The sequence below is a fragment of the Ruegeria hyattellae genome (assembly GCF_041537925.1).
GTDB lineage: Bacteria > Pseudomonadota > Alphaproteobacteria > Rhodobacterales > Rhodobacteraceae > Ruegeria_C.
This window is the reverse complement of the sequence record NZ_JBGOSH010000005.1, coordinates 168,061-223,583: the sequence shown is the minus strand read 5'-3', so window position 1 is coordinate 223,583 and position 55,523 is coordinate 168,061. Positions and strand designations below refer to the sequence as shown.

The 55,523-nt window shown below is 61.9% G+C and carries 57 protein-coding genes, 1 tRNA gene and 1 other RNA gene (2 of these 59 only partly in view); 34 read left to right on the top strand and 25 right to left on the bottom strand.

Annotated elements, in window-relative coordinates:
• The 13 genes from AB1E33_RS14460 to AB1E33_RS14400 form a co-directional block, all read left to right on the top strand.
• Positions 1-718 carry the final stretch of an FAD-dependent oxidoreductase gene (locus tag AB1E33_RS14460; protein ID WP_372577977.1) on the top strand. The gene continues 1,745 nt to the left of window position 1, outside the view, so only the last 718 of its 2,463 coding nucleotides appear in the window; its start codon lies off the left edge, out of view; the stop codon is at positions 716-718.
• Positions 719-743: 25 nt separating this feature from the next.
• Positions 744-1,991 carry a Tm-1-like ATP-binding domain-containing protein gene (locus tag AB1E33_RS14455; protein WP_372577976.1) on the top strand — a complete coding sequence of 416 codons (1,248 nt, stop codon included), beginning with the start codon at positions 744-746 and terminating at the stop codon, positions 1,989-1,991.
• A 29-nt stretch (positions 1,992-2,020) separates the two neighbouring features.
• Complete coding sequence (locus AB1E33_RS14450) at positions 2,021-2,950, top strand: tripartite tricarboxylate transporter substrate-binding protein (protein ID WP_372577975.1); 930 nt, start codon at positions 2,021-2,023, stop codon at positions 2,948-2,950.
• 60 nt (positions 2,951-3,010) lie between these two features.
• Positions 3,011-3,550, top strand: a complete 540-nt coding sequence (locus AB1E33_RS14445; protein WP_372577974.1) for a tripartite tricarboxylate transporter TctB family protein — start codon at positions 3,011-3,013, stop codon at positions 3,548-3,550.
• A gap of 7 nt (positions 3,551-3,557) precedes the next feature.
• A complete protein-coding gene (locus tag AB1E33_RS14440; RefSeq protein ID WP_372577973.1) occupies positions 3,558-5,084 on the top strand; it encodes a tripartite tricarboxylate transporter permease in 1,527 nt (508 codons plus the stop codon).
• Positions 5,085-5,088: 4 nt separating this feature from the next.
• The gene (locus AB1E33_RS14435; protein WP_372577972.1) at positions 5,089-6,576 is read left to right on the top strand and encodes an aldehyde dehydrogenase; all 1,488 of its coding nucleotides are present in this window, start codon (positions 5,089-5,091) and stop codon (positions 6,574-6,576) included.
• Between the two features lie 14 nt (positions 6,577-6,590).
• Entirely contained in the window at positions 6,591-7,886 is a 1,296-nt protein-coding gene (locus AB1E33_RS14430) for an aspartate aminotransferase family protein (protein ID WP_372577971.1), read from the top strand.
• Positions 7,883-8,836: a phosphotransferase enzyme family protein gene (locus tag AB1E33_RS14425; protein ID WP_372577970.1), complete on the top strand. Its 954-nt coding sequence runs from the start codon at positions 7,883-7,885 to the stop codon at positions 8,834-8,836. Before AB1E33_RS14430 ends, AB1E33_RS14425 begins: the two co-directional genes overlap by 4 nt.
• Positions 8,833-9,618 (top strand): SDR family NAD(P)-dependent oxidoreductase, encoded by a 786-nt coding sequence (locus AB1E33_RS14420; RefSeq protein ID WP_372577969.1) that lies wholly within the window; start codon positions 8,833-8,835, stop codon positions 9,616-9,618. Before AB1E33_RS14425 ends, AB1E33_RS14420 begins: the two co-directional genes overlap by 4 nt.
• Positions 9,619-10,217: 599 nt before the next feature.
• Positions 10,218-10,291 (top strand) — tRNA-Gly (locus AB1E33_RS14415).
• Between the two features lie 281 nt (positions 10,292-10,572).
• Complete coding sequence (locus tag AB1E33_RS14410) at positions 10,573-12,381, top strand: ABC transporter transmembrane domain-containing protein (protein ID WP_372577968.1); 1,809 nt, start codon at positions 10,573-10,575, stop codon at positions 12,379-12,381.
• Positions 12,382-12,544: 163 nt separating this feature from the next.
• Positions 12,545-14,434, top strand: coding sequence for an acyl-CoA synthetase (locus AB1E33_RS14405; protein WP_372577967.1), 1,890 nt, complete (start codon positions 12,545-12,547; stop codon positions 14,432-14,434).
• A 12-nt stretch (positions 14,435-14,446) separates the two neighbouring features.
• Positions 14,447-15,370 (top strand): alpha/beta hydrolase, encoded by a 924-nt coding sequence (locus AB1E33_RS14400; RefSeq protein ID WP_372577966.1) that lies wholly within the window; start codon positions 14,447-14,449, stop codon positions 15,368-15,370.
• 41 nt (positions 15,371-15,411) lie between these two features.
• On the opposite strand, the gene AB1E33_RS14395 is transcribed toward AB1E33_RS14400, so the two are convergent.
• The 14 genes from AB1E33_RS14395 to AB1E33_RS14330 form a co-directional block, all read right to left on the bottom strand.
• Entirely contained in the window at positions 15,412-16,248 is an 837-nt protein-coding gene (locus AB1E33_RS14395) for an alkaline phosphatase family protein (protein ID WP_372577965.1), read from the bottom strand.
• A gap of 92 nt (positions 16,249-16,340) precedes the next feature.
• Entirely contained in the window at positions 16,341-16,949 is a 609-nt protein-coding gene (locus AB1E33_RS14390) for a DJ-1/PfpI family protein (protein ID WP_372577964.1), read from the bottom strand.
• 115 nt (positions 16,950-17,064) lie between these two features.
• Positions 17,065-18,702 (bottom strand): ABC transporter ATP-binding protein, encoded by a 1,638-nt coding sequence (locus AB1E33_RS14385; RefSeq protein WP_372577963.1) that lies wholly within the window; start codon positions 18,700-18,702, stop codon positions 17,065-17,067.
• Positions 18,699-19,514, bottom strand: coding sequence for an ABC transporter permease (locus AB1E33_RS14380; protein ID WP_372577962.1), 816 nt, complete (start codon positions 19,512-19,514; stop codon positions 18,699-18,701). Before AB1E33_RS14380 ends, AB1E33_RS14385 begins: the two co-directional genes overlap by 4 nt.
• Positions 19,511-20,467, bottom strand: a complete 957-nt coding sequence (locus tag AB1E33_RS14375) for an ABC transporter permease (RefSeq protein WP_249707939.1) — start codon at positions 20,465-20,467, stop codon at positions 19,511-19,513. Before AB1E33_RS14375 ends, AB1E33_RS14380 begins: the two co-directional genes overlap by 4 nt.
• Positions 20,468-20,478: 11 nt before the next feature.
• Positions 20,479-22,065 (bottom strand): ABC transporter substrate-binding protein, encoded by a 1,587-nt coding sequence (locus tag AB1E33_RS14370; protein WP_372577961.1) that lies wholly within the window; start codon positions 22,063-22,065, stop codon positions 20,479-20,481.
• A gap of 358 nt (positions 22,066-22,423) precedes the next feature.
• Entirely contained in the window at positions 22,424-22,873 is a 450-nt protein-coding gene (dtd, locus tag AB1E33_RS14365) for a D-aminoacyl-tRNA deacylase (protein WP_372578171.1), read from the bottom strand.
• A gap of 19 nt (positions 22,874-22,892) precedes the next feature.
• A complete protein-coding gene (locus tag AB1E33_RS14360; protein WP_372577960.1) occupies positions 22,893-23,564 on the bottom strand; it encodes a nitroreductase in 672 nt (223 codons plus the stop codon).
• An 18-nt stretch (positions 23,565-23,582) separates the two neighbouring features.
• Positions 23,583-24,671 (bottom strand): primosomal protein N' (replication factor Y) - superfamily II helicase, encoded by a 1,089-nt coding sequence (locus AB1E33_RS14355; RefSeq protein ID WP_372577959.1) that lies wholly within the window; start codon positions 24,669-24,671, stop codon positions 23,583-23,585.
• A 3-nt stretch (positions 24,672-24,674) separates the two neighbouring features.
• Positions 24,675-25,823 carry an SPFH domain-containing protein gene (locus AB1E33_RS14350; RefSeq protein ID WP_372577958.1) on the bottom strand — a complete coding sequence of 383 codons (1,149 nt, stop codon included), beginning with the start codon at positions 25,821-25,823 and terminating at the stop codon, positions 24,675-24,677.
• Positions 25,824-25,850: 27 nt separating this feature from the next.
• Positions 25,851-26,825 carry a DUF2927 domain-containing protein gene (locus tag AB1E33_RS14345; protein WP_372577957.1) on the bottom strand — a complete coding sequence of 325 codons (975 nt, stop codon included), beginning with the start codon at positions 26,823-26,825 and terminating at the stop codon, positions 25,851-25,853.
• A gap of 6 nt (positions 26,826-26,831) precedes the next feature.
• Positions 26,832-28,022, bottom strand: a complete 1,191-nt coding sequence (locus tag AB1E33_RS14340) for a toxic anion resistance protein (RefSeq protein ID WP_372577956.1) — start codon at positions 28,020-28,022, stop codon at positions 26,832-26,834.
• Between the two features lie 30 nt (positions 28,023-28,052).
• Positions 28,053-28,961 (bottom strand): 5-bromo-4-chloroindolyl phosphate hydrolysis family protein, encoded by a 909-nt coding sequence (locus AB1E33_RS14335; protein ID WP_372577955.1) that lies wholly within the window; start codon positions 28,959-28,961, stop codon positions 28,053-28,055.
• Positions 28,962-29,138: 177 nt separating this feature from the next.
• Positions 29,139-29,948 carry a pseudouridine synthase gene (locus AB1E33_RS14330; RefSeq protein WP_372577954.1) on the bottom strand — a complete coding sequence of 270 codons (810 nt, stop codon included), beginning with the start codon at positions 29,946-29,948 and terminating at the stop codon, positions 29,139-29,141.
• Between the two features lie 61 nt (positions 29,949-30,009).
• Here AB1E33_RS14330 and AB1E33_RS14325 point away from each other — a divergent pair, with 61 nt between their 5' ends.
• Positions 30,010-30,459, top strand: coding sequence for a nucleoside deaminase (locus AB1E33_RS14325; protein WP_372577953.1), 450 nt, complete (start codon positions 30,010-30,012; stop codon positions 30,457-30,459).
• On the opposite strand, the gene AB1E33_RS14320 is transcribed toward AB1E33_RS14325, so the two are convergent.
• The 3 genes from AB1E33_RS14320 to AB1E33_RS14310 are packed head-to-tail and all read right to left on the bottom strand — an operon-like array spanning position 30,456 to position 33,314.
• Positions 30,456-31,433: a nuclear transport factor 2 family protein gene (locus AB1E33_RS14320; protein WP_372577952.1), complete on the bottom strand. Its 978-nt coding sequence runs from the start codon at positions 31,431-31,433 to the stop codon at positions 30,456-30,458. The genes AB1E33_RS14325 and AB1E33_RS14320 overlap by 4 nt on opposite strands.
• 13 nt (positions 31,434-31,446) lie before the next feature.
• Positions 31,447-32,622: a M24 family metallopeptidase gene (locus AB1E33_RS14315; protein ID WP_372577951.1), complete on the bottom strand. Its 1,176-nt coding sequence runs from the start codon at positions 32,620-32,622 to the stop codon at positions 31,447-31,449.
• Positions 32,622-33,314, bottom strand: coding sequence for a metal-dependent hydrolase (locus tag AB1E33_RS14310; protein ID WP_372577950.1), 693 nt, complete (start codon positions 33,312-33,314; stop codon positions 32,622-32,624). The genes AB1E33_RS14315 and AB1E33_RS14310 overlap by 1 nt, the downstream gene beginning before the upstream one ends.
• 56 nt (positions 33,315-33,370) lie before the next feature.
• On the opposite strand from AB1E33_RS14310, the gene AB1E33_RS14305 reads away from it, so the two are divergent.
• The 8 genes from AB1E33_RS14305 to AB1E33_RS14270 all read left to right on the top strand — a co-directional run bounded on the left by AB1E33_RS14305 (position 33,371) and on the right by AB1E33_RS14270 (position 39,951).
• Positions 33,371-34,036 (top strand): ceramidase domain-containing protein, encoded by a 666-nt coding sequence (locus AB1E33_RS14305; RefSeq protein WP_372577949.1) that lies wholly within the window; start codon positions 33,371-33,373, stop codon positions 34,034-34,036.
• Positions 34,037-34,082: 46 nt separating this feature from the next.
• On the top strand, positions 34,083-35,384 hold the full coding sequence (locus tag AB1E33_RS14300; protein ID WP_372577948.1) for an FAD-dependent oxidoreductase: 1,302 nt from the start codon (positions 34,083-34,085) through the stop codon (positions 35,382-35,384).
• A gap of 72 nt (positions 35,385-35,456) precedes the next feature.
• Positions 35,457-35,744, top strand: coding sequence for an Asp-tRNA(Asn)/Glu-tRNA(Gln) amidotransferase subunit GatC (gene gatC, locus AB1E33_RS14295; protein WP_372577947.1), 288 nt, complete (start codon positions 35,457-35,459; stop codon positions 35,742-35,744).
• The gene (gatA, locus tag AB1E33_RS14290) at positions 35,744-37,231 is read left to right on the top strand and encodes an Asp-tRNA(Asn)/Glu-tRNA(Gln) amidotransferase subunit GatA (RefSeq protein WP_372577946.1); all 1,488 of its coding nucleotides are present in this window, start codon (positions 35,744-35,746) and stop codon (positions 37,229-37,231) included. The genes gatC and gatA overlap by 1 nt, the downstream gene beginning before the upstream one ends.
• A gap of 35 nt (positions 37,232-37,266) precedes the next feature.
• The gene (locus AB1E33_RS14285; protein WP_372577945.1) at positions 37,267-38,043 is read left to right on the top strand and encodes a hypothetical protein; all 777 of its coding nucleotides are present in this window, start codon (positions 37,267-37,269) and stop codon (positions 38,041-38,043) included.
• A 3-nt stretch (positions 38,044-38,046) separates the two neighbouring features.
• Positions 38,047-38,712 (top strand): N-acetylmuramoyl-L-alanine amidase, encoded by a 666-nt coding sequence (locus AB1E33_RS14280; protein ID WP_372577944.1) that lies wholly within the window; start codon positions 38,047-38,049, stop codon positions 38,710-38,712.
• Positions 38,713-38,756: 44 nt separating this feature from the next.
• Positions 38,757-39,174: RNase P RNA component class A (rnpB, locus tag AB1E33_RS14275), an RNA gene on the top strand.
• Between the two features lie 69 nt (positions 39,175-39,243).
• Positions 39,244-39,951 carry a DUF533 domain-containing protein gene (locus AB1E33_RS14270; protein ID WP_372577943.1) on the top strand — a complete coding sequence of 236 codons (708 nt, stop codon included), beginning with the start codon at positions 39,244-39,246 and terminating at the stop codon, positions 39,949-39,951.
• Positions 39,952-40,023: 72 nt separating this feature from the next.
• Here AB1E33_RS14270 and AB1E33_RS14265 read toward each other — a convergent pair whose 3' ends face one another.
• Positions 40,024-40,281: a hypothetical protein gene (locus tag AB1E33_RS14265; RefSeq protein ID WP_372577942.1), complete on the bottom strand. Its 258-nt coding sequence runs from the start codon at positions 40,279-40,281 to the stop codon at positions 40,024-40,026.
• A 121-nt stretch (positions 40,282-40,402) separates the two neighbouring features.
• Between AB1E33_RS14265 and rpmG the strand changes: the two genes are divergently transcribed.
• The 4 genes from rpmG to AB1E33_RS14245 all read left to right on the top strand — a co-directional run bounded on the left by rpmG (position 40,403) and on the right by AB1E33_RS14245 (position 42,212).
• Positions 40,403-40,570 carry a 50S ribosomal protein L33 gene (gene rpmG, locus AB1E33_RS14260; protein ID WP_039682682.1) on the top strand — a complete coding sequence of 56 codons (168 nt, stop codon included), beginning with the start codon at positions 40,403-40,405 and terminating at the stop codon, positions 40,568-40,570.
• Positions 40,571-40,645: 75 nt separating this feature from the next.
• Positions 40,646-41,170 (top strand): P-loop NTPase family protein, encoded by a 525-nt coding sequence (locus AB1E33_RS14255; RefSeq protein ID WP_372577941.1) that lies wholly within the window; start codon positions 40,646-40,648, stop codon positions 41,168-41,170.
• Complete coding sequence (locus tag AB1E33_RS14250; protein ID WP_372577940.1) at positions 41,167-41,649, top strand: GNAT family N-acetyltransferase; 483 nt, start codon at positions 41,167-41,169, stop codon at positions 41,647-41,649. The genes AB1E33_RS14255 and AB1E33_RS14250 overlap by 4 nt, the downstream gene beginning before the upstream one ends.
• Positions 41,650-41,702: 53 nt before the next feature.
• The gene (locus AB1E33_RS14245; protein ID WP_372577939.1) at positions 41,703-42,212 is read left to right on the top strand and encodes a hypothetical protein; all 510 of its coding nucleotides are present in this window, start codon (positions 41,703-41,705) and stop codon (positions 42,210-42,212) included.
• Positions 42,213-42,362: 150 nt separating this feature from the next.
• Here the strand turns inward: AB1E33_RS14245 and AB1E33_RS14240 are convergent, their stop codons facing one another.
• The 3 genes from AB1E33_RS14240 to AB1E33_RS14230 all read right to left on the bottom strand — a co-directional run bounded on the left by AB1E33_RS14240 (position 42,363) and on the right by AB1E33_RS14230 (position 44,052).
• Positions 42,363-42,704, bottom strand: a complete 342-nt coding sequence (locus tag AB1E33_RS14240; RefSeq protein WP_372577938.1) for a GNAT family N-acetyltransferase — start codon at positions 42,702-42,704, stop codon at positions 42,363-42,365.
• A gap of 79 nt (positions 42,705-42,783) precedes the next feature.
• Complete coding sequence (locus tag AB1E33_RS14235; protein WP_372577937.1) at positions 42,784-43,563, bottom strand: Bax inhibitor-1/YccA family protein; 780 nt, start codon at positions 43,561-43,563, stop codon at positions 42,784-42,786.
• A 171-nt stretch (positions 43,564-43,734) separates the two neighbouring features.
• On the bottom strand, positions 43,735-44,052 hold the full coding sequence (locus AB1E33_RS14230; RefSeq protein ID WP_372577936.1) for a DUF1127 domain-containing protein: 318 nt from the start codon (positions 44,050-44,052) through the stop codon (positions 43,735-43,737).
• Between the two features lie 14 nt (positions 44,053-44,066).
• On the opposite strand from AB1E33_RS14230, the gene AB1E33_RS14225 reads away from it, so the two are divergent.
• Positions 44,067-44,945, top strand: coding sequence for a LysR family transcriptional regulator (locus AB1E33_RS14225; protein ID WP_372577935.1), 879 nt, complete (start codon positions 44,067-44,069; stop codon positions 44,943-44,945).
• Positions 44,946-44,961: 16 nt separating this feature from the next.
• Here AB1E33_RS14225 and AB1E33_RS14220 read toward each other — a convergent pair whose 3' ends face one another.
• Positions 44,962-45,921 (bottom strand): NADPH:quinone oxidoreductase family protein, encoded by a 960-nt coding sequence (locus tag AB1E33_RS14220; protein WP_372577934.1) that lies wholly within the window; start codon positions 45,919-45,921, stop codon positions 44,962-44,964.
• 348 nt (positions 45,922-46,269) lie between these two features.
• Between AB1E33_RS14220 and AB1E33_RS14215 the strand changes: the two genes are divergently transcribed.
• From AB1E33_RS14215 to AB1E33_RS14205, 3 genes are all read left to right on the top strand, one after another.
• Positions 46,270-46,641: a helix-turn-helix domain-containing protein gene (locus AB1E33_RS14215; protein ID WP_372577933.1), complete on the top strand. Its 372-nt coding sequence runs from the start codon at positions 46,270-46,272 to the stop codon at positions 46,639-46,641.
• A gap of 52 nt (positions 46,642-46,693) precedes the next feature.
• A complete protein-coding gene (gene hisN / locus AB1E33_RS14210; RefSeq protein WP_372577932.1) occupies positions 46,694-47,485 on the top strand; it encodes a histidinol-phosphatase in 792 nt (263 codons plus the stop codon).
• A 103-nt stretch (positions 47,486-47,588) separates the two neighbouring features.
• Entirely contained in the window at positions 47,589-48,935 is a 1,347-nt protein-coding gene (locus AB1E33_RS14205) for an 8-oxoguanine deaminase (protein WP_372577931.1), read from the top strand.
• Positions 48,936-48,944: 9 nt separating this feature from the next.
• Here AB1E33_RS14205 and guaD read toward each other — a convergent pair whose 3' ends face one another.
• Positions 48,945-50,243 (bottom strand): guanine deaminase, encoded by a 1,299-nt coding sequence (gene guaD / locus AB1E33_RS14200; protein ID WP_372577930.1) that lies wholly within the window; start codon positions 50,241-50,243, stop codon positions 48,945-48,947.
• 134 nt (positions 50,244-50,377) lie between these two features.
• On the opposite strand from guaD, the gene mgtE reads away from it, so the two are divergent.
• Entirely contained in the window at positions 50,378-51,772 is a 1,395-nt protein-coding gene (mgtE, locus tag AB1E33_RS14195) for a magnesium transporter (protein WP_372577929.1), read from the top strand.
• Complete coding sequence (locus AB1E33_RS14190; RefSeq protein ID WP_372577928.1) at positions 51,769-52,329, top strand: 5-formyltetrahydrofolate cyclo-ligase; 561 nt, start codon at positions 51,769-51,771, stop codon at positions 52,327-52,329. The genes mgtE and AB1E33_RS14190 overlap by 4 nt, the downstream gene beginning before the upstream one ends.
• 5 nt (positions 52,330-52,334) lie before the next feature.
• On the opposite strand, the gene AB1E33_RS14185 is transcribed toward AB1E33_RS14190, so the two are convergent.
• Complete coding sequence (locus AB1E33_RS14185; RefSeq protein WP_372577927.1) at positions 52,335-52,562, bottom strand: putative hemolysin; 228 nt, start codon at positions 52,560-52,562, stop codon at positions 52,335-52,337.
• Between the two features lie 80 nt (positions 52,563-52,642).
• Here AB1E33_RS14185 and AB1E33_RS14180 point away from each other — a divergent pair, with 80 nt between their 5' ends.
• The gene (locus AB1E33_RS14180) at positions 52,643-53,455 is read left to right on the top strand and encodes a TIGR00282 family metallophosphoesterase (RefSeq protein ID WP_372577926.1); all 813 of its coding nucleotides are present in this window, start codon (positions 52,643-52,645) and stop codon (positions 53,453-53,455) included.
• A gap of 8 nt (positions 53,456-53,463) precedes the next feature.
• Here AB1E33_RS14180 and AB1E33_RS14175 read toward each other — a convergent pair whose 3' ends face one another.
• A complete protein-coding gene (locus AB1E33_RS14175) occupies positions 53,464-54,396 on the bottom strand; it encodes an aminoglycoside phosphotransferase family protein (RefSeq protein ID WP_372577925.1) in 933 nt (310 codons plus the stop codon).
• A gap of 343 nt (positions 54,397-54,739) precedes the next feature.
• Here AB1E33_RS14175 and AB1E33_RS14170 point away from each other — a divergent pair, with 343 nt between their 5' ends.
• A protein-coding gene (locus AB1E33_RS14170) for an SLC13 family permease (protein ID WP_372577924.1) crosses the window boundary here: on the top strand, positions 54,740-55,523 show its beginning. The gene runs 995 nt beyond the window's last position; only the first 784 of its 1,779 coding nucleotides appear in the window; its start codon is at positions 54,740-54,742; its stop codon lies beyond the right edge, outside the window.

The window sequence follows — 55,523 nt, the reverse complement described above, 5'->3', positions numbered from 1 at the left end:
TTCCATCCACGGGCCGAAGTCGCGCGAAATCCTGTCTGCAATCTCCGGCGATGACTTGTCGAACGAAGCCTTCCCCTTTGGCGCGGCGCAGGAGGTCGACATGGGCTATGCCCGCAGCTGGGCCATTCGCCGGTCGTTCCTAGGCGAGCTCGGCTATGAGCTGATGATGCCAACCGAATTTGCAGCTGGTGTCTATGAGGCGCTGATGGAAGCAGGGGAACCGCTGGGCCTGCGCCATATGGGCATGTACGGTATGAATGCCTGCCGTCTGGAGAAAGGCTTCCGCCATTTCGGCCACGACATTGCCGAAGACGACACCCCTTTTGAAACCGGGCTTGGCTTTGCGGTTGCGCTTGGCAAGGCGGGTGATTTCCTCGGCAAAGCCAGGCTCGCCGCGCAGAAAGCTGGTGGAGCGGCGACGCAGTTCAGGACGGTTTCCTGTATCGCCGAAGGCGTCGGCGCCAAAGACGGCCCATACCTGATCCACAACGAACCGGTTTGGAAAGACGGGGAGATCGTGGGCCATGTGACCTCCGGCGACTGGGGCTTCCGGCTGCAGGCGATGGTCGGGCTCGCCAGCCTCCACCGCGATGGCGGCGTAAGCAAGGCCTGGATCGATGAGGGTGGATTTGAGGTGCAGATCGCGGGCCGGATGTATCCGCTGAAGGTGCAGCTGGCCCCGTTTTATGACCCCAAGGGCGAAATCATGCGGAGCTGAAGCCATCAGCGGGAGGGAGAACACAATGGCTGACAAGGTCATACTAGTCATCGGCACATACGACACCAAGAACGCCGAGCTAGACTTTCTGGCGCAAAAGATACGCGCATTGGGCGGCGGCGTGCTGACCCTGGATGTCAGCGTGCTGGGCGACCCTGAGCAGCCCGCCGACTTCTCCAAGCACGATGTTGCCAAGGCCGGCGGCAGCTCGATCCAGGCGGCGATCGACAGCGGCAGCGAGCATGTGGCGATGAATATCATGTCGGTGGGCGCCTGCGCGCTGGCCCGGGACCTTCACCGCGACGGCGGCATCGACGGGGTGATCATCTTGGGCGGCACCATGGGCACCGATCTGGCGCTGGATGTCTGCCAGGCACTGCCGGTGGGGGTGCCGAAATATGTGGTCTCGACCGTCTCCTTCTCGGCGCTGATCCCTTCTGAACGTCTGTCGCCGGATATCCAGATGATCCTTTGGGCGGGCGGCCTGTACGGGCTGAACAGCATTTGCCGGTCCTCGCTGGCCCAGGCGGCGGGGGCTGTCCTGGGGGCAGCGCGGGCGGCTGAACCTGCGGTCAGCGGGCGGCCGGTGATCGGCGTTACATCGCTCGGCACCTCCTGCCTCAAATACATCAAAATCCTGAAGCCGGAGCTCGAACAGCGCGGCTATGAGGTGGCTGTGTTCCATGCCATGGGCATGGGCGGCATGGCGTTTGAGCAGATCGCGGGGCAGAACGGCTTTGTCTGCGTGATGGATTTTGCCGGCTGCGAGCTGGGCAACCTGATGGCTGGTTCGGTGGTCAACGCAGGCCGTGACCGGCACTTGTCGGCAGGCCGCGCGGGCATTCCGCAGATCGTAGCTCCGGGCTGCATGGATCTGATCGACTTTGCCGGCTGGCAGGAGATCCCGGTCCAATTCCAAGGCCGCCCGATCCACACCCACAACAAGCTGGTCAAGAACACTTTCTACAACGCTGATGAACGCCGCGGGATCGCCCGAGAGCTGAACCGGCGGCTGGGCGGAAGCAAAGCACCCACGCACCTGATCATTCCCAAAGGAGGGATCGAGGAATGGGACCGCCCCGGCGGCGACTGCCACGACCCGGACGGGTTGGAAGCCTTCATCAGCGAGTTGGGCGACACCGTGGCGCCTTCTGTTCAGGCAACAGAACTGGAAGCCCACATCAACGACCTCGCCTTCGCGCAAACGGCGCTGGCAATCCTCGACCGCTGGGTGGCGGAGGGAACCGTGCCACCGGGCAACACCAATAACTGAAGAAACCGAACACATCTAGGGAGGACTACATGAAACTCAAACTCGCAGCCGCTGCAGCTATTCTCAGCGCTACCGCCGCCATGGCGGAATATCCGGAAAAACCGGTCTCCTTCGTGGTGCCTTGGCCCCCGGGCGATTTGGAGGATGTGCTGACCCGGATTATCGCCGACAAGTTCCAGGAAATGTACGGCGTTCCTGCGGCAGTGGTGAACAAGCCGGGCGGCGGCGGCGGACCGTTCCCTGGTGCCGTCGAAGTGGCTGGCGCCCCGGCTGACGGCTACACGGTCGGCTCCTTCGTGATCGGGGTGCCGGTGGTCGGTCCTGAAATCGGCATTCCGGAACTGAGCCCTAATCCCTTCGATCCGGTCGGCATCTTCCTGACCTATCCGTTTGTGGTCGCAACCCTGGCGGACAAGCCCTACGGCACCTGGGAAGAGCTGGCGGCGTATGGTGCGGAAAATGACGTCTCGCTCGGTCACTACGGCACTTTCCTGGCTCCGACCAAGGTGACCTTTGCCGCAGCCATCAAATCCGGCTTCGATTTCGCCAGCGAGGCGGCCTACGACCTTCTGGACTGCAACGTGCTGGCTTCGGGTGACGTGGACGTGGTGAACGGCACCCTGCAGACCCTGCTGCCCTGCATCGATAGCATCAAGATTCTGGCCAGCATCGGCTCCGAGCGCACCTCGCTTACCCCGGATGTCCCGACCATGGCCGAGGTGGTTCCTGGCCTGGAGCTGTCGCTGTGGAACGGGCTTTTTGTTCATAAGGACACCCCGGCGGATGCGCGCGAGAAGATCGCCGCCGCTGCCCAGGCCGCGCTGGAGACAGAAGCCGCGCAGAACCTGATGAAGGAAACCGGCGTGCTGCTCTACTGGAAGGACGCCGAAGCCTCTGCCCGGCAAATCGAGAAAGACATCACCGATCTGGCCGAGGTCAACGCCCTGGTCGGCGAATAATACAGCCAGGGGCGCTTCATTGCGCCCCGGCATCCACCGCGGCAGGAGGAGGGCGCAGCGATGACACGCATCAAGTATTTTCAGGAACTGTTTCAGCGCTACCGGCGGCCGGGCGATCTGGTTTTTGCTGTGGTGTTCCTGCTGTTCGCGCTGTTCCTGCTCAGCCAGCTGGGCGAGCAGACCAAATGGGTGAAACGCACCAAATGGTACGGCCAGCCGTCGCTGTGGCCCAGCATTGCGGTCTGGGGGATGGCGGTTTTCGGCGCCTTCCATTTGCTGGGCTCAATGGTCTCCCCCCGCATTCCAGGTCGCCTGAAGGAGGTGGTGTTTTGGCTCCAATCTCTGGAATACGTGCTTTATTTCCTGGCCTATGTCGCCATTGTCCCGCTTTGCGGCTACCTGCCGTCAACCATTTTGTTCGCCCTGTACCTCACCTTGCGTGCAGGCTTCCGCCGCCCGCAGCATCTGGCGCTTGCGTCATTGTTTGCCACCTGCGTCGCACTGATCTTCCGGGGCTTTTTGCAGGTGAAAATACCCGCAGGCGAAATCTATCAGCATCTGCCCGATGCGCTGCGCAGCTTTGCGCTGACCTATTTGTGAGGCTGCCATGGAAACGTTTCTTTCCGGTCTTCAGATCCTTGCCCAATGGGAAGTCTTCGTGGCACTTGCCATCGGCTCCATCGGCGGCGTCATCATCGGCGCGCTGCCGGGTGTCGGGCCCGCGGTTGCCATCGCCATCCTGCTGCCGGCCACCTTTGCCTTTGAGCCCATCGTCGGACTGACCCTGCTCTTGGGGATCTACGGCAGCTCGATGTACGGCGGCGCCATTCCCGCCATCCTGATCAACACCCCCGGGACGCCGGTCAATGCACTGACCACTTATGACGGCTATCCGATGACCAAGCGCAAGGAAGGCCACCGGGCGCTGTCGCTGGCCTATTCGGCGTCCTTCTTCGGCGGCATCTTCTCGGTCGTCTGCCTGATAGTGCTGTCACCGCTGCTGGCGCTGATCGCCCCGCATTTCGGCAGCCGCGAGATCTTTCTCGCCGCCTTTATGGGCATCCTGCTGGTGGTGGTAGCACACCGCGGACAAACTTTTGCCGCCGGAATGCTGGCCTGTTTCGGCATATTCCTGAACACCGTCGGGCTGGAGCCAGTCAAATACACCAAACGCTTCACCTTCGACCAAAGCTGGCTGTCCTCCGGTTTTGACCTTATTGTCGTGGTGCTGGGGCTGTTTGCCCTCAGCCAGGCCTTCCTGCTGCTGATCGAAAAGGACCACGCCCCCGGTGAAGCCCATGTGCAGGGAAACATGCTTTCGGGCATGAAAGAGCTGCTGGGGATGAAGCGCATCGCAACCGTCTCGTCCTCCCTTGGCGTGCTGATGGGCATGATCCCCGGCGTCGGTGAGTTCACCGCACAATTCCTGTCCTACACTTACGCCCAGAAGACCTCGAAAACTCCGGACACCTTCGGCAACGGCTCTCCCGAAGGCCTTGTCGCATCTGAGGCAGCAAACAACGCTGTCCCAGGTGCGGCAATGATCCCGCTGCTGGCCCTGGGCATTCCGGGCGAAGCGCTGACCGCGATGATGCTGTCGGTGTTCTACGTCCACAACGTGATCCCGGGTCCGCAGCTGTTTGAAACCCAGTTGGATTTCGTAATGGCGCTTTATCTGTCCCTGATGCTGCTCAACGTGATTGTGCTGGTGTTCCTGCTGTTCTCCACCAACCTGCTGCTGAAGATCATCCAGATCCCGACCCGGTTTCTGGGCATGATGATCCTGACCCTGTCCTTCATCGGCGTCTATTCGCTGCGCAATTCGATCACCGACTGCGCCATCGCCGCGGGTTTCGGCGTATTCGGCCTGATCCTCAAGCGGCTGAACCTGCCGATTGTGCCGATCATTCTGGGCATGGTCCTGGGCGGCATCATGGAGGTCAAGCTGCGCGCCGCAATGGCAGCAGTGAAAACCCCCATAGACTTCATCAGCCGCCCCATCGCTGCAATCATCTTCGTGATGATCATCGGGATCCTGGTGCTGCACATCCGCACCCTGATCCGCGAGCAGAAAGCTAAGCGAAAGCCGGATCCGGTTGGGCCTGACTACGAACATTCCAGCCAGCAGGGGTAGGACTATGCTGAACCAGAGAGACATCGACGCCTTCCGCCAGCAGGAGGTGACGGCCCAGGGGCATTTCATCGATGGAGAGGCGCAGGCTTCCCTGATCGGCGGCACGCTGGAGGTGATTTCCCCCATCGACGGCCGACCGCTGGCCCGGCTGGCCGAAGGAACGCCTGCCGACATGGAGCGTGCCATTGCCTCAGCACGGGCCTCCTTCGAGGCAGGGCACTGGTCCCGCATGGCCCCCGCCGCCCGCAAGAAGGTGCTGATGAAGCTAGGCGATCTGATCGAGGAGCGGGCGCTGGAAATCGCCGTGCTGGGGGTGCGCGACAACGGCACCGAAATCACCATGGCAATCAAGGCGGAGGCACTGTCGGCCGCCGCAACCTTCCGCTACTACGGCGAGGCCATCGACAAGATCTATGGCCAGGTCGCCCCCACGGCAGAGAATGTGCTGGCCCTGGTGCATCACGCACCGGTCGGGGTGGTCGCTGCCATCGTGCCCTGGAACTTCCCGCTGATGATCGGCTCCTGGAAAATCGCCCCGGCGCTGGCGGCAGGCAACTCGATTGTTCTGAAGCCGGCTGAAAGCGCCTCGCTCAGCCTGCTGAAGATCGCCGAGCTGGCGGTTGAGGCCGGTGTTCCGCCGGGGGTGTTCAACGTGGTGACCGGCAAGGGCAGCGTGGTCGGCGAGACCCTGGCGCTCAGCATGGATGTGGACATCATGGTCTTCACCGGCTCCGGCGCCACCGGGCGGCGGCTGCTGGAGTATTCGGCACGCTCCAACCTCAAGCGCTGCTACCTGGAGCTGGGTGGCAAATCTCCCAACATCATATTCAACGATGCGGCCGATCTGGCCGAGGCAGCCAAACTCTCTGCTGCGGGCATCTTCCGCAACTCGGGCCAGGTCTGCGTGGCCGGCTCGCGGCTGCTGGTGCAAGAGGACATCGCCGAGGATTTCATCACTGAAATGGCCCGCCATGCCGAGGCTTTCCGGGTCGGCGACCCGCTCAACCTCGCCAGCCAGATCGGCGCGGTGCATTCGCTGGCAGAGCTGGAAGCCAACCTGGAGTTTGCCGCCCAGGCAGAGGCCGAGGGCGCCGAATTGCGCAGCGGCGGCCAGCGCATCCTGGCGGAGACCGGCGGTTTTTACATGCAGCCGACCATCGTGGCGGGCGTAAGACCGCAGGACAATCTGTTCCAGAACGAGGTCTTCGGCCCGGTGCTGGCCGTCACCACCTTCAAGGACGAGGAAGAGGCAATCCGCCTGGCCAATGCCACCACCTACGGGCTTTCTGCCGGGGTCTGGACCGCAACTCTCAGCCGCGCACACCGCATGGTGGCGGGCATCCGCTCCGGCATTGTGTATGTGAACACCTACGGCGGCTCTGACCTGACCGTGCCTTTGGGCGGCGTCAAGCAGTCCGGCAACGGCCATGACAAGTCCCTGCACGCCCTGGAAAAATACTCCGACCTGAAATCCACCTGGATCCAGCTTTGACCCGAGGAAACGCCATGACCCTGCCTGCCAGATCCCAGGACCTCATCGACCGGCGCGCCCGGCTCCTGGGGCCGAATGTCTCCACTTTCTACGACGAGCCGCTGCACATCGTCAGGGGCGAGGGCGTCTGGCTTTGGGATGCCGACGGGCGCAAGTATCTGGATTGTTACAACAACGTGCCGCATGTGGGCCATTGCAACCCGCGGGTGGTGGAGGCGATCTGCCGCCAGGCGGCGACCCTCAACACCCACACCCGCTATCTGCACGAGGGCATTCTCGACTACACAGAGAAGCTGACCGGCACCATGGATGCCTCGCTCGACACCGCCATCCTGACCTGCACGGGATCAGAGGCCAACGACATTGCCCTGCGCATGGCCGAAGCGATGACCGGCAATCGCGGCATCGTGGCCACCGACGCGACCTATCACGGCAATACCGCGCTGGTCAGCCAGCTCAGCTGCTCGAACACGCCAACCGTGGGCTTCGGGCTGGAGCAGTATTTCCGCTTTGCCGAAGCGCCCGACAGCTACCGCAACCCGGACCCGGATGGTAGCAAATTCGCCGCCGCCGTGGCGGAACAGATCGCTGCGCATGAGGAGGCAAGCACCGGTTTTGCCGCGCTGGTTGTCTGCCCCTTCTTCCTGAACGAGGGGTTTCCGAACCAACCGAACGGCTGGTTGAAGCCCACGGCGGAGGTGGTGCGCAAGGCCGGCGGCCTGCTGATCTGCGACGAGGTACAGTCCGGCTTCGGCCGCACCGGCACCCATATGTGGGCGCATCAGAAGATGGGGGTGGTGCCGGATGTGATGACGCTGGGCAAGCCGATGGCCAACGGCCACCCGGTCGGCGGCGTCGTCACCCGCAGTGAAATTCTGACAGAATTCCGCTCCGGCTACCGCTACTTCAACACCTTCGGCGGCAACCCGGTGTCCTGCGCCGCCGCCATGGCGGTGCTGGAGGAGATCGAGGAACAGAACCTGCCGGCCCACGCCGAGGCCGTCGGCGCCCATGCCCGCAACCGGCTGACCGCGCTGCAGGAGAAATATGATGTCATTGGCGATGTGCGCGGCTCCGGCATGGTGTTTGGCGCCGAAATGGTGCTGGACCGCGCCTCCAAAGAGCCGGCGATTGAGTTTACCGACCGGGTGATCAATGCCATGCGCCGCCGCGGCATCATTCACTCCAAGCTGGGCCGCCACAAGAACACCCTGAAAATCCGCCCGCCGATGCCGTTTTCCAGGGAAAACGCCGACCTGCTGTTCGACACGCTGGATGAGGTGCTGGCCGAAACCCCGGTGCAGCCATGACAGCGGCAGCGGTGGAGCAATCCCTGGCGCTCTGGGGGATGCAGGGGGCGGAGACCCGCCTTGTTGCCACCCGCGAAAACCAGGTCTACCGGGCCGATCACGCCGGGCGCTCCTATGCCCTGCGCCTGCACCGCCCCGGCTACCGCACAGATACGGAACTGTGGTCGGAGCTGCAATGGATGAACGCCGCAGCGGAGGGCGGCCTGCATGTGCCGGCCCCGATCCCCTCGGCTTCGGGCGAGTTTCTGCGTGTGGCTGACGGCATCCAGGCGGATGTGCTGACCTGGCTCTCCGGCGCCCCCGTCGGCAAAACGGGCGAGGATCTGGCCGCCGCCGACCGCACTGGCCTGTTTTATGGCATCGGCCGCGAAATGGCGCGGCTGCATGCTGTCTCCGACCGCTGGACCCCGCCCGCGGGCTTCAGCCGATGGTCCTGGGACCGGGAGGGTCTGCTCGGCGAGACTCCGGTCTGGGGCCGGTTTTGGGAAAATCCCAGCCTGACCAAAGAGGACCGCGCTCTGTTCCTTGCCTTGCGCAACGAAGCGGATGCGGAACTGCAACGGCTGGAGGGCAAACTGGATTATGGCCTTATCCATGCCGATCTTGTGCGCGAGAACGTGATGGCTGACGGGGACAAGTTGCAGCTGATCGATTTTGACGACAGCGGTTTTGGCTTCCGGCTGTTCGACCTGGCCACCACTTTGCTCAAGAATATGCGGGAGACCGATTATCCGGCGCTGCGCGCTGCGCTGATTGCCGGCTACCTGTCGGAGCGGGTGATCGACTTGGGCGAGCTCGACCTGTTCATCCTGCTGCGGTCGGCAACCTATGCCGGCTGGATCATCACCCGGATGGATGAACCCGGATCCAAGGCTCGCAATCAGCGGTTCATCGGAACAACCCGTGTTCTGGCCCAAAGTTTTCTCTCTGGAGAAGGTCTGCAGCCATGACCCGCTTCGCAGGCAAAACCGCGATTGTCACCGGTGCCGGAACCGGGATCGGCGCCGCCACCGCCCGCCGGATAGCAGCCGAAGGCGGCAATGTGATCCTGACCGGCCGCCGCCTGGAACCGATCGAAAAAGTAGCAAAAAGCTGCGGCGGCATTGCCCTGGCGGGGGATGCTGCCAGTGCGGAGCATATGGTAGCTCTGGTGGAATTGGCCCGCAGCCGCTTAGGCGGCCTGGACGTGATGGTCTGCAATGCCGGCGGTTTCGGTTTTGGCACCCTCACAGGGATCAGCGACGCGGATTGGGGCGCCGCAGTTCAGGCCAATCTGAACACCGCCATGGTCTCTGCCCGTGCCGCCATGCCGGCGCTGAAGGAGCGGCGCGGAAACATCCTGATGATGGCGTCGATCGCAGCGCTTGCAGCCGGGCCGGAGGCCTGCGGCTACGTCACCATGAAACACGGGCTGCTGGGGCTGACCCGATCCATTGCCCGCGACTACGGCCGACACGCGGTGCGCTGCAACGCGGTCTGCCCCGGCTGGGTCCGCACCGAAATGGCCGATGCGGAGATGGCAGAGTTGGCAGAGCGCCGGGGCCTGGAGTCGGTCGAGGAGGCCTACAGCCTAGTTACACGCGACGTACCGCTAGGCCGTGCCGCCACAGATGAAGAAGTGGCAGCTGCAGTTGCGTTCTTATGCTCCGCCGAGGCTGCCATGATTACCGGGGCGGTTCTGACGGTCGATGGCGGCGCGACAATTGTCGACGTCCCTACACTGGCGTTCTGACTTCGCCCTGCTAGAAAATTGGTTTTGGAGTTTTGCCACTAAATCCTACAGATCAAGCGACCTGTTCAACTCATCGAGGAACAGGTGCCAACTGCAGTTTGTTGCCCGATCATACTATGGTTGCGCAATAACTACTGGGTTATCCGAAATGGAGATTTCTTCAGGTGAGCAGCCCTGCAGAGTCCATTGCAGCTGCCCTTTCTACGGGGCCATTTTCCATCCCGGGTCACATCCATGCGCGTAACCACTTGCGGAACGGCAGCTTTCAGAATGACGGTCCAGATGCTTCGCCATCGCAGCATCTCGGTGACCGCATCAGGTTCGAACAGCTGCTTCTGGTCTGGCTGCGGCCGTCCGGAGACAAGGGGCGAACGGCAGCAACGTCCCGCGATGTGTGAATTCAACAGCGAACCGATTTCGCGGGTGCGGCGACGTTCTGCCTTGACGGCCTGCGGTGCAGTACTGCACATGGAGTGCTCAAGGTCGAGTTCAAGCCAATTAACGACAGTTGCTATCAACAATGCCATCTAACTGTCGCTAGTACCCACTAGTCTCACTTGACGCCCAGAAACGTTTGAAATACTACCTGAATCTGTTGAGCGGGCGTTGTGTAGTGGTAAGACCTTAGCCTTCCAAGCTAAAGACGCGGGTTCGATTCCCGCCGCCCGCTCCAAGAATTCTCTCACGGCAATACGCTCGCGAAAGATTGCGCAATTTTCCGGGTATTTACCTGAAAAGATGTGATTTTCTTTCTACACTCCCTGAAACCACCCTGATCAGGATCACAGGGTGGGGACCTGTGCTGGCCCTCGTGTTTTCGAAATCGTGCTGCGTTTGGGCAGTTTGGCCGCAGGCCAGCAGATGCGCATTTGCTTGACCTGCGCGGGACGCAGAGTCATGAAGCGTGGCCAGAGGGGCGCAGGCCCCAAAAAGACTTCAACGCGAGACCACATAATGGCCAGATCGAAACCCGCTCAGCCCGCGCCAAATGCCAGCGAAGAGCGCGCCACCTCTCGCAAGCTGGGGATTCTGGGGGCGCTTTGGCCGTTCATGCTGCCTTACAAGGGCCTGATGGCGGGGGCCGTGGCGGCGTTGATATTGACCGCCGCGATGTCACTGACACTGCCTCTGGCGGTGCGTCGCGTGGTCGACAATTTTCGCATCGAAAACGGTGATCTGCTGGACCGCTACTTCTTGGCGGCGCTGGGGATTGCCGCCATCCTCGCGCTGGGCACCGGCATCCGCTACGCGCTGGTGACCCGTCTGGGCGAACGAGTGGTGGCGGATATCCGTATGGCGGTGTTCGACCGCGTCATCGGGATGAGCCCCGAGTTTTTCGAACGCGTCATGACCGGCGAGGTGCTCAGCCGGATCACCACGGATACGACACTGATCCAGTCGGTCCTGGGCTCGTCCGTGTCGATTGCACTGCGCAACATGCTGCTGTTTGTCGGCGGGCTGATCCTGATGCTGCTGACCTCGGCCAAGCTGACTGGCATGGTGCTGCTGTTGATCCCCATCGTGATCGTGCCCATTATGGTGCTGGGCCGCCGCCTGCGCCGGATCAGCCGCGAAAATCAGGATTGGATCGCCGCGTCGTCTGGTAGCGCGGGCGAGGCACTGAGCGCAGTGCAGACTGTGCAGGCCTATACCGGCGAGGGTGCCAGCCGCGCGCAATTCGCCGAGATGACCGAGACGTCCTATGAGGTCTCGCGCCTACGTATTCGTACCCGCGCGATCCTGACCGTGATCGTGATCTTTCTGGTCTTCAGCGGCGTTGTTGGCGTGTTGTGGATGGGGGCGAACGCCGTCCGCTCGGGCACCATGACCGAAGGGACGCTGATCCAGTTCGTGATCTATTCGGTGATCATGGCGGGCTCGGTCGCCGCTTTGTCCGAAATCTGGAGCGAATTGCAGCGGGCCGCCGGGGCCACTGAACGGCTGGTGGAGTTGTTGCACGCCACGGACACCGTGCTGGACCCCGGCACACCCGCGCAACTGCCCGCGCCGGTGAAGGGCGAGATCGCGCTTGATGCGGTCAGCTTCCGCTACCCGTCGCGCCCCGAGTATCTTGCGCTGGACGATCTGTCACTGACGGTCGCGCCGGGGGAAACCGTGGCGCTTGTCGGCCCGTCAGGCGCGGGCAAGACCACGGTGATCCAGATGATCCAGCGGTTCTATGATCCCGATCGGGGGCGGGTGACTCTGGACGGGGCCGACCTGCACGCGCTGGCCCGCAGTGATTTCCGCCGACATATCGCTCTGGTGCCGCAGGATCCGGTGATTTTTGCCACTTCCGTGCGCGACAATATCCGCTTTGGCCGCCCCACCGCCAGCGATGCCGAGGTTGAACAGGCCGCACGTGCCGCTGCTGCTCATGACTTCATCGCGGCATTGCCCGAGGGCTATGACAGCTATGTCGGCGAACGCGGCGTGATGCTGTCGGGCGGCCAGAAACAGCGCATCGCCATCGCCCGTGCGATCCTGCGCGACGCACCGGTCCTGCTGCTGGACGAGGCCACCTCGGCGCTGGATGCCGAAAGCGAGCGCGCGGTGCAGCAGGCGGTGGATGTGCTTTGTGCCGGGCGCACGACCATAATTGTCGCGCACCGTCTGGCGACCGTGAAGAAGGCCGACCGGATCGTGGTGCTTGAGAACGGGCGAATCGTGGCGCAAGGCAAACATGATGAGTTGGTTGCGCAGGGTGGTCTCTATGCACGGCTTGCAAGGCTGCAATTCACCGAGGGAATGGCGGCTGAGTAGCCACGCCTTCCGGAAAATCGTCGTGTGACGTGGCGGCACTCGGCTTCCAACGTCTAAATTGACGTTAGGGTGATTCTTGCGCGGAACCGCGGGTTTTTGCAGGTTGCGCTAGAATTCCGGTGGGTTTGAACCGCCGCCGCGCCAATACGAGGGAGGCACAGAAATGACCTTTGCAGGTGTCAAGGATCGCGACGCTATCGAAAACGAAATGCCGTGGGCCGACCGGGATGTTCCGATCACGCTCTATCAGCTGCTGTCATCGACCGCAGGCAAGTATCCCAACAACAATGCGATCAGCTTCCAGCTACTCTCCGGTCCGACCGACAAGGCCGAAACCCTCACATGGTCGCAGGTCAAGAACCAGGTAACGCAAGCCGCCAACCTGTTCCGCTCGCTTGGCGTGGGTGAACAAGATGTGGTCGCCTATGTGCTGCCCAATTGCAACGAGACGCTAGTCACCATGCTGGGTGGCGCCGTTGCAGGGATCGTCAATCCGATCAACCCGCTGCTGGAGCCTGAACAGATCGCCTCGATCCTGCGGGAAACCAACGCCAAGGTGGTGGTGACACTTAAACCGTTTCCGAAGACCGAAGTGGCCCAGAAAGTGGCCGAGGCGGTCCGCCATGCGCCCAGCGTGAATACGGTTTTGGAGATTGACCTGAACCGCTATCTGACACCCCCGAAGTCCTGGATCGTGCCGTTGGTCCGTCCCAAGATGGAAGACAAGGAACACCTGGCGCATGCCGACTACAAGAATTTCAACAAGGAAATCGCGAAGCAGCCGACCGAACTGACCTTTGCCGATTCCACCGAGGACCGCGTTGCGTGCTATTTCCACACCGGCGGCACCACCGGTATGCCCAAGGTCGCGCAGCACAAATACTCGGGCATGATGTACAACGCCTGGCTGGGCGGCACGCTGATGTTCGATTACAGTGACAACATCATCTGCCCGCTGCCGCTGTTCCACGTTTTCGCCTGTCAGGTGATCGTGATGGCCTCGGTCTATTCGGGCGCGCATGTGATCTTTCCGACGCCGCAGGGCTACCGCGGCGACGGTGTGTTCGACAATTTCTGGAAACTGGTCGAACGCTGGAAGATCAGCTTTGTCATCACCGTCCCGACAGCGATCTCGGCCAAGATGCAGCGCCCGGTCGATGCCGATATCTCGACGATCAAGACCGCGTTCTCGGGCTCGGCCCCGCTGCCTCTGGAACTGTTTCGCCGTTTCGAGGAAACCACCGGCGTCACGATCGTCGAGGGGTACGGACTGACCGAGGCGACCTGCCTTGTGTCCTGCAACCCCAAGGACGGCGAAAAGAAGGTGGGCTCGATAGGGATCCAGCTGCCTTACACCGACGTCAGGATCTTCAACGATACAGGCGATGGCCCGGTCGAGGCGGCGACGGACGAGATCGGCGAGATCTGCATCTCGAACCCGGGGGTCTATGCGGGTCACACCTATACCGAGGAAGAGAAGAACCGCGACCTCTATCACAACGACAAGTATCTGCGCACCGGCGATCTGGGTCGTGTGGACTCGGACGGGTATCTGTGGATCACAGGTCGCGCCAAGGACCTGATCATCCGCGGCGGTCACAATATCGATCCCGCCGAGATTGAAGAGGCACTGCTGGGACACGAAGCAGTGGCTTTTGCCGGCGCCATCGGGCAGCCCGACGAATATGCGGGCGAGGTTCCCAGCGTCTATGTCGAACTGGTCGATGGAGCGTCGGTAACTACCGACGAGCTGATGAAATATTGTGAAGTGCATATCCATGAGCGTGCAGCGCATCCCAAACATGTGGCCATTCTGCCCGAGCTTCCGAAAACCGCCGTGGGCAAGGTGTTCAAGCCTGATCTGCGCAAGGATGCGATCACGCGGATCTACAACACCGCGCTGGAAAAGGGCGAAGTGCAGGCGCGGGTCGTGTCCGTCATTGACGACAAGAAGCGTGGTCTCATCGCGCAGCTTGACGCAAACGGCACCTCGGAGGAGGATGTATCCAAGATTCTGGGCGGTTACACCCGCCCGTGGGAATGGGCCGCCTGATCCGGAGACCGAATGGACTATGACGCGCTGCTAGACGCGGAGATACGGGACTTCATCCGCCGTACCGCGGAATGTTATCCCGAAAATGCGGTGGACCTGTCGATCGAAGAACAGCGACAGGTTTATGACCGGATGTGCCGCGCCTTTCGGCAGGGCGCTCCGGATGGAATTTCATCCCAGGACCTGGACGCGAGTGGCGTTCAGGTCCGTGTCTATTCTGCCGGTCAGCCAACGCGAACGGTTGTCTACATGCATGGCGGCGGCTTCGTGCTGGGTGGGCTGGACAGTCATGACGACGTCTGCGCGGAAATCTGCGCTCAGACCGGGTACCGCGTGGTCGCTGTCGATTACCGTCTTTGCCCCGAGCATCGGCACCCGGCCCAGTTCGAGGATTGCTGGGCCGCGACGGAATGGGCGGTGGACACTTATGGCGACCCGCTTGTACTGGCCGGTGACAGTGCTGGCGCGACACTGGCTGCCTGTGTTGCGCATCATGCGCGCGGACGTCTGCAAAACGTGCTGGGGCAGGTGCTGATCTATCCTGGCTTCGGTGGCGACCGCGACCAGGGGTCTTATTTGGAGCACGCACAGGCCCCGATGCTCAGCCGCGCTGATGTGAAATTCTACGCCAGCATTCGCACGCTGGCGGATGAGCCGACCGACGATCCTACCTATGAACCCCTGCAGGACAGCGATTTTTCCGGGCTGCCCCCGACAGTGATTATCACGGCCGATTGCGACCCGCTACGCGATGACGGTCGCGATTATCGCGACCGGCTCTTGGATGCGGGTGGCAAGGTGTGCTGGATCAACGAAGAGGGGTTGGTGCATGGCTATCTGCGTGCCCGCCACTCCGTGTCCCGCGCGCGCGCCAGCTTTGAGCGGATTTCCCTTGCGGTCGAGGCGCTTGGGCAGGGGCTCTGGCCTTACGACTGACACTGGTGGGCAAGGCGCTTCGAAGCGCCTTGTCGTCGGTCTCAGCGCAGGAAAGGCTCGGCCCGCATTGTCTCGGCAAGCGGAGCACCAAGGCGGGACAAGATTGTCGGGGCCAACTGCAACTGGTCGATCACCGTTTCGCTCTCGGGCCCCTCGGCATCACCAAAGTAATAAAGCGCGGTTTCCTGCTGCAACGGATCATGCCCGCCATGGTGGCCGCGCGCGTCCTGGCCATGATCAGCGGTCACGATCACCTCATACCCCATCTTCCGCCAGCACGGGATGAAGGGGGCCAGCATTTCATCCATAACAAAGCAGGCGTGGTCCATCTCAGAGCAGTCGTGATGGAACCTGTGCCCCATACTGTCCAGCGTGCAGGTGTGCAGCATGCCGTAATCGAGGTCGAAGCGCTGGCACAGATTGGTGAGCGAGGCAAACAGGTCGACATCGCAAGGCGTCATCTGGTTGGCGTGACCATAGCCCGTCATGCTGTGAAACCGGCCATGGTTGATGGTCGTGCTGTCCGGTTCGTCATATTCCACGTCGCGTACATGGTCGAACGGGTGGCGGTTAAAAAATTGAGACCAATAGCTGTGCGCAACGGCCCCGGTCACTCCGCCCGCCGCGCGGGTTTGCGAGAACACGTCCTTGTGGTTCAGCCGGAACACATTGCCATTGCCGGTGCAGCCATGTTCGGCAGGGGCGACCCCGGTATGGATAGAGGCATAGCAGCTTGCCGAGGTCGAGGGCAGGATGGCGCGATGTTTCCAGACCCGCGCCTCGCCGGACACCACCCAACCTTCAAGGTTGCCGAAGAGCCTACGGAAGTTGCGCAAGGGCACACCGTCCAGAATGATCAGCAGTAGTTTACGGTCCATGGCGTTCTCCCTAGCCTTGGTGTTTTGTGGCGGGCAAATGACGGTCAGGCAATGGAAAATCGTCGGTCGGGTTAAAACTGTTTTCTCGCCGCCTAAACCAGTCCGTGAAGCTGGGCAAAGGGGTCGTGGGCCTTGTCCTCGTGCCAGGTGTATTCGCACCATCGGGCAACGTCGCAGGCGGTTTCCTGCCCGTGCATCAGAGCGATCGCGCCAAGCGTCATGTCCATCCCAGCAGAGACGCCGGATGAGGTGATGAACGGGCCATCCTCGACCCAGCGAGCCTGCCGTTGCCACATCACCTTCGGCCCTTGCTCGGCAACCCAGGAAAACGCTGCCTTGTTGGTGGTTGCCTTGCGCCCATTCAGAACGCCAGCGCGTGCCAGCAAGGCGCTGCCGGTGCAAACGCTCAGCGTGTATTCTGCCTGTGCCGAGACCTGTGCGATCCATTGGGTCAGGGTGGGGTTGTCGACCTCACGGCGGGTTCCCGCGCCGCCGGGAACAAAGAGGATGTCATAGGCATCGCCCTCTTCGATCCCGTGTTCGGCATAAGCCGCCAGGCGCTGGTTGCTGGTGACCTTGCTAGGGGTTTCGGCGACCAGGCACAGTTTGAACTTGTCATCCAGCAGGCCGAACATCTCCATCGGGCCGAACAGGTCCAGCAATTCGAACCCGGGAAAAATCAAAGCACCGATCCTGCGCATGGCAAACCCTTTCAGCAATGATCGTGAGGTGATGATAGGTGGGTGGGGGCCGCCCCAAACGAAAAAAGCGGCGGGTCTGGCCCGCCGCTCTGATCTCTGGGCTGCGAAAGGAACCTTAGTTCCCGGCGCTTTCCATTTTGCGATGGGCGACTACCTCTTCCAGCCAACCCAGTTTCATCTCGGGGACCGAACTGAGCAGCAGATCAGTATAGTCGTCGAAGGGCGGGCTGAGCACCTCGGATTTCGAGCCGTAGCGCTGCACCTTTCCCTGATACATCACCGCGATCGAGTCGCTGATGGCGCGGACCGTGGCAAGGTCATGCGTGATGAACAGATAGGCCACATCCTCGATCTTCTGCAGGTCGAGCAGCAGCTTGAGGATGCCATCCGCCACCAGCGGGTCGAGCGCCGAGGTCACCTCGTCACAGATGATCATCTTGGGCTTGGCCGCCAGCGACCGCGCAATGCAGACGCGCTGTTTCTGGCCACCGGACAGTTCCGCCGGATAGCGGTCCATGAACTTTTCGCCCAACTCGATTTCGTCCAGCAACTCGATGATCCGCTTGCGCTTTTCGGCACCACGGATGTTGAAGTAGAACTCCAGCGGGCGACCGATGATGGTGCCGACGGTCTGGCGCGGGTTCATCGCGACATCCGCCATCTGGTAGATCATCTGCAACTCGCGCAAGTCTTCGCGGGTGCGGCCCGCCAGATCCCGCGACAGGGTGCGCCCGACAAAGTCGATCTGCCCCTCGCTGGGTGGCAGAAGGCCGGTGATGACCCGCGCAAGCGTCGACTTGCCCGACCCGGATTCACCCACAACCGCAAGCGTCTGCCCGGGATGAAGATCGACCGTCACGTTCTTGAGCACGTCAAAGTTCAGGCCCTTGTAGCGCGCCGTGATGTTCTTGACGCTCAGCACCGGTTCCGGCGTGGGTTTCTTTTCTTCATGCTCGATGGACCGGACCGAGACCAGCGCCTGCGTGTACTCTTCCTTCGGGCTGTTGATGATCTGATCGGTATGGGCATATTCGACCATATTGCCCATCCGCAGCACCATGATATCGTCGCTTACCTGCGCCACGACCGCAAGGTCATGGGTGATGTATAGCGCGGCGACACCGGTGTCGCGAATGGCTTCCTTGATCGCCATCAGCACGTCAATCTGCGTGGTCACGTCCAGCGCCGTTGTGGGTTCGTCGAAGACGACCAGATCGGGTTCGGGACATAACGCAAGCGCCGTCATACAGCGCTGCAACTGACCGCCCGAAACCTGATGCGGAAACCGGCTGCCGATATTGTCCGGATCAGGCAGGCCCAGCTTGGAAAACAGCGTCCGCGCGCGCTCTTCGGCCTCTTTGCGCGAGAACTTTTTTTGTTCCACCGCCGCCTCGACCACCTGATCCATGATCTTTTTGGCCGGGTTGAACGAGGCTGCCGCCGATTGCGACACATAGGTCACTTCGGCCCCGCGCAGGTTGCGGATGTCCCGGACAGATGACTTGAGAATGTCACGGCCGTTAACCCAGACTTCGCCGCCGGTGATCTTCACACCGCCACGGCCATAAGCCATCGAGGCGAGGCCGATGGTCGATTTCCCGGCGCCGGATTCACCGATCAGCCCCAGCACCTTGCCGGGCGCGAGGTCAAAGCTGACCCCGTGCACGATCTCGATGTCATGGGGCTTTTCGCCCGGCGGATAGACGGTTGCACCAATTTTCAGGTCGCGGACCTTGAGAAGCGTATCACTCATCCCCGGCCTCCTTTCAGCGATGTGGTGCGGTTCAGCACCCAGTCAGCCACCAGGTTCACCGAGATCGCCAAAGTGGCGATGGCAACAGCCGGCAGCAGGGCGGCGGGAATGCCATAGACGATGCCCTCCTTGTTCTCTTTCACGATGCCGCCCCAATCCGCCTCAGGCGGTTGCACGCCAAGGCCAAGGAACGACAGGGTTGAGACGAAGAGAACCGCAAAGATGAAGCGCAGCCCCATCTCGGCGATCAGCGGGCTGAGCGCGTTGGGCAGGATCTCGCGGAAGATGATCCAGCCGATTTTCTCACCTCGCAGGCGCGCGGCCTCGACATAGTCCATGACAGAGATATCCACTGCAACGGCACGCGCCAGACGATAAACGCGGGTTGAATCCAGCAGACCCATCACCAGGATCAGGATCGGAATGGTAACCGGCATCACCGACAGTACCACCAGCGCAAAGATCAGCGTCGGGATCGACATGATCAAATCGACGAAGCGCGACAGCACCTGGTCCACCCATCCGCCCATCACGGCGGCGAAAAAAGCCAGAACCGAGCCGGTCACGAAGCTGATGATCGTCGCGGCGGTGGCGATGAAGATCGTTGTGCGCCCGCCATAGATCATCCGGCTGAGCAGATCGCGACCGATATTGTCGGTGCCCAGCCAGAATTTGGATGACGAGGGCTCCCACACGTCGCCCACCACCTCGGCCATGCCGTAAGGGGCGATGATCGGCGCGAGCAATGCCATGAGAAAATAGACGGCCGTGAGGAACAGCCCGATCAGTGCAGAGATTGGGATGTTCTTCATTTCGGATGCCTCAGTCTCGGGTTCGCCAGGATGGAGACGATGTCGGCGATCATGTTGAGCAAGATATAGACCGCCGCGAAGATCAGGCCGCAGGCCTGTACCACGGGCACGTCACGTTTCGACACGTGATCCACCAGATACTGTCCCATGCCGGGATAGACAAAGACCACCTCGATCACCACGACGCCGACAACCAGATAAGCTAGGTTGATCATGACCACGTTGACGATCGGCGCGATCGCATTGGGAAAGGCGTGGCGGTAGATGACCTGAAACCCGCTCAGACCTTTCAGTTCGGCGGTTTCGACATAGGCCGACTGCATCACGTTCAGGATCGCGGCGCGGGTCATGCGCATCATGTGCGCCAGAACCACAAGCGTTAGAACGATGACAGGCAGGGCGATGGATTGCAGTTTCTGACCCAGGCTCATGCCGTCATTGATCATGGCGACCGACGGGAACCAGCCCAGCTGAACGGCCAGATAGTACATCAGCAGGTAACCGATCAGGAATTCCGGGATCGAGATCGAGGCCAGCGTCACGCCCGAGATCAGCTTGTCGGGCCAGCGGTCCTTGTAGCGCACCGCGATCAGGCCCAGCAGGATGGCCAGCGGCACCGAGATGATGGCGGCCCAGAAAGCAAGGAAAAGAGTGTTCGACAGGCGTTGACCGATGCTTTCGGCAATGTCGCGCCCGTTGGTCAGCGCAGTGCCCAGATCGCCTTGCATCGCACCAAAGAGCCAATCGAAATAGCGCGTGACCGGGGGGTCGTTCAACCCCAGTTCTTCACGCAGGTTTGCCAGTGATTCAGGGGTGGCTGACTGGCCCAGAATGGATTGTGCCACATCGCCCGGCAGGATCATCGTGCCCGCGAAGATCAGGATCGAAGCGGCGAGGAGGAGGAGGAGGCTCAGCGCGAGGCGCTGAGCAACCAGTTTCACTACGGGATGCATACTCTGGGCCCTTAGGCTTTCCAGGTCTTTTTAGGTGCATACCAGTTCATCATTGCGCCGTTCGGATCGGGATCATATCCCTGAACCTCGTTGCTGACCGCATCGATGAAATCATTGAACATCGGCAGGATCAAGCCGCCTTCATCACGGACCATCCTGCCCATCTTGGAGTAGATTTCCTTGCGCTTGGCCGGATCCAGCTCGGCTTTGGCTGCCAGCAGCATCTCGTCGAATTCAGTACGTTTCCAGCGTGTGTCGTTCCAGTCGGCGGTCGACAGGTAGGCCGTGGTGTACATCTGGTCCTGAACCGGGCGGCCTGACCAATAAGAGGCGCAGAACGGCTGTACGTTCCAGACTTCCGACCAGTAGCCATCATTCGGCTCACGCTTGATTTCCAGCGGGATACCTGCGGCCTGTGCAGATTGCTGGAACAGGGCTGCCGCGTCCACCGCACCGGGGAAGGCGCCATCGGCGGTGCGTAGGATGATGGGCGAGCCGTCATGGCCGGACTTGGCGTAATGCTCCTTGGCCTTTTCCAGATCGAAGACGCGCTGCGGGATCGTGTCATCGAACAGCGGATAGGCTGCGTTGATGGGCATATCGTTTCCGATACCACCGTAACCACGCAGGATCTTGTCGACCAGTTCCTCGCGATTGATCGCGTATTTCAGCGCGAGACGCAGTTCATTCTCGTCGAACGGTGCGGTGTCCACATGCATGATGAACACATAGTGACCGCGGCCCGATACGCTTTTGACGGACAGGTTCGGCGCGCGATCAAGTAGCTGCGCGATCTTCGGTTCCACGCGGATGATCGCGTCAACTTGGCCGGACTGCAACGCTGCGGTACGTGCGGTTGCGTCGTTAAGGGTCAAAATCTCCGAGCTGTCGTAATGCCCGACGGAATCGTCCCAATAGTTGGGGTTCTTGACGAAGCTCATGCGCACGCCTGGCTCGTCCGATTCAAGCACATAGGGACCGGTGCCGATTGCGGCGTTCGGGTTGTCAAAGCCACCATCCGGCTGGATCACCAGGTGGTAGTCACTGATCAGATAGGGCATGTCCGCATTGGCTGAACCCAGCGTCAGTTCGAACGTGTCGCCATCGGTGCGCATCGACTCGATGTCCTGCACAATACCAAGCGCACCCGATTTGGAATCCTCGTTGGTGTGACGCTCGATCGTGCGCTTCACATCCTCGGCGGTCACGGCCTGGCCGTTCGAAAACTCAATACCCTGGCGGATCTTGAAGCGCCAGGTCTTGGCGTCTGCCGAGCCTTCCCAGCTTTCGGCCACCAGGCCTTCCAGCTCACCATTGGCGTCCACTTCGACCAGGGTTTCACCCCAGTGACGGCCACCACCGATCGGCACGTCGGATGCATAAAGCGCCGGGTCTTGGGTGTTGGTGCTTTCACCGCCCTGGATACCCATTTTGAAGGTGCCGCCCTTGACCGGGCCGGCCGCCTTGACCGCGCTGGCGAACATAGTGCTGGCAACAGCGGTGGACACACCCAAGGCTGCGGCTTTGCCCATGAACTCACGGCGGTTCATTTTTCCAGCCGTTACGCGGCCGGACATAAAGTCAAGTTGGTCGTTCATCGAGATCTCCCGGTTGAGAAGTTGCGCGCTTGGCGCGCGGTTTTTGTTGATTGACGAGTCAAGGTTTGCGTATTTCGCACCGTCCGGCAAGGCTTAATGTCCGGTATACCCATCATGGGACAATCTCGCGCAGCGCTCTATTCGCAACGCGGTGTCGCATTGCGTGGCGATATTGTCGTTTCCCCGCTTGAAACGAAGGGGCACCCGGCATCGGACCGGGGGTTGAGCCGGATCGGCTTTTTCATGTTTCAAAGGGAATTGCGCCTGAAACAAGTGCCCAGATGGCCTCATTTCGAGACTGGGGGCAGGTGCAGCGAAGCAAATTGATTCCTCCTGCGTCGGATCATTCTGCCCGGGGTCAACGCCTGTCCGCAGTGTCCATCCAGATCGTCACCGGGCCGCTATTGGTCAATTCAACCGACATATCCGCGCCAAACACTCCCCGTTCAACGAGGATGCCGTGGCTGTGCAACTGCTCGGCAAAGACCTCGTACAAGCGCTTGCCCTCATCGGGTGCTGCCGCTTCGGAAAACCCCGGCCTGTTGCCGCGTCTGGTGTCGGCGGCCAGCGTGAACTGGCTAATTACCAGCGCCGCGCCGCCGGTGTCCTTCACCGAAAGGTTCATCTTGCCTGCCGCATCGCTAAAGATCCGCAGTTTGGCAATCCTGGCGGCAAGCTGAACGGCGTTTGCGTGATCATCGCCCCGCATGGCGCAAATCAGGATCAGCAGGCCCGTTCCGATCTGACCAGCTGTTTCGCCTTCGACCGTGACACTGGCCTGTGTCACCCTCTGGATCAATGCGCGCATCTTGTCTGCAGCCTTTTTTTCAACTGTCGTGCCATTGCGTGAACGCATCCGGTTCCGCCCGTTCGGTGCGAAATCCGTTGGCCGGATGCGCGGTGTCGGAATAACCGAAGGAGATCGCACACAGTACGAGAAAATCCTGTGGAATGTCGAAATACCGGTGCAGGAACGGGCCTTGGCTGGCCACCGCCGCTTGCGGGATCGTTGCAATGCCAAGCGCCTGTGCGGCGAGGCAAAAGGCGGTGACGAAGCCGCCGCAATCCATCGCTCCGTAGGCGCCCAATTCGGCGGGGCTTGAAAGGATGGCGCAATGGGGCGCGTCAAACAGCGCAAAGTTCCGCATCATTTCGCGCGCCGATCCCATGCGATCGCCCTTGCTGACGCCCACCGCCTCATAAAGCGCCCAGCCACAGGCGCGCCGCCGGTCCTGATATACGCCGCTATAAGAGCTAGGAAAGGCCAGATCTGGTTTCGGCGCGGTGTTTTGCGCCACTTCGGTCAGGGCAGCGCGAAACCGGTCGGTCGCAGCACCACTGATCACATCCACCCGCCAGGGCTGCGCATTGCACCAGCTAGGCGCACGGCGAGCGGTGGCAAGGACTTGCGCGATCGTGGCTTTGGGTATCTCCGTTGGCACGAAGGCGCGGCAGGAGTGCCGCTCTGCCATCAATGTGTCGAGTGCCTGCAGGTCCATCCAGTGCCCCTTCATGCCCTATTGATTGGTCGCAACCACGTATCCGACGCCAGCTGCCACCAGCAGCCCGAGGGTGACCGCGAAGGTGATCTTGATCACCGACCACGGCCGCTCGCCCTGCACCCGGCCAGTCCGGCCATTCACAACAAAGCGATAGGTCTCGCCGCGAAACTTGTAGGCCGCCAGCCAAACCGGCAGCAGGATATGCTTGAAGGTCACGTCCGAGATGGCGGTTTCGATCCCGTGGACGCGCTGGCGATCGCCGCCGATGTCAAACCGCACGTCGCGGTCGATCACCCGGTCCATATGCGCACGTGCCTCGCCATAGCCCTCTTTCAGCTCGACCGTATAGGCCTCGGCGCGAAACCCCGCCAGGTATTCCGGCTGATACGGCTCCAGCGCCGGCAGGTCCCAAGGTTCCAGCGCGTCGGTGTATTTCTTGGGCAAGGATCGTGAAGCCAGCACCAGAACGTCGTCAAAGAACCGCGCCACGCGGCCCGATTTCGGTGTCCAGCGCACCTTAGGCACCTGTTGCTGCACCTTTTTGCCATCGCGCATGACCGTTCGGGTCACATAATAGACAATCCCGCGTTCGCCGCGATAGCGCGACTTGGTATCCGCATCGAAGGTCCAGTAGGGCACATAGATGCCCTGCATCTTGCGCCCTTTGCGGGCATAGTTCTGCAACCCGTTCGGCGCGAACCAGAGTGCTCCCAGCCAGTCCGCCATGGCCTTTTGCGCCGTACGTTCATCCAACGCGAATGGCAGCACGCCGCGCGGCTTGATGTGGCGGTTGACGCCTGTGTCGGTCACCACCGGCGTGGCGCAGAACGGGCATTCGGCGGCATGGGTGTCGGGGTCGAACTCTACCTGCGCCGCGCAATTGGGACAGGACAGCACGCGGGTCTCTTCGATCTCGGCCTCGGGCAGAGCCTGCGCCATGGCCGCATCGAAATCCAACTCGCGCAGGGCTCCGCTTTTCCAGGGTCCGGCGCTGATCTTGTCGGTGTTACCACAATGTCCGCAGACCAGCGCACCGCTGGCAGGGTCGAACCGGTAATCGGCCCCGCACTGATCACAGGGGAACCGGTGCTCAAGCTCTGCCACGGATCAGACCCCGGGAGGTGGCGGCGGCAGGATGGTGAAAAGCTGCGCCAGTTCCTGCACGTCCTCTGCCCGTTTCCAGCCGTCCTGACCGGCTGTCCAGACATAGGTCTCACGGGTGATCTCGCCCGCCGTGGCCATGCGCCCCAGCTTGGCTTTGGAAAACGGACCCGAGGTCTGCCCGTCCACCGCGATATGCCACACATGCTCGACTGGAGGTGGGGGCGGCGGTGCCACGGAGGCGGCCGGTTGCGCGGCAGCGGGGGCGCGCGCGCCCCAGGGGCCAGACGGTTGACCCGCTGCCATGTTCCCCATCTGCTGCGCCATCGCCACACCCATTCCCATGCCAAGCCCGGCGCCCATTCCACCACCACCGCCGGGGTTGTTGGCGGCGGCGGTCATTGCTTCGGCGGCGGAATATTGGGTAAACTTGCCCAGATCGCCCGCCAGTCCCATCGAGGTGCGCTTGTCCAACGCTGCCTCGACTGCGGGCGGCAGCGAAATGTTCTCGATATAGAACTCCGGCATCTCCAGCCCGTAGCTGTCCAGCACCGGTGAGACCTCTGCCGCGATGAGCTTGCCCAGATCGGCGGTATTTGCGGCCATGTCCAGCACCGGAATGCCCGAGCCTGCGATGACGCGGGAAAACTCCTGCACGATGATGTTGCGGATCTGATAGCTGATCTCGTCCATGGTGAACTCGCCGTCGGTGCCGACGATCTCGATCAGGAACTTGGCCGGGTCCTTCACCCGCACCGTATAGGTGCCATATGCGCGGATGCGGGTTGGACCAAACTCGGGATCACGTAGCATGATCGGGTTCTTGGTACCCCATTTGAGGTTGTTGAACCGGGTCGTGTTGACGAAATAGATCTCGGATTTGAACGGACTTTTGAACCCGTGATCCCAATGTTGCAGCGTCGTCATGATCGGCATGTTGTTGGTTTCGAGCATATAAAGCCCCGGCGTAAACACATCCGCCAATTGCCCCTCATGCACAAACACCGCCGACTGCCCCTCGCGCACGGTCAGCTTGGCGCCGTATTTGATCTCATGCCCCTCGCGCTGGAACCGCCAGACCATGGTGTCGCGGGTGTCATCGACCCAATGGATGACATCGATGAATTCACCGGAAAGAAAGTCGAAAATACCCATGGTCAAATCCTTCTCCTGTCGTTGGGCCTATGAGGACGAGCCCGTAAGTTCTAATGCAATCTGCTGCATGACGGGGCGAGCCTCGTCGGCGGTCATGCCCTGCCGCAGGCGCGGGTCATAAAGCATTTTCAGCAATTTCTCGTCATGGCTTGTCAGCAGCGCAAACTCGTCATCGTCATTGAAGATCGAGGGCCGCGCGGCCGGGCTGTCATTGGGCAGGCCCAGCCCTTGCGAAATCTCTTCGTGAATGCAGCTGAGCCGCACCAGATCGGGATGTTCGGCCCGCACAAGTGCCACAGCGCGGGTATAGTTCTGCGGCGTGCCGTTGCCCGACACGGCGACGACGAGGCAATAAAACGAGCGGGGCAGATTTTCGAACAGCGCCAGTTCATTTGCTCTGATCGATGGAATGATCTGCTTCAGTCGCTTTTGGACGAAGTCGGTATCGTCCTCACCTGCCACGAAGACATGAAAGTTCGGATTGCGGCTGTTTGCGCTGATCGGATGTCCGGTCAACCGGGCGAGGCGACCCGCGAAATTGGCGACGTTCTTGCGGTCCTGTTTACGCCGCGCCAGCGGGACCGAGGCACCGAACTCGGTCTTGATCCGCACCGGACCGGACCAGCGGCTCAGCCGTCCGCTGGCGCGGCGGCTGGACAAGGGCGCGGAGGCCTGAGAATACTCATCAAAAAAGGCGATCATCTCGAAATTGCGCACCAGATCGTCGGCGTCATACGGCGTGTCGGGGCCGCCGCCATCGGTGCGCAGCAGCCCGCGCGTCAGCAGGTCGTTCTGCACTTTCTCGTAGTAGCGCGCCAGATCCTGACTTTTGGCCGAAGGGATGGTGACGACGGGCTCTGCCGGGACCAGCCCGGCGGGGCGGACGGGTGGTGTCAGCGAGGTCTGAAGACCCTGCTCACAGCCGGCAAGCAGCACCAAGGCAAGGGCCGTGGCCCCGATCCGGGCCGCCCCGACCCGAGAATGTGCCCCAGCGCGCCGCACCGAAGGTCAGCCGGGAACCGCTGTGGATGCGGTGTCGCCCAGGCCATCCTTGCGCGCCTTGGCTGAGGCCAGAGTGTCGCGCAGCTCGGTCTCCATCTTTTGCAGTTCCTCTTCGGCTGCGGCGCGCTTGGCCTTGCCTTCGTCGGCGATCTGCAGGCTCTCGTTGATGGTGCCGATCAGGTCGGCATTGGCCTGCTTGACCGCTTCGATGTCGAAGACGCCGCGTTCCATCTCCTGCCGGATCATCTTGTTGCTTTCGCGCAGATTGGCGGCATTGGCGGTCAGCAACTCGTTGGTCAGGTCGTTGGCGTCGCGCACGGCGGTGGCGGCCTCGGCGCTGCGCTGGATGGTGACGGCCTGCGCCAGCTGGGTCTCCCACAGCGGCACGGTGTTCACCAGCGTCGAGTTGATCTTGGTCACCAGTGACTTGTCGTTTTCCTGCACCAGCCGGATCGAGGGCAGCGACTGCATCGTTACCTGCCGCGTCAACTTCAGGTCATGCACCCGGCGTTCCAGATCGTCGCGGGCGGCGCGCAGGTCGCGCAGCTCCTGCGCTTTCATCACCTGGTGTTCCTCGGGCGCGGCTTCGACGGCTGCTTCCTTTTCGGGGATTTCGGTGCTGTCCAGTTCGGTCAACTTTTCCTCGCCCGCCGCGATATACAGCGCCAGTTCGTCGTAGAAACCCAGCGTCTTGTCATAGAGCAGGTCGAGCGATTTGATGTCTTTCAGCAGCGTGTGTTCATGGCCCAGCAGGTCATCGGTGACTTTATCGATCTGGCCCTGCACCTCCTCGAAGCGAGCGGTGAACTTTGCAAATGGCGCGGCCCGGCCCATCAGTCTTTCCCACCAGCTTGCCTTGCGCCGCACATCCAACTCGCTGACCGAAAAGCCGCGAATGGTGGTTACGATATTGCGCAGGCTGTCACCGGCAGGGCCCACATCCTTGTTGCGCACATCGGCCAACATCGCCTGGCTGATTTCCTGCAATTCGGCCTGCGCGCCGGATCCGAAGGACACGATCGAGTTCGTGTAATCCATGTTAATCTCGGCCATGCGCTGCCGAATCTCGGCCTTGACCGGTTCGTCGGCCTCTTCCAGAGGCACGATGGCGTTCTGCGGCTCGGGCAAGGTGATCGCGGTCACCTCATCGACGATCGCTGTTGCCTCTGCGGCCTTCTTGCGAATGGTATCGGACATGAAAAACTCCCCTGGTTATACTCGTGCCGGTCAGTCCAGCCGCACGCCTTCGCGCTGCAATCTCTCGCGCAGCACCTCTATTTCAACGGTCAGGTCGCTGCGGTCGTCCAGCAGCATCTTGCGGGTGCGCGCGGTAAAGTTCTGCTCCAGATCGTCCAGCAGCGCGGTGTAGTCGGTCAGCGCCTGCGCGTCGCGGGTGCGGGCATGAATGTCGGCAAACTTGACCGAGGCGTCGCGGGCACCACGCAGATAGACGGTCAGGTATTTGCGCGCTGCGGTCAGGTCGCGGGGGTCTTCCTCGACCGTGCGGAACAGCTCGCGCGCTGTGGCCTGAAACCGTTCGACCCGCGCTTCGATCCTGCGATCACCGGCGCGCTTGATGGCATCGCTCATCTCGGCAAGCAGCGTTTCGGCCTCGTCCACCGCACGGGCGACGCGATCTTGCTGAAAGGTATCGATGCCTTCCATGCCCTTGTCCTTCATCGGGTCGAGGCCAAACGCGGTCCCATGTAGCACCGCAGTGGCAATACCATAGAGAGCCGGAGCCAGCAGGCTGGCACTGCCCGCATCCATCATGTCGTTCTTGAAGGCAGCCAGCCCGATGCCAAGCCCGGTCAGGGACGAGGCGAAAATCTTGCGCGGAAAAGCCGGGCGGCGGGCCACCTTGCGGGCGTGATAGGCGCTTTCGGCGCGCAGCCCCTCACGCAGCACCCAGGCCGCCAACACCAGCAGTGCGGCGGCGACCAGCCCCAGGGTCAGGCCCACGGCCCCGTCATTGAGTGAAAAGAATGCGATCAGCAGGGGTGGCAGAAACAGGATATTTGTGCGGAATCCCGCCGGATCGACCCGCGCCCCGTCGAACTGGCCGCGCTGGTTGGGTATCTGGGCGGTGTCATCTTGTGATTGCGGGCTGTACTTCCCGCCGAATTTCTGTGCCATGACGTCAGAGCCCGCCGATCCAGCCGGTGGCGACACCCAACATCAGGATCAAAAGCCCGACAAAGGCGGCTTTCTGGATGCCAGATTGAGACATAACTCCCCCGAACTCGGATGCGTTGGCTGCGAATCTAGGCGATGCAGGCGCGCCTTGCTAGGGGGAAGGTAGCCGTAAAACACTCATGAGCGAGGGTTTTTTGCCCCGGTTCTGCGATGACGTTGCGGACGGGCAGGGCGTTTTTCGGCCGGTTTGGCCTCGGCGTCCAGCCCAAGCTGGTCGCGCAGCACACGGCGGCGCACCTCTTCAACATCGCCCTGCTTGAGATTTCCTAACTGGAACGGGCCATAGGACACCCGAATCAGCCGGTTCACAGCATAGCCGATATCCTCCATCGCGCGGCGGATTTCGCGATTCTTGCCCTCGCGCAGACCCACGCTAATCCAGGCATTTGCGCCCTGCTGGCGGTCCAGCGTGACGGTCATCTTCTGAAACCGCTCGCCGTCGATCACCAGACCCAGCCGCAGCGGCGCGAAATCCTCGTCCTTGGGGCGGCCATTGATCCGTACCCGATATTTGCGCAGCCACCCGGTCGAGGGCAGTTCCAGCTTGCGCTTGACGCCACCATCATTGGTCAACAGCAAGAGTCCCTCGGAATTAATATCCAGACGCCCCACGCTCATCACCCTGGGCAACTCTTCGGGCAGGCCATCATAGATGGTCGCGCGGCCCTTTTCGTCGCTGGTCGTGGTGACCAGCCCGGTTGGCTTGTTGTACAGCCACAGCCGCGCGGGCTCGGGCTCGCCCACCTGTTTGCCATCAACGGTGATCTTGTCGCTGGCGGTGACGTTCAGCGCCGGGCTGTCGATCTTTTTGCCGTTCACCGAGACGCGTCCAGCGCCGATCATGCGTTCGGCTTCGCGGCGCGAGGCGATCCCGGCGCGGGCCAGAACCTTGGCGATCCGGTCGCCGGGAGGGGGAGAGGTGCTCATGGCCGGGCTTTAGACCATTTGCCCCGCTTGCGAAACCCGAAGATGTGCGGCAGTCAGGGGCATGATGTTCCGATCCCATATGGCGCAGGCGCTGGACGAGGCGCGCGCGGCCGCAGAACGCGGCGAGGTGCCGGTGGGTGCGGTAATTGCTGCGCCGGACGGCACGGTCGTGGCTGCGGCGGGCAACCGGACCCGCGAGTTGAACGATCCCACCGCCCATGCCGAAATCCTTGCCCTGCGCGCCGCCTGTGCGGCTGCTGATTCCGAGCGGCTGACCGGGCATGACTTGTATGTCACGCTGGAGCCCTGCGCCATGTGCGCCGCCGCGCTGGCCGCCGCCCGGATCGGGCGCCTCTACTACGGTGCCGCCGATCCGAAATCGGGCGGTGTCGCCCATGGCGCGCGCGTTTTCAGCCATCCTCAGGCGCATCATGCGCCACATGTCTACGATGGAATCGGCGCAGAGGAGTCCGAGCACCTGCTCAAGGCGTTCTTTGCGGCGCGGCGTTAGGTCTGCGACCACTTCAAAGCAAAGGTCGTGTGCTCGCCGGGTAAACCCTTCAGAAAAACCGACCGGGAGGCCCCGAAACTCAGATCCTCCTCACCGCCGGCCAATAGACGTGTCGCATCGGACACACAGATTTCATCGGGCGTGGCAGAGGCCGCAACCCGTGCCGCCTTGTTCACGACCGTGCCGAAAAAATCGTCATCGGTCTGGATCACGTCGCCTGAGTGAATTCCGATGCGAATCCGAAGCCGTGGTTCATCTTGCTGTGCCCCGTTGCGCTGCTGCAACTCGGTGGCTGCCAGCAACGCGGCCCGCGCCGAGGAGAAACTGGACATCGTTCCGTCGCCCAGCGATTTCACCAACTGACCGCCTTGCCCCTCGATCGTATCACGGGTCAGGTCGAGGTGTTTTCGCACCGCTTCGGTCCAGACCCGATCCCCCAGCATCTCTGCGATGGCGGAGGAATTCACAATATCGGTGAACATCACCGATGCCATCCCCTCGCGCTGGTCCTGACGGAATCCGTCCCGAGCGGCCAAGACCAGCGCGTCCAGCGCCATATGCTCGATGCCGAGCTTCTCCATGTTCGGTATCGGGTTGGAGACGTGGAGCTGGACCATCTTCCACACGCCGTCCTCAAGATGCAGGACAAAGGTGAACCGGTGCAGCATCGCCTTTTGGTTGCTGGCAAAACGCAGCGTGGCGATGCAATGCGCCCAACCGACCGCGCCGCATTCGAAGGCTTCCAGACTGTGCTCATCCCAGTCAAACTCCGGGATTTCAGCCACATGATCGGGAAACCCCTTGCGAAACAGCGCGCCGGACCAGCTTTCCCCTTCCGCCGAGCCCTGATACCGCAGGTGTTCGGACCCCGACAGCATGTTGGACAGCACGGCCCTGTCCTTGGTTCGAACCGCATCGTTCCAGCGCTGCACGACGGCGATCAGTTCCGGCGAGGGGCAAACAGGCTGGGTCATGGAATTGCCCGGCTCATGCGGATTTCACGACAAGCTCGCGTGGAATATCGGCAAGTGGGCGGCCCCCTTGGGGTGTCACCACAAAGCTTTCGGTGATCGCCAGACCCCAGTCCGGTGTCCAGAGGCCGGGCATCAGGTGAAAGGTCATGTTTTCTTCGAGCGGAGTTGTGTCGCCGGGGCGCAGGCTCATGGTGCGTTCACCCCAGTCGGGCGGGTAGCTGAGCCCAACGGGATAGCCGGTGCGGTTGGCTTTGACATAGCCCGCGCGTTCAAAGCTTGCATAGACGCAAGCCGCGACCTCTTCGCAGGTCACACCGGGGCGGGCGGCGGCGAGCGTGTCTTCGATGGCGGTCAGGATTGCGGCCTCGGCCCGGCGGATATCGTCCGGTGGCGTACCCAGAAACAGCGACCGGCTGGCTGGGCAATGATATCGATGAAAGCACCCCGATACCTCGAAATAGGTCGCCTCGCCTTGGGTCATCGGGCGCGCGTTCCATGTAATGTGCGAGGCGGACGCCTCTTTGCCCGAGGGCGCAATAGGCGCGATGGCCGGATAGTCGCCGGGCAGGCCGGGCAAGCCTGCAACACCTGCCGCCTGTACCTGCGCCACCAGCTCGTGCTTGGGAACGCCTTCGCGAAATCCCGCGCGCAGCACCTCGTGCATATGCGCCGTAAGCTGCCCTGCCTTGCGCATCATTGTAAGTTCCGCTGGGCTCTTGACGGCGCGTTGCCAGTTCACCAACCCTGTCGCATCCTTGAGTGCCGCGTCTCCAAAGGCCTGCTGCAACACGCGATGGCTGGCGGCGGAATAGTAGTAATTGTCCAATTCGACGCCTAATTTGCGCGCCCAGCCCTGATCATGCAGCAGCGCTACAAGCGCCTCGATCGGGTGGTGGTCGGGGTGTTGGACATGCTCTTCCGGCCAGTCATGCAGGTCCTGCAGGTTCAGCCATGTGGTTTGTGCCGCACCGGGCTTGTCCTGCGTTCGCCCCCACCAGAGCGGCGCGCCGATTGCGGGCAGGATCACCATCTGCGGCACATAAAAGCTCCACCCGTCATAGCCGGTCAGCCAAGCCATGTTGGACGGGTCCGTCACCAGCAGTGTGTCGATGCCCTGCGCGGACATGGCCGTGCGGGTTCTTTCAATCCGCTGGTCATACTCGGCCTGCGAGAAATCCGAGGCGGGCATCAGAGTTGGATTTTCTGCATGACAACCGGCTCAATCACGTCGACACCGGGCAGCCCGTCGATCAGGTCCCGTGCCGATTGTTCGAGGATCGGGAAGGTCTTGTAGTGGCAGGGAATCACGGTCTTGAAATTGAAATACTTCTTGGCAGCATAGGCCGTGCTCTTCATGTCCATGGTGAAATGCCCGCCCGCGCTGAGCACGCCGATATCGGGTTTGTAATACTCCCCCATCCAGTCCATGTCGGCCATGATGGCGGTATCGCCCGAAAGATAGACGGTCCTGCCCTCGGTGCGCAGCATGAAGCCCACCTCGCTGCCTCCGGTGCGCAGCCCGTCGGGCGTCGAAAAGGTCGAGCTGTGCGAGGCGGGCACCATGCTCAAGCTGGCACCGCCCAGATCGACCGTACCGCCCTTGTTAAAGCCCATGGTTTCGATCCCCTCGGCCTCGGCCCAATATCCCATCAGGTCATATTGGCCCACCACTGGCACGCCCAGCTTCTTGGCGAGCGGCAGCACATCGACTACATGGTCGAAATGGGTGTGCGTCAGTAGGATGTGGGTGGCCCCAGCTATGGCGTCGTCATGCCTGTCGTCGGGCAGGACCGGGTTTCCGGTCAGCCATGGATCGAGCAGCAGAACCTTGTCGCCGGTCTCGATCCGAAAGCTACCATGGCCGAGCCAGATGATATCCATGAGGTCACTCCTTTTTCCCTGTTGGCAGCAGCCTAGCATCGGCTAAGTAAAAATCCATGGAGTGGACGCGTGAAATCGACGGCTATTGCGAGCGGCTTGACCCGGGCTACTGGGCCGAACCGATCAATGCGGTGACCAATGCCGCCTTCCTGATCGCCGCGTTCATCATGTGGCGCCGCGTGCGCGGGCAGGGCCTGCCGCTGGCGATGGTGCTGGTGGTGATCCTGGCGGCGATAGGGGTGGGCAGCTATCTGTTCCACACCCACGCGCAGGTCTGGGCGGCGATGGCGGATGTTGTGCCGATCCTGCTGTTCATTCTGGTCTATTTCTATGGGGTCAATCGCGACTTTCTGGAGTTGAACCGCGGGCCGGCTTTGGTGCTGACGGCGATGTTCGTGCCTTATGCGGTGGGCACCGCACCGCTCTTTGGATTAGTGCCGGGACTTGGCGGGTCGTCGGTCTATGCACCGGTGCCGTTGCTAATCTTGATCTTTGCAGCTGGCCTGAGGTCACGTGCGCCCGAAACGGCAAGGGGCATGGCCATCGGAGCGGGTATATTGGTCCTGTCGATCACCTTACGGGCACTGGACGGCCCGCTTTGTGAGGTATCACTGATGGGCACGCATTTCCTTTGGCATATCCTGAACGCGATCATGCTGGGCTGGATGATCGAGGTTTACCGGCGCCACATGCGCCCGCATGGCAGAGCTGTGGCGATATAACGAGCGGAGCCCGCGCAAGAGCAGGGCGAATGAGAGGGGAACGGATATGGCAGAGCTATCAACAGATGTTCTGGTCATCGGCGGCGGTACCGCGGGATTTGGCGCGGCGGTGGCGGCGGGACGGCAGGGGCTTGATGTGATCCTGCTGGAATCCGGGCCGAAGCTGGGCGGCGTGATGGCCTTTTGCCCCGGCATGCCTTGGGGCGCGGCCTATCCGCAGGATGTCAGCATCGGCGGGCTGATGCAGGAATTGGAACAGAGGCTCGCGTCGATGGACCCGCCGATGGCCGAAAAACGCCCCTGCACGCTGGAGAATTTCGGTCCCGAGATCCAGTACGACCACGACATCGCTACGCTCACCATGTTCGAGATGCTCGAAGAGGCAGGCGTGCGCGTGCATGTGAACAGCACGGCGTTTGCCCCGCAGATGCAAGGTGACCGGATCGAGGTCGTTGAATTCTACGACCGCCGCGGCCCGCATCTTGTCCACCCCCGGATCGTCATCGATTGCTCGGGCGATGGTGATATTTCGGCCAAATCCGGCGTGCCTTATACACTGGGGGACGGGCAGGGAAACATGATGGGCGTGACGCTCTCCTTTCTGATGGTGAATGCTGATTGGAAACGGGTCTTTGCCGAGGACGATCCTTATTTTCGGGGCCACGCGGCCAAAGGTATCTCCGAGGGCCGGTTGCATGAGCATTTGGCGCAGCTCTATCTGATGAAGGGGTTCCACCATGATACGGTGTTCTGCAACTCGGTGGTGATCCGGGGCGTCGATGGCACCGACCCGCAAGCCATGGCACGCGCCACCCAGGAAGGTCGCCGCCGCTGTCGCCAACTGGCCGATTTCCTGCGCAGCGACATTCCGGGATTCGAGCGGTCGCGCCTGACCTATCTGGGCCCCACAGTGGGGGTGCGTGAAACCCGCAAGCTGGAGGGCATGGTGCAGGTCACCGGCGCGGATCTGGCGCGCGGTCGCAAATTCGATGACGGAATCGTCGCCTGCGATAACCCCATAGATGATGTGATGCGTGCCTCGGACGAGATGACCCATGATGCCATGGTCGAGCAGGGTGGATTTTATACGATCCCGTTCCGGTCGCTGGTGCCGAAGCGGATCGAAAACCTGATGTTCGCGGGCCGGATCCTGTCCGCTGATCCGACCGCATTTGCCTCGGTTCGGGGGATGCCGCAATGCATGACGATGGGGCAGGCCACTGGGGTCGCGGCGGCGATGGCGCTGGGCAAGGGAATCGCGGTGCAAGAGACCGACACCGATGCTCTGGTCGCGGCTTTGCAGGCGCAGGGCGTGCGTGGTCTGGGCGGCACCTCTTTGACGGGGTGAAACGCGCGCACCAGCCCTTGCGACCCGGCGCGTGCGGCGGTAAATGCCCCCTGACGCATATGAGGGAAGCCGATGTCGATTGACCAAAGCACCGCCGCCAAAGTGGCCAAGCTGGCCCGGATCAAGGTCGAGGAGGGCGCACTGCCGGCGCTGGCCTCGGAATTCAACACGATCCTCGGGTTCATCGAGCAACTGAACGAGGTGGATGTCGAGGGCGTCGAGCCGATGGTCTCGGTCACGCCGATGCGCCTGAAACGGCGCGAGGATGTTGTGGCTGATGGTAACCAGCAGAACAAGGTGCTGGCCAATGCCCCCGATGCGCGCGAAGGCTTTTTCGCGGTTCCGAAGGTGGTGGAATAATGACTGATCTGAACACTCTGGGCCTGGCCGAGGCCCGCGACCTGCTGCGCAAGGGCGAAACCACTTCTGTCGAACTAACCCAGGCCTGTCTGAAGGCCATCGAAGACGCCGGTGCGCTGAACGCCTTCGTGCACAAGACGCCCGAGATCGCGATGGAACGCGCCAGCGCCGCCGACACCCGTATCAAGGCAGGCGACGCGCCCGCGATGTGTGGTCTGCCGGTGGGAATCAAGGACCTGTTCTGCACCAAAGGTGTAGAAAGCCAGGCCGCCAGCGCCATCCTTGAAGGGTTCAAGCCGGAATACGAATCCTCGGTCAGCCAGCAACTGGCCGATGCGGGTGCGGTCATGCTGGGCAAGCTCAATATGGACGAGTTCGCCATGGGGTCCTCGAACGAGACTTCGACCTATGGCAACGTGGTCAACCCATGGCGGCGCGGCAATGATGATGCGCCGCTGACGCCGGGTGGGTCCTCGGGTGGTTCGGCAAGTGCCGTGGCTGCCGACCTGTGTTTGGCGGCGACCGGGACTGATACGGGCGGCTCAATCCGTCAGCCCGCCGCCTTTACCGGCATCACAGGCATCAAGCCCACCTATGGCCGCTGCTCGCGCTGGGGCATCATTGCATTTGCTTCGTCGTTGGATCAGGCCGGGCCGATGACCAAATCGGTGCGCGACGCCGCGATCATGCTCGAGGCGATGTGCGGCCATGACCCCAAGGATTCGACCTCCGCCGATCTGGCGGTTCCGAATTTCGAGGCGATGCTGACCGGTGACATCAAGGGCAAGAAGATCGGTATTCCGAAAGAATACCGGATGGAGGGCATGCCCGCCGAGATCGAGCAGCTCTGGGCGGACGGTACTCAGATGCTCAAATCCGCCGGTGCCGAGATCGTCGATATCTCGCTGCCGCATACGAAATACGCACTGCCCGCTTATTACGTGATCGCACCGGCGGAGGCGTCGTCGAACCTCGCGCGTTATGACGGTGTGCGCTATGGTCACCGGGCGCAGTTGGCGCAGGGTGACGGCATCACCGAGATGTACGAGAAAACCCGCGCCGAAGGTTTCGGCCACGAGGTGCAGCGCCGGGTGATGATCGGCACCTATGTGCTGTCGGCGGGCTTCTATGACGCCTATTACAACCGCGCGCGCCGGGTTCGCACCCTGATCAAGAAGGATTTCGAGGACGTCTTTGCGCAGGGCATCGACGCGATCCTGACGCCCGCGACCCCGTCCGCCGCCTTTGGGTTGGGCGAGATGACCGATGCCGATCCCGTTCAAATGTATTTGAACGACGTCTTCACCGTGACCGTTAATCTGGCCGGCCTGCCGGGCATATCGGTGCCTGCCGGGATCGACAAACAAGGGCTTCCGCTGGGTCTGCAGCTGATCGGGCGGCCCTGGGAAGAGGGCGATCTGCTGAATACGGCCTATGCGCTGGAGAACGCCGCGGGCTTTGTGGCCAAAGCCGGGAAATGGTGGTAGACACCCGCCGAAGCAAAATCAGCAGGACGATTGTCATGCGTGTACTCTATCTGGTTCCCGTTTTTGGGGTTTTGGCAGCTTGTCAGACGACCGTTCCCGATTCCGGGGCGGGGTTCAATACGCCCACCTATCAGGCACAGCGCGAGGCCGTCCTTGCAGGCCAGACCGTGACCGGCGACCCGCTGGCACCACCCTCTGTGGTGTCCTCCGAAACGCTTGGTGCAGCTGGTGCGCCGCTGTCCGCCACCACAAATCCGACGCCCGGTGTGTCAGGCACCGGCACCTCTGCGCCCGCCACCGGCAGCGCCGAGGATATCGCCCGCGAAACCGCCTATGCGCTGCAGCAATCGCAAGGCAATTCCGGCGTGGCACCGGTGCAGGCCAGTCCGTCGAACCCGGCGCCGCAACTGATCGATAATGTGGGCATTTCGGACGAGAACGACTTCAACGCCGTCTCCAGCCGTCAGAGCATCGAAAGCGACGCGCAGCGGATCGCGCAGAACCGCGCCAATTACCAGCAGGTGGCGCCTACCGCGGTGCCGGAACGCAGCGGATCGGCGCAGCCCAATATCGTGCAATACGCGCTGAGCACGTCGCATCCGAAGGGCACCAAGCTCTATTCGCGGGCGGGCTTCAATCTGCAGGCCAAGGCGCAGCGTAATTGCGCAGGCTTCGCTTCGCCCGATCTGGCGCAGATCGCGTTTCTCGAAGGAGGCGGGCCGCAGCGTGACCGCAAAGGGCTGGACCCCGATGGCGACGGCTATGCCTGCAACTGGGATCCGTCCCCGTATCGCAGCGCCGTCAGCAACTGAGGCGTGGAGCCGCTCTGGCATCCATCGCCCAATTGCGGCCCGCGCCGCGACGGGCTGAAGCCATCAATTGTCGTTCTGCACTACACCGCCATGGCCAGCGCCGAAGCGGCTCTGAAGCGTCTCTGCTTGCCAGAGGCTGAGGTCTCGGCGCATTACCTGATTGGGGCTGACGGCACAACTTGGCAGATGGTGCGCGAAGAGGACCGCGCTTGGCATGCCGGTGCCGGAGAGTGGCGGGGACTTATGGATATCAACTCGCGTTCAATAGGAATTGAGTTGGACAACACCGGCACAACGCCTTTCGCGGAACCCCAGATGGCAGCGCTCGAGGAATTGCTGCCGGCCATCCTGACACGTTGGGATATCTCGTCTGAGAATGTTATCGGCCATTCCGACATGGCACCCGGTCGCAAGATCGACCCTGGCCCGCGCTTTGATTGGCGACGGATCGCTCGACAGGGTTTGGCGAAACGCGGTGGGTGTGACGACGGCCCGGGTGACCCGTCGAAGCAGACATTTCGCGCCATTGCCCGCGACGCTGGCTACACCGCCGATGTGGATGACGAAACATTGCTGACAGCGGTGCGCTTGCGTTATCGCCCACATGCCACAGGCCCGCTTGAGTCGCAGGACTACACTCCGCTGGGGCCTTCGGCGCTCTGGACCTGACAGGTCTTGACCACATCATCGACGCGGAATAGGTCGAACCCTGCGCGGAGGGCCGGATGGCCGCGTGGGGTGCGCCTCACGAGGAAAGTCCGGACTCCCTGAAGCAACGGTGCCGGGTAACGCCCGGGCGGGGCAACCCGACGGAAAGCGCCACAGAAATGAAACCACCTTGGGGATGTCAGAGGTTCGCCTCCGGCCAAACCAAGGCAAGGATGAAACGGTGGGGTAAGAGCCCACCGCGCCGCTGGCAACAGCGGTGGCACGGCAAGCCCCACCGGGAGCAATGCCAAATAGGACCCCCGCGCGGGCAGGTCGGCGCAAGCCGAAACCGCCGCTAGGCTCGCTTCAGCTGAGAGGGGTCGGGTTGGCAGCTGGAGGTGCCCGGCAACGGGCGCCCTAGATGAATGGTCATCGAAGGGGGCAACCCCGGAACAGGATCCGGCTTACAGGCCCTCCGCGCAAAATCTCTGAATCCATTTGGTTTTAGAGCGGATTCACCGCTACACTGGCGGTCTTTAAGGAGGATTTGCAATGAGTTTCATGAAGACGCTGGCATCGGTCGCTGTCGGCTTTGCCGCCGCCAAAGGTGTCGAGAAGTACCAGCAGATGGGTGGCATGGCCGGATTGCAGAACATGTTTTCCGGCGGGCCGGGGCAGATGGGCGCCGACCAGATCGGCGCGATGGCAGAACAGTTCGGCCTTGGTGGCGCAACCGAGCAAATCCAGAACATGCTGGGCCAATTCGCGGGCGCAAGCAATCAGGGCGCCGCGATGGCGGGCCTCGGCGGGCTGATGTCTTCGATGCAAGGTGCGGCCCTGTCCAGCGGCAAGCAATCCGCCGACATGATGAGCGCGATGTTTCGCGGCACGCCCGCGGAAACCGCGATGGAAGAGCAGGCAAAGCTCATGCTGCGGGCGATGATTCAGGCGGCCAAGGCGGATGGGGAGATCGACGATGCCGAACGGCAGGTCATCCTAGACGCACTTGGCGACGATATCAGCCCCGAAGAGCGTGCCTTTGTCGAAGAGCAACTGGCAGCGCCGATGGATATCACGGCACTCGCGCAAGCCGCACAGGGTGCTGCCGCCGCGCAGGTCTACGCCACCTCTGTTGCCGTGCTGCGCATCGACAGCACCTCCGAGGCCCGCTATCTGGATATGCTCGCGCAAGCTCTTGGGATCAGTGATGCGACCCGCAGCCAGATCCACGCCCAGATGGGAGTGCCTCTGCGCGGATAAGCTTCGTTTCCTCCTTTTCGCACATGGTCACTGAGCCGCTCAGCAACTTGCAGCGGCCCGGAGGCGGTTGCGTCACTTTGCGTAGGAAATGGGAACGACCAAAGCCTTGGCGAACAAGCCACTATCGCCCAGCGCCGCGTCGCCGCGTGCCTCGCCCGTGCATCCGGAGCTGCGCAGGCCGCGATCGCAAGGGTGGAGGCAATCAGGATATGGCGCATAAGGCGACACCTCGGCAATAAATTCAACCTCGGTTTCACTCTGCGATGATGGCGCAAATAAGGTGGATATGCGAAATAAATCGTGCTGCGCCGTCATGACAGTAAACGGCATGTAGATATACTGTCGGAGATGCAGAATCTGGTTGACTCGGGGGCCGCTGCGGGTAAAAGCGCACGCTCATAGGAATTCAACCGAAAGCGCCTGCGCGTCTTTCGGGCGCAGGAGTAGAACCATGGCGAAACCGACGACCATCAAGATCCGTCTGAACTCGACCGCAGGTACGGGCCACTTCTACGTGACCAAGAAAAACGCACGCACCATGACCGAAAAGATGGTTGTGCGCAAATATGACCCGGTGGCCCGCAAGCATGTCGAGTACAAGGAAGGCAAGATCAAGTAAGCCTTTCCTTCACTGGAAAAGACATTGGAAAGGGTCACGTGATTGCGTGGCCCTTTTTCGTTTCGGAGCATCGAGATGCAACGGGTGATGATCGTCGGACAGCCGGGATCCGGCAAAAGCACATTGGCGCTGCATCTTGGGCGGGCAACAGGGTTGCCGGTCTATCACATGGATCACCTGCATTGGCTGCCTAGCTGGCAGCCGCGCCCGCGCGCCGAAAAGATCGCCATGGCGCATCAGATTGAGGCTCGCCCGTGCTGGGTATTCGAGGGTGGGCTGTCGGCCACCTATGACAACAGGCTGGCCCGCGCGGATACAGTGATCTGGCTGGACCTGCCGGTTGCGCTGCGCCTATGGCGGGTGACCAGACGGATGATCCGGAACCGCGGTCAGAACCGCCCTGACATGGCCGAGGGTTGCATCGAGGGCTGGCACAGCGAAACGCCCGAATTCTACCGCTTCATCTGGCGGACCCGGCGGTCCAGCCGGGCGCGGCTGCTGCAGGTCTTCGACCAGACCCGCCCGGACCAGCACCGGTTCCGTTTGCGCAATTCCGCGCAGGTCCGGGACTATCTGAGGTTTCTGGAGGGCAAGCGATGATCCGGGTCCGGATGGCCGAGCGGTCCGACATGGCCGCTGTCGATGCGCTTCTGGCGCGCAGCTATCCGCGCCTGCTCAAACGCGATTATCCACCCTCGGTTCTGGTGACTGCACTGCCGCTGATCAGCAAGGCGCAGCCTGCGCTTTTTGGCTGCGGCACCTATTATGTCGCCGAGGAGGGTGATGCGATACTGGGTGCCGGTGGTTGGACCCGCGACCGCAGGCAGCGAGGCCTCGGCCATATCCGGCATGTGGTCACCGATCACCGGGCGCTGCGTCGGGGGGTGGGGCGGGCAATTCTGGCCCATGCACTGGCTCAGGCGCGCGCCGCAGGCATCACCGAGATGGAGTGCTGGTCGACCCGCACAGCAGTGTCATTTTATGCCGCGATGGGGTTTCAAAACGAGGGACCGATGCAGGTGCCGTTGCAGGCAGGCATCAGCTTCCCGGCCATTCGCATGCGGCAACGCTTGTCATGACGGGTGTGGTGCAGTTACCCTGACGGGCACCTGCCACAAAAAATCTGAGCGTCATGAAACACTTTCTGCTGCCCACCATCGCCGCCTTGTCCCTTGCCGGTTGCACTGAAGCCGGACCCAGAAAAGGTGTAGGCTTCACCGGAATTGACGGCGAACCGCGTACGCTTTCGACCCGCGACACTGATGCAAATTTCGGGCGCAGCCTGTCGGTACCAGTCGCGTTTGCGGAACTGCCCACGCGGCAGGTGATCAGCGATGCGCCGGATCAGGGCGCGCAGGCGCTTGTCGCGATCGACAATGGAGGCCGATTGGTTGGCAACGCGGTTGAGGTGGGCGGCTCCGACCGCGTCCTGATGCTCAGTTCGGTTGCGGTGAACGGGTCGCTTTTTGCCGTGTTGCGTGCGCCTGAGAATTCTGTGTTCAAGATCACATCGGCCACAACAGCCAGTTTCGGGGCGGCTGTGCCACGCCTGACCGGGTGCCTGACAGCGGGCAATGTCTATCAGAAAGGCAAGTCCTCCAGACGGACCCAAGGCCTGGCTGTGCCGCTCAACTGTCGTTGAGCCTGACTGCCCCGCCCCGTTTCAAGGCCGACACTCCGCATAGATCAACGTCGGGCGGAACCCCAGAGACGCCATCAGCGCGGCGGATGCCGTGTTGAAACTGGCATAGGTCGTGCCGTACTCAGCGATCCCCAATGGGGCCAGATGCGCCTATGCCGCCGCGAACAGCGCCTTTGCCACGCCGCGCCTGCGATGGTCGGCATCGACGCAGACATGCTGCAGCATCGCACGGCTGCGTACGTGTTTCAGAACCGTTGCGGGTTTGTGCTCGATCTCAAGGATTGCATAACCGACCAAGTCACTTTTTAGCTCAGCGCCAAAAGCGTGGACTTCGTTCCGTGACAGCCAGTCTGCCAGCCAGTCCACCGCGTCCTGATCCTTGGTGATTGGGCGATATCGGGCGGGCAGGTGCGCAACGTGCAGGTCATGGACCTGATGCAGCAGCGGCAGCAGGCGGTGCGCGTCGGCGCTGTGGAATGCGACGATATCCATTGGAGGCACCCTTCACGCAAAAGAAAAGGGCGGGTCCGTCATGGCCCGCCCTCGAAGGTCTTGTGATATGGCAGATGCGTTATTCGCGGTTGCCAAGCAGCTGGAGCAGGAACATGAACATGTTGATGAAGTCCAGATAGAGGCTCAACGCGCCCATGATGGCGGCTTTGCCCAGCCATTCCTGATCGCCCGCATGAGCCATCTGCAGGTAGGTGTTCTTGATGTTCTGGGTGTCATAGGCGGTGAGACCGGCAAAAATCAGAACGCCCAGGATCGAGATCGCAAAGGCCATGCCCGGCATCGGCCAGAACATGTTGATGATCGACGCCACGATCAGGCCGATCACGCCCATGATCAGGAAGCTGCCCCAGCCCGAGATGTCCTTCTTGGTGGTGTAGCCCCAGAGCGACAGACCCGCGAAGGCAATCGCCGTGATCAGGAAGACCTGAATGATCGACTGGCCGGTGAAGACCAGGAAGATCGAGCTGATCGACATGCCCATGACAAAGGCAAACAGGTAGAACACCGTCTGCGCGGTCGCCGCGGACATCCGGTTGATCGCTGCGCTGAAGCCGAACACAAAGGCCAGCGGCGCGAACATGATCACATATTTCAAGGCCGAGCCGTAGATCGCATAGCCGAACGAGGTCAGGTAGAGACCCTCGCGCAACTGGGCCGAGGCCGCGGACGGGTCGGTTGTGACCGCCAGCCCCGAAATGGCCCAGGCGGCCATAAAGGTGATCAGCATGCCCACGGACATTGTGCCGTAGACCTTGTTCATATGGGCGCGCAGTCCCTCGTCAATCTGGGCAACGCGCGCGCCAGTCGCCGTTGTCCGGATCGTGTCGAATTCAGCCATCAAAGCTCTCCATCAGCAAAAACTCTCTCCCCGCCGGTGAGTATCCGGCAGCTTTCCTCGCAAATATCGGCAAGCTGGCGAAGTAATTCAAGCTTTTACGGCGGAAATCTCGTGAGTTTTCGCTAATTGTTCGGATGATCCGGCTTATTCGGACCGTCTTGCGGTGCTGGATCAGGAGCGCCAGGTCTCGGGCGCGTCCCAGAACGGGCGGCGGGCCTCGGCCATGGCATCGCTGCGGTTGATGCCGATATCCTTGAGCGCAGCATCGTCAAGCTGCTGTAGATGGCGGCGCTGGCGCCAGACGGCCCAGACGCGGTTCAGGGCGGTCCGAAACGATTTGCGCGTGCTGTGACGGATATGGCTTTCGGTTGTCAATGTCATCTGATTGCCCTTTCTTTGGTGATGTTTTTGGGATCTTCCATCAATTTCCTTGAACAATATGGGGCACTGTGCTTCATTATGAAAACGAATGTTTTTGATGATATCCATCAAGGAATGTGAACATGCGAAATCTGGACATCACCACACTGCGCTCATTTGTTGCCGTGGCAGACAACGGTGGCGTGACACGCGCCGCAGGGTTTTTGAACCTGACGCAATCGGCGGTTTCAATGCAGCTCAAGCGGTTGGAAGAGCTTTTGGGGCTGGACCTGCTGGACCGGTCGGGCCGAGGTATCGCGCTGACCGCATCGGGTGAGCAATTGCTGAGCTATGCGCGGCGGATGGTGGCGCTGAATGACGAGGTGATCGGTCGACTGACCGATCAGGCCTTCGAGGGCGAGGTGATGCTGGGCGTACCCCATGACGTGGTGCATCCCTTCGTGCCGCGTGTGCTAAAGCGGTTCAATGCCAGCTTTCCCCGCGTGAAAGTCAATCTTGTGACCTCGAACACCCGCGAGTTGAAAGCGGCCTTTGCCAAAGGCACCTACGACCTGATCCTGACCACCGAAGGTCCTGCGGGCGAGGGGGCGGAAACCTTGCAGGAGACGCCGCTGCGCTGGGTCGGCGCGCTGAATGGCTCTGTCTGGCGAAAGAAACCACTGCGCATCGGGTTCTGCCGGAATTGCATTTTCCGCACTGCGGCGACCGCCGCGTTGGATGATGCCGGGATCAAATGGGAGATGGGCGTCGACAGCGATTCGGATCGCACCGTCGAGGCGACCGTCAGCGCCGATCTGGCCGTAGGCGTGTTGCTGGAAGGGACACAACCGGCGCATCAGGAGGTGATCGACCACGGCGGAACGCTGCCAGACCTGCCAGGGCAGCATATCAACCTGTATGGCGCCGATAGAGTGCGCGAAGGCTATGTCGGGGAATTGGCCAACATGATCCGCCAGGTCTTCCGCAACCCGGCCTCGCACCCGCTCAAGGCGGTCGGTTGAGGCGGCGTAGCGGCTGCTAGTCCATTGAGATCACGACCTTGCCGGTGGATTTGCGTTCTTTCAGCAGCTGCAGCCCGTCGGCCGCATCCGCCAGCGGCAATATATGCGAGATATGCGGCTGCAGGTCTCCTGCCTCGCGCCAGCGCAGTACTTCGGCAAAGCTCTCGCGCAGCGCGATCGGATTGAAGGACAGGTACGCTCCGATATTGACGCCGATCACCGTCAGGTTCTTGACCAGCAGATGATTGGCCGGGATCTGCGGCACCTCGCCACCGGCAAAACCGATTGGCAGGATGCGGCCCTCGGGCCGGGTCGCGCGGAAGGCGGCGCGGAATACGTCACCACCGATCGCCTCATAGACGACATCCGCCCCGCCAAGCGCCAGCACCCGGTCGCGCAGGTCTTCGGAGGCGTCGATCAGGTGAACTGCCCCGGCCTTGCGCGCGATCTCCAGCTTTTCGGCACCGCGCGCCTGCGCGATCACCCGCGCCCCCATTTTCGCACCGATTTCGACGGCGGCTAGGCCCACGCCACCCGCCGCCCCGGTCACCAGCAGCGTCTCTCCGGGCCGTAGGCGTGCGCGACGGGCCAGCGACAGATGGCCCGTGCCATAGGCAACCAGCATGGCCGCGGCGGCCTCGAACCCCATCGCGTCGGGCATCCTGACGGCGCGGGTGGCATCAAACACTCCGTGATCGGCCAAACCGCCCTGGCCGGCATAGATCGCAACCCGGTCACCGGGCACGAAGCCCTCGACCGCATCGCCGGTCCCGGTCACCACCCCGGCCAGTTCCATGCCGAGCGTAAAGGGCGGCTCGGGGGTGTCCTGGTAGCTTCCCTTGATCATTAACAGATCGGCGAAGTTCAGGGCGCAGGCGCGAATCTCGACAGCGATTTGCCCGCGGCCGGGTGCGGGCAGCTTAACATCGCAAAACTGCGGAGGGGTGTCGAAACCGTTGACTTGATAGGCGCGCATGAGGATTCCCTTTGCTGTGAAGCGCATAAACCGCGACACTATCGGCAGTGTCAAACGCCGCGTTGCGGCAACGCAGCAACGAACATCGCGCGAATTTGATCCCACGCCATCTTTTTGAAACCAAAAAAATTTCACGTTTCAACCCTGAACATGTGTATAGTCGGGGAGAATCAACCGGGCTTTGTTCAACCTGAATACTGGTTTCATCGGTGTTGAGGTGCGGTTTTTTTGGGGCGCATTGCGGACGTTAGGACGTTCTTAGATGGCGCCGGCTTACTGTTAGATAGTGTCGAGGCGCCATAATTCAGAGCCCGGGCGGTCGTCGAGGAAGAATATAAGGAGATACCTATGACCCATCCCGTTGATGTCCATGTGGGCAAGCGCGTCAGACATCGCCGCTGGTTGATCGGAATGACCCAGCAACAGCTTGCCGAGCAGGTCGGAATCAAGTTCCAGCAGATCCAGAAATATGAAACCGGCGCGAACCGGATCAGCGCCTCGCGCCTGTGGGACATTGCCGAATCGCTGGACGTGCCAGTCAGCTTTTTCTTTGAGGGGTTGGACGAGGCGCACAAGGCAACGCCGGAACGTCCGAACGTCCCTGCCGATCTGATGGGTGACAAGGAAGCGCTGGATCTGGTGCGCTCCTACTATGCGATCCCGGAAAACCAGCGCCGCCGGCTGTTTGATCTGGCCCGCGTGCTGAGCGACGTCGCATAATCAATCGATTAAGATTGTTGATATTTGGGACAGCGGGTGGCACTCCACTCACATGACACCTGCTGACCAAACCGATCTCGAAGTTGCAAACCTCGCGGCGGACGCCGCGCGGAAGGCAATCCTGCCCCATTTCCGCAGCGCGGAATTGGATACCGACAACAAGCTTGATGCCGGGTTTGACCCAGTGACGGTTGCTGATCGCGCCGCCGAACAGGCGATGCGAGCGGTCTTGGCGGAACACCGGCCCAAAGACGGCATCCTCGGTGAGGAGTTCGGCAAAACGCAGGGCTCCAGCGGTCGGACATGGGTGCTCGATCCGATCGACGGGACCCGTGGCTTCATCAGCGGGACACCCACCTGGGGCGTGTTGATTGCATTGTCGGATGCGGATGGCCCGTTTCTGGGCATTGTCGACCAGCCTTATATTGGTGAACGGTTTTCGGGTGACCGGGATCATGCCCAACTGATTGGGCCACATGGCGCTCGCACCCTGCGCACAAGATCGACGGCGGACTTGTTCGACGCGGTTCTTTTCACCACCTTTCCTGAGGTCGGCACACCGGAGGAAGGTCGCGCTTTTCATGCCGTGTCCGCGCAGGTCAAGCTGACCCGCTACGGGATGGATTGTTATGCCTATGCGCTGCTGGCGGCGGGGCAGATCGATCTGGTGATCGAAGCCAGTCTGAACCCTTATGACATTCAGGCGCCCATTGCCGTCATCCAGGCCGCGGGCGGCGTGGTCACCGACTGGCAGGGCGGCCCGGCCCATGATGGCGGGCGGGTGCTGGCGGCGGCCAATGCGCAGATCCACGCGAAGGCGCTCGAGATTCTGCGCCGCGCTTGACCGGCGCGAGGGGCAATCGCTAGACTGGCATCAGGCCGGTTCTTGACCCGTTTTCCGTCGGCCCGTCACACTCTGATGAAGCGGGCGCAAACGGAGTGTGGATATGAGCGAATTCCTAATACGCGGGGCTGAGACCCTTTTAACTATGGACGATGCCCGGAGTGCGCTGAGCGGCGCGGATCTGCGGGTTCGGGATGGAGTAATCGCTGAGATAGGCGAAGGCCTGCACAGTGACGGCGAAATCGTCGAGGCGGGCGGCTGCGTCGTCACACCGGGTCTTATCAACACCCATCACCACCTCTACCAGACGTTGACGCGCGCGGTCCCCGGCGCGGAAAACGCGCTGCTTTTCGGGTGGTTGCGCAGGCTCTATCCGATCTGGGCGGCGTTTGGCCCGGAGGAGGTCCATGTCTCGGCCCAGGTCGGACTGGCGGAACTGGCGCTGTCGGGTTGCACGCTCAGCTCCGATCATCTCTACCTCTTTCCCAACGGCGCACGGCTGGAGGATACGATCACCGCCGCCGCCGATATCGGCCTGCGGTTCCACCCCACACGCGGGGCGATGAGCATCGGCGAAAGCGACGGTGGCCTGCCGCCTGACAGCCTGGTCGAACAAGAGGCGCGCATCCTGGAGGATTCGATCCGTGTGATCGATGCCTTTCATGATCCCGCCGAGGGATCGATGTGCCGGGTCGGGCTGGCGCCCTGTTCGCCCTTTTCGGTCACGCGCGACCTGATGCGCGAGGCGGCGCTGCTGGCGCGCGACAAGCGGGTGATGCTGCACACCCATCTGGCCGAGAATGACGAGGATATCGCCTATTCGCTGGAGAATTTCGGCTGCCGCCCCGGTCAATATGCCGAGGATCTGGGCTGGACTGGCGACGATGTCTGGCACGCCCATTGCGTGAAGCTGGACGGCGCCGAGATCGCGCTGTTTGCCGGATCGCGGACCGGCGTGGCCCATTGCCCCTGTTCCAATTGCCGTCTGGGTAGCGGTATCGCGCCAGTGCGCGCCATGCGGGATGCAGGCGTGCCGGTGGGGCTGGGCGTTGACGGCTCGGCCAGCAACGACGCGGGCAATCTGGTGGCCGAGGCGCGGCAGGCGATGCTGTTGCAGCGGGTCAGCAAAGGGGCGGACGCGATGTCACCCTATGAGGCGCTGGAGATCGCCACGCGCGGCGGCGCCGAGGTGCTGAACCGGCCCGATTGTGGGCAGTTGGCGATCGGCAAGCGCGCGGATATCGCAATCTGGGACGTGTCCGGCGTGGAAAGCGCGGGCAGTTGGGACAAGGCGGCGCTGCTTCTGGCGGGACCCACGCGGGTCAAGCATCTGTTTGTCGAAGGGCGCCAGATCGTGCGTGACGCTCAGGTGGTCACGCTTGATCTGCCCAAGGTGATCGAGCGGCAGAACCAACTGGCGCGGGCCCTGCGGGCGCGGATGCCGGGGTGAGTGCACCGCTCACCCCATCTGATGCGCCACCTTGCGACCGCCGATCCAGACCTCGGCAATCGCGCGGTCGTCACCCATCATGATGGAGGGGAACACGGCCTCCCACAGGTGGTCGGCCTCGACATGACGCTGGGCGATGGCGGGGGTAGAAGCGAGGTCAAGTACGATCACGTCCGCCTCCATCCCCGGTGCGATATTGCCGATCCGGTCTTCCATCCGCAGGCTGCGCGCCGACCCGACAGTTGCCAACCATAGCAGTTGCGCCGGGTGCAGAGCGGTGCCGCGCAGTTGTCCGATCTCATAGGCCGCTGCCATCGTTCGCAGCATCGAAAAGCTCGACCCACCGCCGGTATCGGTGGCCAGCCCGATGCGCTGACCCTCCGCCATCAACCCGGCCATGTCGAACAGACCCGATCCGATAAAGGTGTTCGAGGTCGGGCAATGGATCAGCGCCGCGCCATGTTCGCGTAACCGATCCCGCTCGCGCGGTTCCAGATGGATCGCGTGGCCATAAAGCCCGCGCCCACCCAGCAGCCCATGTGCCTCATAGGTGTCGAGATAGTCGCGTGCCTCGGGAAACAGTGACCGGACCCACTCGATCTCATCGGTCTGCTCGCTCAAATGGGTCTGCATCAGGCACTCGGGGTGTTCGGCCCAGAGCGCGCCCATCGCCTCAAGCTGTTCGGGGGTCGAGGTTGGCGAAAAGCGTGGCGTGATCGCGTAAGATATCCGGTCGGTACCGTGCCATTTCTCCAGCAGTGCCTTGGACTGGTCATAGGCGCTGCTAGCCGTGTCGCGCAGCCCGTCGGGCGCGTTGCGGTCCATGCAAGTCTTGCCTGCCACAACCCGCTGGCCACGGGCCTTGGCAGCCAGGAAGAAGGCGTCGACGCTTTCGGGATGGATGGTGCAGAAGCTGCACATCGTCGTAGTCCCATGGGCCGTGGTGATGTCGAGATAGCGTGTCGCGATCTCCATCGCGTAATCCGGTGACTCGAATTTCATCTCTTCGGGGAAGGTATAGAGGTTCAGCCAGTCGATCAGGCGTTTGCCCCAACTGGCAATCATTGCGGTTTGCGGATAATGCACGTGGGCGTCGACAAATCCCGCCAGAATCAGTTTTTCGCCATGATCGGTAACGCGTGCCTGCGGATGGGCGGGGGTCAGACCCTCCGCCGTGCCAAGCGCTGCGATCTTGCCGTCACGCAGGAGCACCGCCTCATGCAGATCGACCGCGTCTTCGGGTGCCCCGTCAAATGGAGACCCGTTGAAGGACAGAACAAGCCCCTTCAGGATAGTTTCCTGCGTCATATGCTTCCTCACTCCGCGCCATGTGTGCCCTGACAAAGAATAGGCGCAGGTGAATTTTCGGTAAATCGCGCATTGTCATTGTTTTCCCATAGATGCTTCTTCTATTTTGCCCCCAATCAAGAAGAGGGCAGCGCATGACCAGGGACGACATTACACCCGATTCCGACTGGCAGCGCGATGACGAGTCTTATGAGTTGGATCGCAAGCTCGTCTCTGCCATCCTTTATGCCGTTGATGTGCAGGACCGCGAAAAGCTCATCGAATTGATGGAGCCGCTGCACGCCGCCGACATCGCGGACCTTCTGGAGCAGATCAACGCTCATGACCGGGCGCGCCTGATCCGGCTATATGACAAGGAATTCGACGGCGACATCCTGTCGGAGTTGGACGAGTCGGTGCGCGAAGAGGTCATCAGCGTTCTCAATCCGCATGTTCTGGCCGAAGCGGTGCGCGAGCTGGAAAGCGATGATGTGGTCGATCTGGTCGAGGATCTGGAGGAGCCGCAGCAGGAGCAAATCCTCGACGCGCTGGAGGATGCCGACCGGGTCGCGGTCGAGCAGGCGCTGAATTATCCCGAAAACTCGGCCGGGCGGTTGATGCAGCGCGAGGTGGTGATGGCGCCCGAGCATTGGACGGTCGGACATGCCATCGACTATATGCGAGGCACCGAAGATCTGCCCGAACAGTTCTATCATGTCGTTCTGGTCGATCCGCGGATGCGGCCGATCGGCAATGTGGCACTGGGCAAGCTTATGGGGGCGAAGCGCGAGGTTCAGCTGACCGACATCGCCGAGGAAGAGTTCCAGATCATCCCCGCTGATCAAGATGAAGAGGAAGTGGCCTATGCGTTCAACCAATACCACCTGATCTCGGCGCCGGTGGTGGATGCCGATGGCCGGCTGGTCGGTGTGATCACCATCGACGACGCGATGATTGTTCTGGACGAGGAACACGAGGAAGACATTCTGCGCCTCGCCGGGGTCAGCGACGAAAGCTCGCTGTCGGACAGTGTTGCGGCGACCAGCCGCCGCCGTCTGCCCTGGCTGGCAGTGAACATGTGCACCGCGATCGGAGCCTCCCTGGTGATCTCGCGATTCGAGGAAACCATCGCGGAACTGGTGGCGCTTGCCATCCTGATGCCGATTGTAGCGTCGATGGGCGGCAATGCCGGGACCCAGTCGCTGACCGTTGCGGTGCGCGCTCTGGCCACCAAGGACCTGACCGGCTCGAACGTGTGGCGGGTGATCCGGCGCGAGGTGACGGTGGGAATGTTGAATGGGATGTGTTTTGCCATTGTGCTGGGCGTGGTGGGCATGATGTGGTTCGCCTCGCCGATGCTGGGTCTGGTGATCGGCACGGCGCTGATCATCAACATGGTGGTGGCCGGGCTTGCGGGCACGGCGGCGCCGGTTCTGCTTGATCGGCTGGGGGTCGACCCGGCCCTGGCCTCGGGGACTTTCGTGACGACAACAACCGATGTGATGGGGTTCTTTACCTTCCTCGGTCTGGCCTCGGTGATCCTGCTTTGACGGACCTGAACGAGATTAAAGCCGCCGCCCGCAAGGCCGGATTTACCCGCCGTAAAGCCGCGTTCGAGGCTCGCCCGCCGGGCGCGGCAGGGCGGCTGTCCGAGGTGTTGGCAGGTTATCGCGGCGTGCCGCTGTCGGGCTACATGCCGATCCGGACCGAGATTGATCCGCTGCCTTCCATGGCCGAAGCCGCGGCACATGGACCGGTCGGCGTTCCGGTCATTCAGGGTGCGGGGCAGGCATTGCGCTTTTCACGCTGGGTGCCTGACGGCCCGTTGCGGGACGGTCCGTTCGGGGCGAAGGTGCCGCTCGAGGACGATTATTTCGACCCCGAAATCCTGATCGTGCCACTGGTCGCATTCGATGCAAAAGGCGGGCGGCTGGGCTATGGCGGCGGGTTCTATGACCGCACGCTTGAAGGCCTGCGCGCCAAACGCGCCACACTGGCCATCGGCTTTGCCTTCGACGCGCAGGAGGCTGACGGTCTGCCGCTTGAACCCACCGACCAGCCGCTGGACATGCTGGTCACCGAAAGCAGGGTGCTATGTTTCCGGTGACGGTCTCAGGCGGGACTGTTCTCACGGAAATACTCCCACGCATCCACTTCGGTGCCATCAGGCAGAGTGCAGATGCCGACCTGGCCGTCATCGCTGTCGCGGATCTCGTATTTGGCACCCGTCTCGATGCAATAAGTGGCCGCAGGGTTGGCCAGTTGCGGCTTGGTCGGGGCGGCCGGTTCGCAGGCGGCAAGGATGGTCAGGCCAAGGGGGATCAGCAGGAAGCGGGACATGCGGGGCTCCGATATCAAACAGGGTGTCGGATCATCTTAAGCGCTTGCGCTCGGGATGCGCCATACTTAGGACCGAAGTCATGAAGATACTTTTTCTTGGCGACGTCATGGGGCGTGCAGGCCGCGCTGCGGTGCAGGATCACCTGCCGCGCCTGCGCGAAGACTGGAAGCTGGATTTCGTCGTGGTCAATGGCGAGAATGCCTCGAACGGGATGGGGCTGACCGGCGATCACGCCAAGCTGCTGCTTGAGGCCGGCGCCGATTGCGTGACGCTGGGTGATCACGCCTTCGACCAGCGCGACATGCTGCAATTCATCGAACGTGAGCCGCGCGTGATCCGACCGCTGAACTATGCCAAGGGCGCCCCCGGGCGGGGTTATCGCCTGTTTGACGCACCGGGCGGACGCAAGGTTCTGGTGACGCAGGTGCTGGGGCAGGTCTTTATGAAACGCCCCTTTGACGACCCGTTTTCGGCGATCGAGCCGGTGCTAAAATCGCATCCGCGCGGCGGGCTGGCGCAGGCGGTGATCGTTGACACGCATTGCGAGGCGACCTCGGAGAAGATGGCGATGGGCCATTTCTGCGATGGGCGGGCCAGTCTGGTCGTGGGCACCCATACCCATATCCCCACCGCCGACGCGCAGGTTCTGCCCGGCGGCACCGGGTACCTGAGCGATGCGGGCATGTGTGGTGACTATGATTCCGTGATCGGCATGGAGAAGACCGAGCCGATGCGCCGCTTTCTCACGGGCATGCCCAAGGCGCGCTTTACCCCCGCGACCGGAGAGGCGACGCTGTCCGGCGTCTATCTGGAGACCGACGACCGCAGCGGTGTCGCGCAGAAGGTCCGCATGATCCGGATCGGTGGCCGACTGGAACAGGCCGAACCCTGAAGCCTCGATTACCCGGCGATTACCTGCCGGATATGCGCCAATGCGCGCGCCAGTCTGTGACCCTTTCCGGGCAGCCGTGACCGCGCCGCATGGTGCAGCGCAATCGCCACCGAAAACGCCGCCGCCAGGTCGGGCTGGCACTGTGTGAGACGGGCGCTGCCCTGATACGCATCGAAAACCTGCCGGAAATTCCGATCCCCGTGAAAATACAGCACAGACCCCAGATCCCAGTGCGGGTCCAACAGCGTGGCGTCACCGAAGTCGAGCAAGCCGACAAGCCTGTCACCGTCGCAGATCAATTGCCGCTCATGCAGGTCGGTATGGCACAGGACCGGTGGCAGCTCTGCCATCTGCAGGGAAACCTCGTGCAGCAATGTCCGCGCACCAGCTTCGATCTCCGGCGCTGCGGCAAGGGCGGGGTGCAGGAAATCCTGCGCCCAGCTTTCCGGCAGCGGATGTTCAAAGCGCTGCAGGACGCCCTCAAAAGGATCGGAGGTTGCTCCGAGGATGCAATCCCCGTCGATACGCACAGGACGCCCGAAGCCATGCACCGGTACTTGATGCAGCGCGGCCAATGTCTGCCCCAGCGCCCGGCTGACCTGAGCGGGCAGCGCCCCGCGTGCAGGGTGACTACCGACCAGCAGCGGCTCAAGCACCCATGGGTTGCCCCGCCACAGCGTGTCGGTCTCGTCCGAGGACAGCACCGGGCAGGCCAGCCGCCCGCCGCGGTCGCTGATCGACTTGCGCAGGAACCGATCGATGGGGGCGGTTAGGGCGCGGTCGGGGGCGTCGATGACCCGCAGCGCGTAGGCGCGCCGGTCAGACCACACTTCCCAAACCCGGCTGGTCGAACCTTGCGCCAGAAACCCTGCATGTCGCAGCGTTTCGCCAAGCCGGGTCAGTATGTCTGCCGCAAAGCTCTCGAACCTGTCGTGCTGCATGCCCCCTCCGCAACGGACCCGTGAGCCATGATCGTTGTGGTTGGTAGCGATGACAACCCGCGGTCGGAGAGGATACTGGCCGGAAACCCGAAGATTCTGACCGAAACCGCCAGTGCGCAGGCACATGAGAATCCCATATCAATAACAGGACCGGGAATGGTGAGCTTGAAGAAGGGGTCAGGCTCACCGGGCCGGGCAGACGGACGGAATCCACGCTGTCCGGCCCACGGTCTACCATCACTCACGGCGGTACGTGCAGGTCGGGCTTGCCCCGGCCTGCACAATGCGGGAAACTGCGACCCGGCACATCCTCGGGCCGGGTTACGGGCAACGATCTGACTCCATGCAATTTCTCCAGCTTTCCGACACCGCCAGCGCGATCCTGGCGCTTTTGATCGTCGCGGGGATGTTCGTGATGTTCCTGCGCGAGACTTTCCCGACTGAGGTGGTTGCGATCAGCGGCGTCGCGCTGATGTTGGTGACCGGCATCCTGCCTTATCAGGCCGCGCTGCCGGTTCTGGCGAATCCCGCGCCCTGGACGATCGCGGCGATGTTCATCATCATGGGGGCACTGGTACGTACCGGGGCGCTGGATGCGTTCACCTCGACGGCGCAGCGCCAGGCCAAGGTGAACCCACGCTTCGCCATCGGGTTGCTGATGGGATTTGTCGTCATTTCCTCGGCCTTTGTGTCGAACACGCCGGTGGTGGTGGTGATGATCCCGGTCTTCGTGCAGATCGCGCGTACGCTGGATGTTGCCGCCTCGAAACTGCTGATTCCGCTGAGCTATGCCGCCATCCTGGGCGGCACTCTGACCCTGATCGGGACTTCGACCAACCTGTTGGTCGACGGGGTAGCGCGCGCGCAGGGGCAGGCCCCGTTCACGATTTTCGAGGTCACGCCGCTGGGCATCATCCTGGTCATCTATGGCATGCTCTATCTGCGCTTTATCGCACCCAGGCTGCTGCCCGACCGTGACAGCATGGCGACGCTGCTGAGCGACAAGTCGAAGATGAAATTCTTCACCGAGGCGGTGATCCCCCCCGACAGTAACCTGATCGGCCGCGAAGTGACCGGCGTGCAGCTTTTCAAGCGCCCCGGTGTGCGGCTGATCGACGTGATCCGGG

Bases quoted from the DNA above. Each gene is read 5' to 3' on its own strand.
- AB1E33_RS14395 (WP_372577965.1), bottom strand. From the start codon at position 16,248: ATGGACCGTAAACTACTGCTGATCATTCTGGACGGTGTGCCCTTGCGC.
- AB1E33_RS14375 (WP_249707939.1), bottom strand. From the start codon at position 20,467: ATGCATCCCGTAGTGAAACTGGTTGCTCAGCGCCTCGCGCTGAGCCTC.
- AB1E33_RS14360 (WP_372577960.1), bottom strand. From the start codon at position 23,564: ATGGACCTGCAGGCACTCGACACATTGATGGCAGAGCGGCACTCCTGC.
- AB1E33_RS14385 (WP_372577963.1), bottom strand. From the start codon at position 18,702: ATGAGTGATACGCTTCTCAAGGTCCGCGACCTGAAAATTGGTGCAACC.
- AB1E33_RS14370 (WP_372577961.1), bottom strand. From the start codon at position 22,065: ATGAACGACCAACTTGACTTTATGTCCGGCCGCGTAACGGCTGGAAAA.
- AB1E33_RS14310 (WP_372577950.1), bottom strand. From the start codon at position 33,314: ATGGATATCATCTGGCTCGGCCATGGTAGCTTTCGGATCGAGACCGGC.
- AB1E33_RS14390 (WP_372577964.1), bottom strand. From the start codon at position 16,949: ATGCGCAGGATCGGTGCTTTGATTTTTCCCGGGTTCGAATTGCTGGAC.
- AB1E33_RS14220 (WP_372577934.1), bottom strand. From the start codon at position 45,921: ATGCGCGCCTATCAAGTCAACGGTTTCGACACCCCTCCGCAGTTTTGC.
- AB1E33_RS14270 (WP_372577943.1), top strand. From the start codon at position 39,244: ATGAGTTTCATGAAGACGCTGGCATCGGTCGCTGTCGGCTTTGCCGCC.
- AB1E33_RS14455 (WP_372577976.1), top strand. From the start codon at position 744: ATGGCTGACAAGGTCATACTAGTCATCGGCACATACGACACCAAGAAC.
- AB1E33_RS14425 (WP_372577970.1), top strand. From the start codon at position 7,883: ATGACAGCGGCAGCGGTGGAGCAATCCCTGGCGCTCTGGGGGATGCAG.
- AB1E33_RS14330 (WP_372577954.1), bottom strand. From the start codon at position 29,948: ATGAGCACCTCTCCCCCTCCCGGCGACCGGATCGCCAAGGTTCTGGCC.
- AB1E33_RS14300 (WP_372577948.1), top strand. From the start codon at position 34,083: ATGGCAGAGCTATCAACAGATGTTCTGGTCATCGGCGGCGGTACCGCG.
- AB1E33_RS14265 (WP_372577942.1), bottom strand. From the start codon at position 40,281: ATGCCGTTTACTGTCATGACGGCGCAGCACGATTTATTTCGCATATCC.
- AB1E33_RS14350 (WP_372577958.1), bottom strand. From the start codon at position 25,823: ATGGGTATTTTCGACTTTCTTTCCGGTGAATTCATCGATGTCATCCAT.
- AB1E33_RS14400 (WP_372577966.1), top strand. From the start codon at position 14,447: ATGGACTATGACGCGCTGCTAGACGCGGAGATACGGGACTTCATCCGC.
- AB1E33_RS14245 (WP_372577939.1), top strand. From the start codon at position 41,703: ATGAAACACTTTCTGCTGCCCACCATCGCCGCCTTGTCCCTTGCCGGT.
- mgtE (WP_372577929.1), top strand. From the start codon at position 50,378: ATGACCAGGGACGACATTACACCCGATTCCGACTGGCAGCGCGATGAC.
- gatC (WP_372577947.1), top strand. From the start codon at position 35,457: ATGTCGATTGACCAAAGCACCGCCGCCAAAGTGGCCAAGCTGGCCCGG.
- AB1E33_RS14335 (WP_372577955.1), bottom strand. From the start codon at position 28,961: ATGGCACAGAAATTCGGCGGGAAGTACAGCCCGCAATCACAAGATGAC.
- AB1E33_RS14225 (WP_372577935.1), top strand. From the start codon at position 44,067: ATGCGAAATCTGGACATCACCACACTGCGCTCATTTGTTGCCGTGGCA.
- rpmG (WP_039682682.1), top strand. From the start codon at position 40,403: ATGGCGAAACCGACGACCATCAAGATCCGTCTGAACTCGACCGCAGGT.
- dtd (WP_372578171.1), bottom strand. From the start codon at position 22,873: ATGCGCGCATTGATCCAGAGGGTGACACAGGCCAGTGTCACGGTCGAA.
- AB1E33_RS14235 (WP_372577937.1), bottom strand. From the start codon at position 43,563: ATGGCTGAATTCGACACGATCCGGACAACGGCGACTGGCGCGCGCGTT.
- AB1E33_RS14315 (WP_372577951.1), bottom strand. From the start codon at position 32,622: ATGCCCGCCTCGGATTTCTCGCAGGCCGAGTATGACCAGCGGATTGAA.
- guaD (WP_372577930.1), bottom strand. From the start codon at position 50,243: ATGACGCAGGAAACTATCCTGAAGGGGCTTGTTCTGTCCTTCAACGGG.
- AB1E33_RS14185 (WP_372577927.1), bottom strand. From the start codon at position 52,562: ATGTCCCGCTTCCTGCTGATCCCCCTTGGCCTGACCATCCTTGCCGCC.
- AB1E33_RS14325 (WP_372577953.1), top strand. From the start codon at position 30,010: ATGATGTTCCGATCCCATATGGCGCAGGCGCTGGACGAGGCGCGCGCG.
- AB1E33_RS14240 (WP_372577938.1), bottom strand. From the start codon at position 42,704: ATGGATATCGTCGCATTCCACAGCGCCGACGCGCACCGCCTGCTGCCG.
- AB1E33_RS14250 (WP_372577940.1), top strand. From the start codon at position 41,167: ATGATCCGGGTCCGGATGGCCGAGCGGTCCGACATGGCCGCTGTCGAT.
- hisN (WP_372577932.1), top strand. From the start codon at position 46,694: ATGACACCTGCTGACCAAACCGATCTCGAAGTTGCAAACCTCGCGGCG.
- gatA (WP_372577946.1), top strand. From the start codon at position 35,744: ATGACTGATCTGAACACTCTGGGCCTGGCCGAGGCCCGCGACCTGCTG.
- AB1E33_RS14440 (WP_372577973.1), top strand. From the start codon at position 3,558: ATGGAAACGTTTCTTTCCGGTCTTCAGATCCTTGCCCAATGGGAAGTC.
- AB1E33_RS14205 (WP_372577931.1), top strand. From the start codon at position 47,589: ATGAGCGAATTCCTAATACGCGGGGCTGAGACCCTTTTAACTATGGAC.
- AB1E33_RS14305 (WP_372577949.1), top strand. From the start codon at position 33,371: ATGGAGTGGACGCGTGAAATCGACGGCTATTGCGAGCGGCTTGACCCG.
- AB1E33_RS14410 (WP_372577968.1), top strand. From the start codon at position 10,573: ATGGCCAGATCGAAACCCGCTCAGCCCGCGCCAAATGCCAGCGAAGAG.
- AB1E33_RS14285 (WP_372577945.1), top strand. From the start codon at position 37,267: ATGCGTGTACTCTATCTGGTTCCCGTTTTTGGGGTTTTGGCAGCTTGT.
- AB1E33_RS14450 (WP_372577975.1), top strand. From the start codon at position 2,021: ATGAAACTCAAACTCGCAGCCGCTGCAGCTATTCTCAGCGCTACCGCC.
- AB1E33_RS14180 (WP_372577926.1), top strand. From the start codon at position 52,643: ATGAAGATACTTTTTCTTGGCGACGTCATGGGGCGTGCAGGCCGCGCT.
- AB1E33_RS14420 (WP_372577969.1), top strand. From the start codon at position 8,833: ATGACCCGCTTCGCAGGCAAAACCGCGATTGTCACCGGTGCCGGAACC.
- AB1E33_RS14380 (WP_372577962.1), bottom strand. From the start codon at position 19,514: ATGAAGAACATCCCAATCTCTGCACTGATCGGGCTGTTCCTCACGGCC.
- AB1E33_RS14230 (WP_372577936.1), bottom strand. From the start codon at position 44,052: ATGGATATCATCAAAAACATTCGTTTTCATAATGAAGCACAGTGCCCC.
- AB1E33_RS14435 (WP_372577972.1), top strand. From the start codon at position 5,089: ATGCTGAACCAGAGAGACATCGACGCCTTCCGCCAGCAGGAGGTGACG.
- AB1E33_RS14215 (WP_372577933.1), top strand. From the start codon at position 46,270: ATGACCCATCCCGTTGATGTCCATGTGGGCAAGCGCGTCAGACATCGC.
- AB1E33_RS14320 (WP_372577952.1), bottom strand. From the start codon at position 31,433: ATGACCCAGCCTGTTTGCCCCTCGCCGGAACTGATCGCCGTCGTGCAG.
- AB1E33_RS14255 (WP_372577941.1), top strand. From the start codon at position 40,646: ATGCAACGGGTGATGATCGTCGGACAGCCGGGATCCGGCAAAAGCACA.
- AB1E33_RS14175 (WP_372577925.1), bottom strand. From the start codon at position 54,396: ATGCAGCACGACAGGTTCGAGAGCTTTGCGGCAGACATACTGACCCGG.
- AB1E33_RS14445 (WP_372577974.1), top strand. From the start codon at position 3,011: ATGACACGCATCAAGTATTTTCAGGAACTGTTTCAGCGCTACCGGCGG.
- AB1E33_RS14405 (WP_372577967.1), top strand. From the start codon at position 12,545: ATGACCTTTGCAGGTGTCAAGGATCGCGACGCTATCGAAAACGAAATG.
- AB1E33_RS14430 (WP_372577971.1), top strand. From the start codon at position 6,591: ATGACCCTGCCTGCCAGATCCCAGGACCTCATCGACCGGCGCGCCCGG.
- AB1E33_RS14340 (WP_372577956.1), bottom strand. From the start codon at position 28,022: ATGTCCGATACCATTCGCAAGAAGGCCGCAGAGGCAACAGCGATCGTC.